This is a genomic window from uncultured Dietzia sp. (assembly GCF_937873725.1).
Lineage (GTDB): Bacteria > Actinomycetota > Actinomycetes > Mycobacteriales > Mycobacteriaceae > Dietzia.
In genome coordinates, this window is the sequence record NZ_CALMYY010000124.1 from 1 (window position 1) to 57,052 (window position 57,052).

The window sequence follows — 57,052 nt, forward strand, 5'->3', positions numbered from 1 at the left end:
AGACCGAGCTGACCCCGGAGGAGCGCCTGCTGCGCGCCATCTTCGGCGAGAAGGCGCGCGAGGTGCGCGACACCTCGCTCAAGGTGCCGCACGGTGAGTCCGGGAAGGTGATCGGCGTCCGCGTGTTCTCGCGCGAGGACGACGACGACCTGCCCCCCGGGGTCAACGAGCTGGTCCGCGTGTACGTCGCGCAGAAGCGCAAGATCCAGGACGGCGACAAGCTCGCCGGTCGCCACGGCAACAAGGGCGTGATCGGCAAGATCCTCCCCGCCGAGGACATGCCCTTCCTGCCCGACGGCACGCCCGTGGACATCATCCTCAACACGCACGGCGTCCCGCGTCGTATGAACATCGGTCAGATCATGGAGACCCACCTCGGCTGGCTGGCCAAGGCGGGCTGGGAGGTGCCGCGCGACACGGAAGGCTCCCTGCCCGAGTGGGCCACCAAGCTGCCGGAGGAGATCCACCACGTCGAGGCCGGCACCAACACGGCCACCCCCGTCTTCGACGGTGCGGCGGACACGGAGATCACCGGCCTGCTGGGCTGCACCCTCCCGAACCGTGACGGTGAGCGGATGGTCAAGGCCGACGGCAAGGCCACCCTGATGGACGGCCGCTCCGGCGAGCCGTTCCCGTACCCGGTGTCCGTGGGCTACATGTACATCCTCAAGCTGCACCACCTCGTGGACGACAAGATCCACGCCCGGTCCACCGGTCCGTACTCGATGATCACCCAGCAGCCGCTCGGCGGTAAGGCCCAGTTCGGCGGCCAGCGCTTCGGTGAGATGGAGTGCTGGGCGATGCAGGCCTACGGCGCGGCGTACACGCTGCAGGAGCTGCTGACGATCAAGTCCGACGACGTCGTGGGCCGCGTGAAGGTCTACGAGGCGATCGTCAAGGGCGAGAACATCCCGGAGCCGGGCATTCCCGAGTCCTTCAAGGTGCTCCTCAAGGAGCTGCAGTCTCTGTGCCTCAACGTCGAGGTGCTGTCCAGCGACGGGCAGGCCGTCTCCCTCGGCGAGGGTGCCGAGGACGACGACCTCGACCGCACCGCCGCGAACCTGGGGATCAACCTCTCGCGCGACGAGTCGTCGGCGGCCGACGAACTGGCGCAGTAGGCGCCGGGGGCGCGCACCACCGGCGCCCCGCACCAGAAAATTTTTAGTTCCACCACGGCGGGCCCCACACCGGCCCCACCCCGCGAGGGGCCCGCCACCATCCCATACGGGAAAGGACGCCTACGTGCAGGACGTCAACTACTTCGACGAGCTGGTCATCAGCCTCGCGACCGCCGAGGACATCCGAAACTGGTCCTACGGCGAGGTCAAGAAGCCGGAGACCATCAACTACCGCACCCTCAAGCCGGAGAAGGAGGGCCTGTTCTGCGAGAAGATCTTCGGCCCCACCCGGGACTGGGAGTGCTACTGCGGCAAGTACAAGCGCGTGCGCTTCAAGGGCATCATCTGTGAGCGCTGCGGCGTCGAGGTGACCCGCGCCAAGGTGCGCCGCGAGCGGATGGGCCACATCGAGCTGGCCGCGCCCGTGACCCACATCTGGTACTTCAAGGGCGTCCCGTCGCGCCTGGGCTACCTGCTGGACCTCGCGCCCAAGGATCTCGACAAGATCATCTACTTCGCGGCCTACGTGATCACCGGGGTCGACAAGGAGCTGCGCCACAACGAGCTCAGCACCCTCGAGGCCCAGGTGCTCGAGGAGCGCAAGATCGTCGAGGACGAGCGGGACTCGGACATCGAGGCACGCGCCCGCAAGCTCGAGGCCGACCTGGCCGAGCTCGAGGCCGAGGGTGCCAAGGCCGACCAGCGCCGCAAGGTCAAGGACGGCGGCGAGAAGGAGATGAAGAAGATCCGCGAGACGGCCCAGCGTGAGCTGGACCGCCTCGACGAGATCTGGACCACCTTCACCAAGCTCGAGGTCAACCAGATCATCGTCGACGAGGGCATCTACCGCGAGCTCGACGACCGCTTCGGTGAGTACTTCGAGGGCGGGATGGGCGCCGAGGCGATCCAGACGCTGCTCGAGAACTTCGACCTCTCCGCCGAGGCCGAGATCCTCCGGGACGTGATCCGCAACGGCAAGGGTCAGAAGAAGATCCGCGCCCTCAAGCGGCTCAAGGTGGTCTCCGCGTTCCTGCAGTCGGGCAACCACCCGGCCGCGATGGTGCTCGGTGCCGTCCCCGTGATCCCGCCGGAACTGCGTCCGATGGTCCAGCTCGACGGTGGCCGGTTCGCCACCTCGGACCTCAACGACCTCTACCGCCGCGTGATCAACCGCAACAACCGCCTCAAGCGACTGATGGACCTCGGCGCGCCCGAGATCATCGTCAACAACGAGAAGCGGATGCTGCAGGAGTCCGTCGACGCCCTGTTCGACAACGGCCGTCGTGGCCGGCCCGTCACGGGCCCCGGCAACCGCCCGCTCAAGTCGCTGTCCGACCTCCTCAAGGGCAAGCAGGGTCGGTTCCGTCAGAACCTGCTCGGCAAGCGCGTCGACTACTCGGGTCGTTCGGTGATCGTCGTGGGTCCGCAGCTCCAGCTGCACCAGTGCGGTCTGCCCAAGCTCATGGCCCTCGAGCTGTTCAAGCCGTTCGTCATGAAGCGCCTGGTGGATCTCAACCACGCTCAGAACATCAAGTCCGCCAAGCGGATGGTCGAGCGTCAGCGCGACCAGGTGTGGGACGTGCTCGAAGAGGTCATCGCCGAGCATCCGGTGATGCTCAACCGGGCGCCCACCCTGCACCGCTTGGGGATCCAGGCGTTCGAGCCGCAGCTGGTGGAGGGCAAGGCCATCCAGCTGCACCCGCTGGTGTGTGAGGCCTTCAACGCCGACTTCGACGGCGACCAGATGGCCGTGCACCTGCCGCTGTCCGCGGAGGCGCAGGCCGAGGCCCGCATCCTCATGCTGGCCTCCAACAACATCCTCTCGCCGGCGTCGGGTCGACCGCTCGCCATGCCGCGACTGGACATGGTGACGGGCCTGTACTACCTGACCCGTCTCGACGAGGACGGCCCGGGCGCCCACGTCCCGGCGGCCGAGGACGCCCCGGCCACCGGTGAGTACTCGACCCCGGCCGAGGCGCAGATGGCCGTCGATCTGGGTGTGCTCGACATCCACTCGCCGATCCGGGTGCGGATGACGCAGCAGCGTCCCTCCGCCGAGGTCGAGGCGGAGCACTTCCCCGAGGGCTGGACCCGCGGGCAGGAGTGGATCGCCGAGACCACGCTGGGCCGCGTGCTCTTCAACGAGCTGCTCCCGGCGGACTACCCGTTCGTCAACGAGCAGATGCCCAAGAAGCGTCAGGCCGTCATCATCAACGACCTGGCCGAGCGCTACCCGATGATCGTCGTGGCGCAGACCGTGGACAAGCTCAAGGACACCGGCTTCTACTGGGCCACCCGCTCGGGTGTCACCATCGCCATGTCCGACGTGCTGGTCCCGCCGGCCAAGAAGGAGATCCTCGCGCGTTACGACGCGAAGGCCGCCCGTCTCGAGTCGCAGTTCGGCCTGGGCAAGATCACCCCCGAGGAGCGCAAGAGCGACCTGATCAAGCTCTGGCAGGAGGCCACCGACGAGATCGGCCAGGCCATGGAGGCGAACTACCCGGACTCCAACCCGATCCCGACGATCGTCAAGTCGGGCGCGGCGGGCAACATGACCCAGATCCGCGCGCTCGCGGGCATGAAGGGTCTGGTGACGCGTCCGAACGGCGAGTTCATCCCGCAGCCCATCAAGTCCTCGTTCCGCGAGGGTCTGACGGTGCTCGAGTACTTCATGAACACGCACGGTGCGCGTAAGGGCCTGGCCGACACGGCGCTCCGCACGGCGGACTCGGGCTACCTCACGCGGCGTCTGGTCGACGTCTCGCAGGACGTCATCGTCCGCGAGACCGACTGTGGCACCAGCAAGGGCGTCGAGACGGTCATCGCGCGGCCCGAGGTGGACGTCCACGGCGTCGAGACCGGCGCGTTGGAGCGGGACGAGCACGTCGAGACCTCGACCTTCGCCCGGACCCTGGCGGAGGACGCCGTCGACGCGGCCGGCACCGTCGTGGTGGCCGCGGGCACCGACCTCGGCGACCCGAACATCGAGGCGCTCATCGCCGCCGGCATCGAGAAGGTCAAGGTCCGGTCGGTGCTCACCTGCACCACGGGCACCGGCGTCTGCGCGACCTGCTACGGCCGGTCCATGGCGACCGGTCTGCTGGTCGACATCGGCGAGGCCGTCGGCATCGTCGCCGCCCAGTCCATCGGCGAGCCGGGTACCCAGCTCACGATGCGCACCTTCCACCAGGGTGGCGTCGGCGACGACATCACCGGTGGTCTGCCGCGAGTGCAGGAGCTCTTCGAGGCCCGCGTGCCCAAGGGCAAGGCTCCGATCGCCGAGGAGGCGGGCCGGATCCGCCTCGAGGAGGAGGAGCGCTTCTACACCATCACGATCGTGCCGGACAACGGCGCGGACGAGATCGTGTACGAGAAGCTGTCCAAGCGTCAGGGGCTCGCGCACGTCATCCTGGAGGACGGCTCGTCCCGTCCGATCGTCGACGGTGACCACCTGGAGCGGGGTCAGGCTCTCCTCGAGGGTCCGGCGGACCCGCACGAGGTGTTGGCGATCCTCGGCCCGAACGGCGTCCAGAAGCACCTCGTCGACGAGGTGCAGAAGGTCTACCGGGCGCAGGGCGTGTCGATCCACGACAAGCACCTCGAGGTGATCGTCCGGCAGATGATGCGCCGCGTCGCGATCAACGACTCGAACAGCACCGAGTTCCTGCCCGGTGCCCTGGTCGAGCGTGCGGAGCTCACGGCGGAGAACCGCCGCGTGCTGGCCGAGGGCGGTTCGCCGGCCTCGGCGCGACCGGTCCTCATGGGCATCACCAAGGCCTCGCTCGCCACGGACTCGTGGCTCTCGGCGGCCTCGTTCCAGGAGACCACCCGCGTGCTCACCGACGCCGCCATCAACAAGCGGTCGGACAAGCTCGTGGGCCTCAAGGAGAACGTCATCATCGGCAAGCTCATCCCGGCGGGCACCGGCATCAACCGGTACCGGAACTCGACGGTCGAGCCCACCGAGGAGGCCCGCGCGGCCGCGTACTCCATCCCGGACTACGGCGACGGCTTCTACGGTCCCGAGGACGGCTTCGGCGACGCCACCGGCGCGTCGGTGCGACTGGACGACCTGGGCTACTGATCCGGCTCGACGGATCGGTTGCCGACAGCCCTCGCGGCTGTCACCGGACCCCCGGGCGCCTCGTGCGCCCGGGGGTCCGGTCGTTCGTTCGGCCGCATTATCGCTGGACCCGAACGTGTTCTAGACTTGCTCGATGTGCCCCGACCCGCCGCGTGCACCGCGTCGCGACCGGGGCCCGATGACCGGAAGGAGGCTCGACCCGTGCGAATCGCACTGCTCTCGTACAGGAGCAAGCCCCACGGCGGTGGACAGGGCGTCTACGTCCGGCACCTGAGCCGTGAGCTGGCCGCGCTCGGGCACACCGTCGAGGTGTTCTCCGGTCAGCCGTACCCCGAGCTCGATCCCGGCCCGACGCTCACCGAGGTCCCGAGCCTGGACCTCTACAACGACGCCGACCCGTTCCGCACCCCGCACCCCAGGGAGATCCGCGACTGGATCGACGTGCTCGAGGTGGTCACCATGTGGACGGCCGGCTTCCCGGAGCCCCGGACCTTCAGCCTGCGGGCGGCCCGGACCCTGCGGTCCCGCCTCGCGGACTTCGACGTGGTCCACGACAACCAGTGCCTCGGCACCGGCCTGCTCGACCTCGAGAAGGCCGGGTTCCCGGTGGTGGCCACCGTGCACCACCCCATCACCCGGGACCGCGGCCTGGCGATGAAGGAGGCCCCGCTCCGGAAGAAGATCACCACCTGGCGCTGGTTCGGCTTCCTCGGCATGCAGATGCGGGTCTCCCGCAAGCTCGAGGAGATCATCACCGTCTCGAGCAACTCGGCGGAGGACATCGCCACCGACTTCGGCGTGGACCCGGACCGGATCGTCACCATCCCGCTGGGGGTGGACACCGACCGCTTCCACGACCGGCGCCGGCGTGAGCCCGGCCGCCTGGTGTGCGTGGCCAGCGCCGACCAGCCGCTCAAGGGTGTGCCGGTGCTGCTGCGCGCGCTGGCGAAGGTCCGCGAGGAGCACCCGGACGTGCGGTTGACGCTGATCTCCAAGCTCAAGCCCAAGGGCGAGGCGGCCAGGCTGCTCGACTCGCTGGGGTTGCGCGACGCGGTGGACCTGGTGTCGGGGGTCGACGACGACGAGCTGGCCGATCTCGTCGGCAGGGCCGAGATCTCGGTGGTGCCGAGCATGTACGAGGGCTTCTCGCTCCCGGCCGTCGAGGCGATGTCCAGCGGCTGCGCGCTGGTCGCGACCCGGGCCGGGGCCCTGCCGGAGGTCGTGGGCACCGACGACTCCGCCGCCCGGTTGGTCGAGCCCGGGAACGTCGACGAGCTCGCCCGCGAGATCGGCGCGCTCCTGGCGGACCCGGACGAGCGCCGGCGGTTGTCGGCGGGCGGTCGCGCGCGGGTGATGGAGCGCTACAGCTGGGCGGCCGTCGCCAGGAGGACCGTCGAGGTCTACGAGACGGCCATCGCCAGGGTCCGCGGCGAGGCGCTGCCGGACCTCACCGCCGGGCCGGTCATCGGACCGGATCAGGCAGAGATAGACGAGCACATCACCGACGATGTGCCCGAGGTGCTCCCGGCCTCCGGTGAGCGCGACATACGTGAGCAGGAGGACGCCGCATGCTGACCGCTGATTTTTCCCGTCTGGGGGTCACCCCCGGCATGCGAGCCATCGATGTGGGGGCCGGCCTCGGCCGCCACACCTTCGAGCTCTTCCGCCGTGGCGCCGACGTCACCGCGTTCGACCAGAACGCCGACGAGATGCGCCAGGTGTCGGAGATGCTCGCGGCGATGGAGGCCGAGGGCGAGGGCCTGCCGGAGTCCAGGGGCGAGGCCGTCACCGGCGACGCGCTGAACATGCCGTACGAGGACGCCACGTTCGACCTGGTGCTGATCTCGGAGGTGCTCGAGCACGTCCCCGAGGACACCAAGGCGATCGCGGAGCTGGTCCGCATCCTCAAGCCCGGCGGGGTCGCCGCCGTGACCGTGCCGCGCGAATGGCCCGAGAAGCTCTGTTGGAAGCTCTCGGACGCCTACCACTCGAACCCGGGTGGCCACTGCCGCATCTACACCGCCGAGGAGCTGGGCTTCAAGCTCCGCGCCGCGGGGCTCGAGGTCACCGGGACGGGCTACGCGCACGCCCTGCACGCCCCGTACTGGTGGCTCAAGTGCGCGGTGGGGACGGAGAACGACGACCACCCGCTGCCCAAGGCGTACCACAAGCTCCTGGTGTGGGACCTCATGAAGGGCCCCTGGATCACGCGCACGGCGGAAAAGGTCCTCAACCCGGTGATGGGCAAGTCGATCGTCTTCTACCTGCGCAAGCCCGCGGAGGCCTGATCGGTGGTGCGCACCCAGAGCAACGGGACCGGGCCCGCCCGTCCGATCCCCGGCGTGCCCGGGGTCCTCGACGCCGACGCGGCGCGGGCGACCGGCGAGTGGATCGCGTCCGTGCAGCGCCCCAGCGGCGAGATCCCGTGGTTCACCGGCGGACACACCGATCCGTGGGACCACACGGAGTCGGCCATGGGGCTGTCGGTGGCCGGCCAGTGGGAGGCCGCCGAGAAGGCCTACGGGTTCCTCCGGGACACCCAGCGCGCGGACGGATCCTGGCCGGTGAGGTGGCAGGACGGGGAGGTGGTGGACTCCGACACCGACTCGAACTTCTGCGCGTACGTCGCCGTCGGCGTGTGGCACCACCACCTCGTCACCGCGCGGCCGGGGTTCCTGGAATCGATGTGGCCCACCGTGCGCCGGGCGCTCGACCTGGTCCTCACCTTCCAGGGCCCGCAGGGCCAGATGTGGTGGGGCTCGGGGGAGGGCGGGTTCACCGACGAGGCGCTCGTCACGGGCTCCTCGAGCATCCACCACGCCCTGCGCTGCGGCGTGGCGATCGCGGAGGAACTGGGCGAGACCGCGCCCGACTGGGACGCGGCGGCCCACCGGCTGGGCCACGCGCTGCGCGCGCATCCCGAGCTGTTCACGCCCAAGGACGAGTTCTCCATGGACTGGTACTACCCGGTGCTCGGCGGCGTCATGGTGGGGGAGCAGGCGCAGGCCCGGCTCGACTCGGCGTGGGACCGCTTCGTGGTGGACGGCCTGGGCATCCGCTGCGTGGACCACCGGCCGTGGGTGACCGGCGCCGAGACGTGCGAGCTGGTGATCGCGCTGGAGGCGGCGGGGCGCCACGAGCAGGCGCTCGAGCAGTTCACCAACATGCAGCACCTGCGGGACACCGACGGCTCGTACTGGACCGGCCTCGTCTTTGCCGACGGCAAGCGGTGGCCCGTCGAGCTGAGCACCTGGACGGGGGCGGTCATGCTGCTGGCGGCGGACGCGCTCTCGCGCACCACGCCCGGCAACGAGATCTTCCGCTACGTCTCGGACCACACCATGCAGCGGCTGCAGTCGGGGCCGGGTGATCCCGCCGTGTGCGGTCCGGGTGAGGTCTGCCCGCCCGTCGCGGTGGTGCGCTAGTCTGTCGGCAGCCGTCGCTGGACACCTGTCTGGTCAGGTGTCGGCAGGCGGGGCGGACGCGCACGAGGAGACACATGGAATTCGGACTCACCCTGTTCACCAGCGACCGTGGGATCCGGCCGACCACCGCCGCCGTGGCCGCCGAGAAGGCGGGCTTCTCCGCGTTCTACGTGCCCGAGCACACCCACATCCCGGTGCGTCGCGAGGCCGCACACCCGGGCACCGGGGGTGCGGAGCTGCCCGATGAGCGGTACAGCCGCACCCTGGACCCGTGGGTCGCCCTCGCGGCCGCCTCCGCGGTGACGTCGACAATCCGCCTCGGCACCGCCGTCGCGATCCCGGTCGAGAGCGACCCGATCACCCTCGCCAAGACCATCGCCTCGGTGGACCACCTCTCGGACGGCCGCACCGTGCTCGGGGTGGGCTACGGCTGGAACCTCGACGAGATGGCAGACCACGACGTGCCGCCGGCGCTGCGCCGCACCATGCTCCGCGAGTACCTCGAGGCGATGCGGGAGCTGTGGACCCACGACGAGGCCGAGTACCACGGCCGGTTCGTGGACTTCGGCCCCAGCTGGGCCTGGCCCAAGACCGTCCAGCGGCCCGGCCCGCGCACCCTCGTGGGCGCGGCCGGGAACGAGAAGAACTTCAAGTGGATCTGCCGCAGCGCCGACGGCTGGATGACCACCCCGATCTCCCGGGACATCGCCGGGAGCGTCCGGCTGCTGCGCGAGCTCTGGGCCGAGGCGGGCCGCGAGGGAGAGCCGTACATCGTCGTGCTCGACGGCAAGCCGATGCCCGAGACGATCGAGGCGTACCGCGAGCTCGGGGTCCACGAGCTGGTCTACGGCACCCCGGACCGGGCCGAGGACGAGGTGCTGGCGTACATCGATCGTCTGGCCGGCAAGCTGGGTCTGACGGCGGGCGTCTGACCCCGGCGGTACGGTCTGGGTATGGATACCACCGCAACCACCGATCCCGTCGTCGTCATCACGGGGGCCGGAGGCGGTCTCGGGGCCGCGACCGCGACGCTCTACGCGAGCCACGGGTGGCGCGTCGTGGCCGTGGACCTCACGGCACCCCCCGGCGGGGCCGGGATCACCCCGCTCGCCGCGGACGTCACCGACTCCGTCTCGCTCGAGGAGGTGGCGGACCGCGTGCGCGAGGAGTTCGGCCGACTCGACGCCGTGATCACGTTCGCCGGGGTCCTGGGCATCGGTCCGCTGGGCGAGACCGACCCCGACCGCGTGCAGCACGTGCTGGACGTCAACGTCATGGGCACCGTCCGCACGGTGCACGCGCTGTTCGACCTGCTCCGCGCCAGTGGCGGGCGGGTGGTGCTCATCAGTTCCGAGACGGGCCCCCAGCACGGGATGCCCATGAACGGCGCTTACGCCATGAGCAAGCACGCGATCGAGGCGTACGGCGACGCACTGCGGCGCGAGCTCATGTTCCTCGGCCTGGACGTGGTGATCATCCAGCCGGGCCCGTTCCGCACCGGGATGACCGCCTCGATCCGCCGCCGGTTCCAGGAGTCCACGCTCCCGGGCTCGCCCTTCGCGGCCATGGCCGCGGTGATGGGGGAGATGGCGGCGGGGGAGGACGACAAGGCCACCGACCCGGCGGTCCTCGCGCAGGCCGTGTGGACCGCCGGCACGACCCCCCGGCCCCGCCACCGCTACGCCGTGCGGTGGGATCTGGGCCGCCGTCTCCTGGATCACCTCCCCGTCACGGTGGTGGACAAGGCGCTCACCCTGGCCCTCGGGGGCAGGATCAACGCCAAGAAGCTCGAGCTGCGCCGCGAGGCCGCCGAGGCCCGGGCCGAGATGAGCGAGGTCGCCGAATGAGCGCGGCCACCGGGTGAGCGGGGGGATCGGATGAGCAACCTGGAGACCCGTCCGGCGGAGATCGGGTGCGGGGCTGGCGGGGCACCCGGCGGGCCCGCGCACGGCGGAGCGGCCGTGGAGATCATCACCTCCCGGGACGTCCCGCTCGGCGGGCCGCGGGCCATGACCGTCAGGCGGACGCTGCCGCAGCGGCAGCGCTCGCTCATCGGGGCCTGGTGCTTCGTCGACCACTACGGACCCGACGACGTCTCGGCCACCGGCGGCATGGACGTGCCGTCCCACCCGCACACCGGGCTCCAGACCGTCAGCTGGCTGTTCGAGGGCGCCGTGACCCACCACGACTCCGGGGACAACCACGCGGTGGTGCGCCCGGGGGAGGTCAACCTCATGACCTCCGGCGCCGGGATCTGCCACACCGAGGTGTCGACCCAGGACACCACCGTGCTGCACGGAGTGCAGCTCTGGATCGTGCTGCCCGAGTCGGACCGCGAGACCAGCGGGCGCAGGTTCGACCATCATGCGCCCGAGCCGGTGACCTTCGAGGGTGGCTCGGCGCTGGTCTTCATCGGGTCGCTGCTGGGCTCGTCGTCGTCGATCCCGACGTTCACCCCCCTGCTCGGCGCGGAGCTCCGGCTCGACCCCGGCGCGGCGGTCCGGCTCGAGGTGGACCCGGAGTTCGAACACGGGGTGCTGGTGGACGCCGGCGACGTCACGCTCGAGGGCGTCACCGTCGAGCACGCCCAGCTGGCCTATACGGGCGTAGGGGAGGCCACCCTCACCCTCCGGAACGCGGGGTCCACCCCGGCCAGGATGATCCTCCTCGGCGGGACGCCGCTGCGGGAGGAGATCGTCATGTGGTGGAACTTCATCGGCCGCAGCCACGACGAGATCGCGCGCTACCGGCAGGAGTGGGAGTCCGGCTCGGAGAGGTTCGGCCGGGTCGACGGCTACATCGGCCACGACCCGCACGGGCTGACCCGGCTGCCCGCGCCGCGGCTGCCCGGCACCACCCTCAAACCACGGGTCAACCCGGACCCGCGAGCCCGTGGCTGACCGCGCGTGGTCGCGCGGCGGGACCGCCTGACGTGGGCGTGCCGCAGCTGGACCGCGCCCAGCGGGAGGTCTACAGGCAGCTCGTACGCACGGCGGTCGCCTCGCGCGAGGCGTCCGTCGAGGCCGGGCTGGACCACTCGTTGCTCGAGCTGGTCAACGTGCGGGTCTCGCAGCTCAACGGGTGCGCCGCCTGCCTGGCCACGCACGTCCCGGCGGCGCGCAAGGCGGGGGTCTCCCGGGAACTCCTGGACCTTCTCCCCGCCTGGCGGGACCTCGACGCCCTCGGTGGCCCCGAGCGGGCCGCGCTGCGGCTGGCCGAGACACTCACCCGCCTGGACGACGTCACCGAACGGACCGCCGCCACCGAGGCCGCCGCGGAGCACTTCGACACCGAGCAGTTGTCCGCGCTGGAGTGGACGATCGTGCTCATCAACGCGTTCAACCGCGTGTCCATCGCCAGCCACCACCAGCCCCGGACGGGCGACTGAGCCGCGCGATCGAGCCGCCCGATCGAGCCGCCCGGTCGAACCGCGCACCGGCGGCCGGTCCGCGCGGTCAGTGCCTGGCGACCGGCACCATCGTGGCGCGGTCGGAGCGGACGATCTCCTTGCCGAAGGGGAAGCACGTCACGGGGATGAGCTTGAGGTTCGCCCACGCCAGCGGGAGCCCGATGATCGTCACGGCCTGGGCGAGCGCGGTGGCCACGTGCCCCAGGGCCAGCCACAGACCGGCCACGAGGAACCAGATGACGTTGGCGGCGGTGCTCGCCCCGCCCGAGCGGCCGGTGTCGACCACCTCCCGACCGAACGGCCACAGCACGTATGCGCCGATCCGGAAGCTCGCGACGCCGAACGGGATGGTGATGATGAAGATGAACGCCAGGATTCCGGCGGCCACATAGCCGAGGAACAGCCAGACTCCGGCGGTCACCAGCCAGACGATGTTGAGGACCAGGGTGAGGACGCTACGCATCCGGCCATCCTATGACCCCGGCACGGGCGGCGCCGCAGGGTTACCGTGGGCGGGGTGAGCGACACCGCGGACGTCCAGACCCTCGGGCGGCTCCGCGCCGCCGGATACGCCAGCCGAACCCTGCGCGAGGAGATGCGCGAGAACCTCCTCGCGCACCTGGCCGCCGGCCGGGACCCGTGGCCCGGGATGCACGGCTTCGAGACGACCGTCATCCCGCAGCTGGAGCGGGCGATCATCGCGGGCCACGACATCGTGCTGCTGGGCGAGCGCGGCCAGGGCAAGACCCGGTTGCTGCGCACGCTGGTGGGGCTGCTCGACGAGTGGTCACCGGTCGTCGCGGGCTCGGAGCTGGGGGAGGACCCGCTCGCCCCGATCACCGAGGCCACGCGGGAGAGGATCGCCCGCGAGGGGGACGCGCTGCCGATCGAGTGGCGGCACCGCTCCGAGCGCTACGTGGAGAAGCTCTCCACCCCGGACACCTCCGTGGCGGACATGATCGGCGACGTCGATCCGATGCGCGTGGCCGAGGGGCGACGACTCGGCGACCCGGAGACCATCCACTACGGGCTCGTGCCGCGCGCGAACCGCGGGATCGTGGCACTCAACGAGCTCCCCGACCTGGCCGAGCGCATCCAGGTGGCGCTGCTCAACGTCATGGAGGAGCGCGACGTGCAGATCCGCGGCTACGTGCTGCGGCTGCCGCTCGACGTCCTGGTGGTGGCCTCCGCCAACCCGGAGGACTACACCAACCGCGGCCGGATCATCACCCCCCTCAAGGACCGCTTCGGAGCCGAGATCCGCACCCACTACCCGCTGGAGCTGGCCGACGAGATCGAGGTGATCCGCCAGGAGGCCGAGCTCACCGCCGCCGTGCCGGACGCGCTCATGGAGCTGCTCGCCCGGTTCACGCGCGCGCTGCGGGGTTCGGATTCGGTCAACCAGGCCTCGGGGGTGTCCGCGCGAGTCGCGATCGCGGGCGCGGAGACCGTCGCCGCCGCGGCCCGGCGGCGCGCCGCCGTCCGGGGGACGCGGGACCCGGGGGAGGCGGTCGCCCGGCTGGTGGACGTCGACGCCGCGGTGGACGTCCTGCGCGGCAAGATCGAGTTCGAGCCGGGCGAGGAGGGCCGCGAGTCGGAGATCCTGCGCTACCTGCTCCGCAGCGCCACGGTCGACGTCGTGCGCGACCTGTTCCGCGGGCTGGACCTGGCGCCGCTCGTCGAGGCGTTCGACGGCTCGGTGACGCTGACGACCGGCGCGAGCGTCACCGCCGAGGAGTTCCTCGGGGATCTGCCCGGGCTCGCCGACCCCGGGCTGTACGACCGGATCGCCGACCGTCTCGGTGCCGCGACGGTGGGGGAGCGGGCGGGCGCGATCGAACTCGCGCTGGAGGGGTTGTACCTCTCGCGGCGGCTGTCCAAGGAGACCGGGGACGGCGCGGCAGTCTACGGCTGAGACGACCGGGGCCGAGAGGCCCACCGGATCAGGAGGTGCGCGATGGCACGACACGAACGCGAGGCCCGCTACGGGCGGTTCACCGGCGGACCGGACCCGCTCGCGCCCCCGCTCGACCTGTCCGAGGCGCTCGACGCCGTGTCCGAGGGGGTGATGGCCGGGTACTCGCCCGAGCAGTCCATGCGGGAGTTCCTGCGGCGCGGGGGACGGGGGCAGGCCGGCCTCGACGAGCTCGCCGGGAGGGTGCAGCGGCGGCGTCGCGAGCTTCTCGAACGGCACCACCTGGGCGGCACCCTGGAGGAGGTGGCCGCGCTGCTGGAGAGGGCGCTGACGGCCGAGCGGGGGCAGCTCGCCCGCGACACGCGGATGGATCCGATGGACCGCACCCTGCGGGAGATGACCATCGACACCCTCCCCGCCTCCCCGGCCGCCGCCGTCGGGGAGCTGTCCGACTACGACTGGGCGTCCCCCGAGGCCCGGGACGCCTACCGCCGGATCCAGGACCTGCTGGGTGCCGAGGCCCTGGACGCGCGGTTCGCCGGGATGAAGCAGGCCCTGGAGAACGCCACCGACGCCGACCGCGCGGCCGTGTCCGAGATGCTCACCGACCTCACCGAGCTGCTCGGCAAGCACTCCCGAGGCGAGGACACCCCCGAGGATTTCCGGCGCTTCATGGACGCACACGCGGACGCGTTCCCGGAGCGGCCGGAGAACATCGACGAGCTGATCGACGCGCTGGCCGCGCGGGCGGCCGCCGCGCAGCGCATGATGCGGTCGATGACCCCGGAGCAGCGCGAGGAGCTCATGGCGCTCTCCCGGCAGGCGTTCGGCTCCCCGGAGCTCATGGAGCAGCTCGGGCGCCTCGACGGTCTGCTGCAGACGCTGCGTCCCGGCGAGGACTGGGACGGCTCCGCCGAGTTCGAGGGTGATCAGGGGCTCGGCGTGTCCGAGGGCGCGGCCGCGATGGCCGAGCTCGGCCACCTCGACGCGCTGGCCGAGCAGCTCGCGCAGGGCAGCGCCGGGTCGCCGTTGTCGGAGCTGGACCTCGACGCCGTGGCCCGTCACCTCGGCGGTGACGCTGCGGTCTCCCTCCGGACGCTGGCGCGGCTCGAGGAGTCCATGCGCGAGTCCGGGTACCTCAGCAGGCGCCCGGACGGGGACCTCAGGCTGTCCCCGGCGGCCCTGCGCCGGCTCGGTGGGGCGCTGCTCCGCGACGCCGCCCGTCGGCTCTCGGGCCGCACCGGGTCCCGCGACACCCGGATGTCGGGGGCGGCGGGCGAGCAGACGGGGTCCAGCCGCGAGTGGCGGTTCGGCGACGTCGAGTCGTGGGACGTCCCCCGGACCATCTCCAACGCGATCTCGCGGGTCGCCGCCGACGGGGGCGATCCGGGCTCCGGGATCCGGCTGCTCCCGGACGACATCGAGGTGCGCGAGACGGAGGCGCGCACCCAGGCGGCGGTGGCCCTGCTGGTGGACACGTCCTTCTCGATGGCGATGGAGGGGCGGTGGGTGCCGATGAAGCGCACGGCCCTCGCCCTGCACCACCTGGTGGGCACGCGGTTCCGGCAGGATCGCCTACAGCTCATCTCGTTCGGCCGCGTCGCGCAGACGAGGACCATGGAGGAGCTGCTCTCGCTCGATCCCCGCTACGAGATGGGCACCAACCTGCACCACGCGTTGCTGCTGGCCGGCCGGTTCTTCCGCCGGCACCCGTCGATGCAACCCGTGCTGCTGGTGGTGACCGACGGCGAGCCCACCGCCCACCTGCTGGGCAGCGGGGATCCGTGGTTCGGGTACCCGCCGGCGCCCGAGACCCTCCGGGCGACGGTCGACGAACTCGACCGCGTGGCGGGGTTCGGGACGCAGACGACCTTCTTCCGGCTGGGCCACGACCCGGGGCTCGGGCGCTTCCTCGACGCGTTGGCCCGCCGGGTGGGCGGCACGGTGGTCGCCCCGGACGTCGACGACCTGGGCGCGGCCGTGGTCGGCAGGTTCCTGCACGCCCGCCGCGGCCGACCGCAGTCCGGCGATCCGTGGAGCGCGGGCGGCCGCTGGGCGGTCTGACCCGGCCCGCCCGCACACGACCAAATCCGCTACTCTCCGGCCGGATCCGCTACCTCGATGCGGGTAGCGGATCCGGCCGGAGAGTAGCGGACTTCGCGGGCCGGGCGGGCCGGGCGGGGCGGGCGCGCGGGCCGGGCGGGGCGGGCGGGCGGGCGGGCGGGCGGGCGGGGCGGGACCTACGGCAGGGGGGCGCCGACGACGCCGGAGTCGCGCCGCAGGACGCGCAGCGAGTCCACGGCGCGCACCTCGGTGAACTGCCCGGACTCCAGCGCCCGGCAGTAGATCTCGTACGGCGGCCGCCCGCCGTCCGCGGGATCGGGGAAGACGTCGTGGATGAGCAGGGCGCCGCCGATCGACACCCACGGGGCCCAGCCCTCGTAGTCCGCCTGCGCGGCCTCCGAGGAGTGCCCCCCGTCGATGAAGACGAACGAGGCGGGCGTGCCCCACACCCTCGCGACCTGCCGCGAGGTGCCGACGGCCGCGGTCACCACGTCGTCGAGGCCGGCGTCCCACATCGTGTGCCGGAACGCGACAAGCGTCTCCAGGCGCCCGGTGTGCGGGTCGACCAGCGTGGTGTCGTGGTATTCCCACCCCGGCTGGTGCTCCTCGGAGCCCCGGTGGTGGTCGACGGTGACGATGCTGCCGCCCGTCACGCGCGCGGCCGCGCCGAGGAACACCGTGGAACGGCCGCAGTAGGTGCCGATCTCGACCCCCACGCCGTCGCCCAGGTACTCGCAGGCGATCTCGTAGAGGGTGCGGCCCTCGTCCAGCGGCATGAAGCCGGGGGCGGCGAGCGCCACGTCGAGCAGCGTCGGATCGATCTCGGGTGCGGTCATGGGACAAACCTAGCGCCCGCTTCGCGGCCCCGGGACCCCGCCCTCGGCGGTCGCACTCAGACCCCGCCCCCCTCTGCCCGCCGGGCGGCCTTGCGCGCGCGGGCCACGTGCGGACCCACCACGTTGCCCAGCTTGGTGCCGTTAGGCCAGCCCGTGTAGTAGCAGAGGAACAGCACGATCTCCTCCAGCTCCTCCGGGGTGAGTTCGCCGTTGCCCAGCGCCGCCCCCACCTGGATGTCGGCGATGTCGGAGTTGCCCTGGGCGGTGAGCGCGCCCAGCAGCAGCAGCCGACGGTCGCGGTGGCTCAGCCCGGGGCGAGACCACACGCGACCGAACAGGTGGTCCGCGGTCTCGGCAAAGTAGTCGCCCGGCCCGTCGGACATCTCGAAGCCGTAGACCTCGGTCATCATGGCCAGGCCACGTTCCCGCTCGGGTGTCGTGCCGGACTCTGCGGTGTCGCTCATCGTGCTCCCTCGTCGTCGTCGTTTCCACCGGAGCGGCCGGAGCCACCGGAGCCGCCGGAGCCCCCGGCGCCGGCGCGGCCGCCCGCGGCCAGGGCGAGCTCGCCCGGACCCACGCCGAACCCGGTGCCCAGGTCCCGCAGCGCGAGCGTGCCCAGCGGCAGGTCCACGCCCAGCCGGTCGCCCAGGTCCAGGGCGAGCGCCAGGTCCTTCTCACCCAGCCCGCGGACGTGGGTGAAGACGCCGTGCCAGAAGTCGCCGGGGTCGATCGGCGCGGTGGTCTCGCGCAGCATCACGGCCCCGGCGCCGCCGGTGATGGCGTCGGTGTGGCGGACCACGCGGCCCAGCTTGGCGATGTCGATGCCCGCGGCCTCGGCCAGCCGCGAGGCCTCGGCGGTGGCGGTGAAGGAGATGAAGTGCAGGAGGTTGCGCGCCAGCTTCATCCGCGTGCCCGACCCCACCTCGCCCGCGTGCACCGGCATCCCGGCCCACAGGGCGAAGACCGGCTTGCAGGCGTCGTAGACCTCGCGCGGGCCGCCCACCATCACGGCGAGCTCGCCCTTTTCGGCGCCAGGTGCGCCGCCCGAGACCGGCGCGTCCACCAGGTGCACACCCGCGGCCGCGCACACCCCGGCCAGCTCTACGGCCGTGGAGTCGGAGATTGTGGAGTGGATCGCGATCACGGTTCCGGGCGCGGCGGTGCGCAGGATCCCGTCGGGCCCTGTCACCACGTCCCGGACCTGTGCGTCGTCGAGCACCGTCACCGACACCAGGCGCGCGGACCTCGCCACCTCGGCGGCGGTCGCCGCGGCCGTCGCCCCCTCGGCGACGAACGGCTCGGTGGCCTCGGCGCGGACGTCGCACACCACCAGGCCCCCGGGCCAGGCCAACAGGCGCCTGGCGATCGGCGCACCCATGTTGCCCAGGCCGATGAATCCGACCGGGGCGCGCGAGCCGTCCGGGGCGACCGGGCCGATCGGGGCCGCGCTGTTCTCGTTCTTCTCGGCGCCGGTCATGAGCGGATGATCTGTCCGCCGTCGACGTTGAAGATCTGGCCCGTGATCCAGCTGGCCTCGTCCGACAGCAGGAACAGCAGCATGCCGACCAGGTCCTCGGGCTGGCCCATGCGCTTGAGCGGCAGCTTGTCGACCATGTCGCGCACGATCGACTGTGGGGTGGTGGTGCGGTTGGCCTCGGTGTCGATGGGGCCCGGCGCGATGGCGTTGACGCGGATGTTCGAGCCGCCCAGCTCGGTGGCCAGCTGCTGGGTGAGGCCGTTGACTCCGACCTTGGCCAGACCGTAGAAGCCCGAGTACAGCCACGCGGCGGTCGAGGACTGGTTGACGATCGCGCCCCCGCCGGCGGCGGCCATCTTCTCCCAGCACGCCCGCACCATGAGCAGCTGGCCGTTCATGTTCACGGACATGAACTTCTCGTAGTAGTCCCACGGGACCGTGATGAGGAAGTCCAGCTTCATGCCGCCGAAGATCGCTGCGTTGTTGACCAGGATGTCGAGCCGGCCGAAGCGCTCGACCGCGGCCTCGGCGCAGGCGTTGGCCGACGACTCGTCGGAGACGTCGGTGTGCTGGAAGAACGCGTGGCCGCCGGCGGCGACGATCTCGGCGGCGACGCGCTCGCCCTGCTCGACCGACACGTCGGCCACCACGACCTCGGCGCCCTCGGCGGCGAGCGCCTTGGCGTACTCCTCGCCGATGCCGCCGGCGGCGCCGGTCACGATCGCGGTCTTGCCCTCAAAACGTCCCATGTCTGTGTGTCTGCTCTCTCTCGGTGGTGCGGTGGATGGTGCTGGTGGGCCGGGTCAGGCCGGGGTGGCCACGGCCTTGGTCTCGAGGTACTCCTCGAAGCCCTGGCGGCCCATCTCCCGGCCGATGCCGGACTGCTTGTAGCCGCCGAAGGGCACGTCGGCGCCGTACCAGATCCCGCCGTTCACGCCGAGGGTGCCGGTGCGGATGCCGGAGACCACCTTCTCGACGCGCTCGAGGTCGCTGCCCCAGACGGCGCCCGAGAGGCCGTAGGGCGAATCGTTGGCGATGCGGACCGCGTCCTCGTCCCCGTCGTGGGGGATGACCACCAGGACGGGCCCGAAGATCTCCTCCTGGGCGACGCGCGAGGAGTTGTCCAGGCCGGAGATGAGGGTGGGCTCGATGAAGTACCCCGTGGTCTTGTCCGCGGGGCGGCCGCCGCCGATCTCGATGGTGCCGCCCTCCTCCACCGCCAGGGCGATGTAGCCCTCGACCCGCTCGCGCTGGAGCTCGGAGATCAGCGGCCCGCAGAGCGTGCCGGGGTCGGTGGGGTCGCCCGGTGCGAACGCGGCCATGGCGCCCTTGGCGGACTGGACGGCCTCGTCGTACCGCTCGCGCGGCACCACCAGCCGCGTGGTGAGCGCGCAGCCCTGACCGGCGTGGGTGCACGCGTTGAGGGCGGTCATGAAGCAGGCGGCGTTCAGGTCGGCGTCGTCGAGCACCACGGCGGCGGACTTCCCGCCGAGCTCGAGGAAGACCTTCTTCAGCGTCTCCGCGGCGGCCACCATGATCTTCTTGCCGGTCGCGGTGGAGCCGGTGAACGAGACCAGGTCGACGCGGGGGTCGCTGGTCAACTGGGCGCCCACGCCGTGATCGGACGACGACACCACGTTGAGCACGCCGGCGGGGATGTCGGTCTCCTCGGCGGCGATCCGGGCCACGGCCGCGGCGATGAGCGGGGTGTCCGGCGCGGGCTTGAGGACCACGGTGCAGCCCGCGGCCAGGGCGGGGCCGATCTTGGCGAGGTTGATCTGGTTGGGGAAGTTCCACGGCGTGATGGCGCCGACCACCCCGATCGCCTCCCGCCGGGCCGAGCGGTTGGAGCGCACGCCCATCACCTCGGACTCGCCCAGCTCCTCGACCCACCGGTAGGAGTCCACGAGATCGGCCAGCCAGCCGAGGTCGGCCACGGGACCCTCGAGCTGCGGGCCGGTGGTGAACATGTGGGGCGCGCCGACCTCGGCGATCGTCAGTGCGCGCAGCTCCTCGGTGTGAGACTGGAGCGCGTCGCGCAGTTGCCGCAGGCACGAGGCGCGGAAGGCGTGGTCGGTGGACCAGGAGGTGGTGTCGAACGCCTCGCGGGCCGCGGCGATCGCGGCGTCCATGTCGGCCGCCGTACCGTCGGCGGCCCGGCCGATCAGCTCCTCGGTGGCCGGGTTGAGGACGTCGAACGTGGCGCCCCCGGACGCGGGGCGCAGCTCGCCGCCGATGAGGAGCGGTGCGGTGTCGGTGGTGCTCGCGGTCACGGGGAGCCTTCCGTCGGGGTGGGGACGTCGAGGTGGGTGGACAACTGTCTAGACGATAGTCCGGCGGGTGGTGTACTGTCCAGACACATGTCCAGTGACGTTCGGTTCGAATCGACCAGGCGGCGCCTCAACGGCCAGCAGGCGGAGACCGTCGACCGCCTGCCCGGCGCCGCCGTGGGGGCCCTGGGTGGGAGGGGGCGGGGCGGCCTGGCCGCCCGCGCCGTGGCGCCGCGGGCGGGCGTCGCGCCGGCGACCGCCTACACCTACTTCTCCTCCAAGGGGCACCTCATCGCGGAGGTGTTCTGGCGCCGGCTGGACGACCACGTCACCGAGCCCGCCGCGGGCGGCACCACCGTCGACAGGGTGGTCGCGGTCCTGCGGGACGTCGCGCTCCTGCTGGCGGACGAGCCCGAACTGTCCTCCGCGGTCACCGCCGCCCTGTTGGGCGACGACCCGGAGGTCTCCCACCTGCGCGTCCGGATCGGCGCCGACATCCGTCGCCGCCTGGTGGACGCGCTGGGGGAGGAGAACGACGACGAGGTGGTCGGCGCCCTGGAGATGGTCTACGCCGGGGCGCTCGTCAGGGCGGGCATGGGCTACGGCTCGTACTCCGACATGGCCGACGCGATCGAATCCGCCGCACGACTGATACTGAGGTGACCCCGGACATGACCACCGCGACCCAGGCCCCGCTCGTGTTCAGCCCGTACGACTACGCCGTGCACGAGGATCCGTATCCCCTCTACGCCCGCCTGCGCTCCGAGGCGCCGGTGTACCACAACCCGGACCTGGGCTTCTGGGCGCTGAGCCGGCACGCGGACGTCCGGGAGGCGTTCCGCGCCCCGGACGTGTTCTCCAACGCGATGGGCGTCTCGCTCGACCCGGCCGCGTACGGCCCGCACGCGTACAAGACCATGTCCTTCCTCGCGATGGACGATCCCCGCCACGCCCGCCTGCGCAAGCTGGTGAGCAAGGGGTTCACCGCCCGCCGCGTGGACGCGCTCACGGAGGGGATCGAGGCGATCTCCCGGCAGCACTGGGACGAGTGCCTGGCCAGGTCCCGGGACGGGGAGGCGTTCGACTTCGTCGACGACTACGCCGGCAAGCTCCCGATGGACGTCATCTCCGACCTCATGGGCGTCCCCGAGGCCGACCGGGCGGAGCTGCGCAGGCTCGCCGACCTCGTCATGCACCGCGAGGAGGGCGTGCAGGACGTGCCGCAGGACGCGATGGTCGCCGCGCTCGACCTCATCACCTACTACCAGGGGATGGTCGCCGAGCGTCGCAGGTCCCGCACCGGCGACCTCACCTCCGCCCTGCTCGACGCGGAGATCGACGGGGAACGCCTGGACGAGGACGAGATCCTGTCCTTCCTGTTCCTCATGGTGGTCGCCGGCAACGAGACCACCACCAAGCTCCTCGCCAACGCCCTGTACTGGGGCCACGAGTACACGGACCAGTCCCGGGCGGTGATCGACGACCCCGACCTGGTGCCCGCGTGGGTCGAGGAGACCCTGCGCTTCGACACCTCCAGTCAGCTGGTGCTGCGGACCACGACCCGGGACGTCACCGTCCGCGACGTGACGATCCCCGCGGACCACAAGGTCCTGCTCCTGATCGGGTCGGCCAACCGCGACGAGGAGGTGTTCCCCGACGGCGACACCTTCGACCTGGCCCGCGACACCGCGGCGAGCCTGAGCTTCGGCCAGGGTCCCCACTTCTGCCTGGGCGCGCACCTCGCCCGGCTGGAGGGCCGCGTCGCCCTGGACATGATCGCCCGCTCCGTGTCGGACTACGAGCTCCTCCCCGGCGCCGAGCGCGTGCACTCCTCCAACGTCCGTGGGTTCGCCCACCTCCCGATGCGAGTCGAGGTCCGAGGATGAGCCTGAGGTTCCCCGCGCAGCGGGACGTCGGCGACAGGCCCGCGCTGGTCACCGGTGCGTCGTCGGGTATCGGTCGGGCGTCCGCGGAGGCGCTGGCCGCCCTCGGCCACCCCGTCGTGGTGGGAGCCCGCCGGGCGGACCGCCTCGACGAGCTGGTCGGCCGGATCCGCGACGCCGGGGGGGAGGCCACCGCCCACCCCGTCGACGTGACCAGCTCCGACTCCGTCACCGAGTTCGTCGCCGCGGCGGGCCGGGCGTACGGGCCGCCCGAGGTCCTGGTCTCCAGCGCCGGCACCCTGATCATGGCCCGGGTCTGGGAGATGGACCCGGACGACTTCGCCTCCCAGATCGACATCCACCTGCTCTCCGTGCAGAGGCTGCTCCACGCCGTGATCCCCGGGATGGTCGAGCGTCGCCGGGGGGACGTGGTGCTCATCGGCTCCGACGTCGCGTACACCGCCCGCCCCCGCTCCGGCGCGTACGTCGCCGCCAAGGCCGGACTGGAGCGGATGGCCCACCAGGCGCGCAAGGAGCTGGAGGGCACGGGCATCCGGCTCGGTGTGGTCCGCCCCGGACCGGTGATGACCGAGATGGGGACCGAATTCGATCCCGAGACGGCCGAGGCCGTCATCAACGACTGGGTCAAGCACGGACTCGGCCGCCACCCGCGGATGTGCAAGCCCGCCGACCTCGCCCGGGGGGTCACCGCCATGGTGTCGATGCCCCGCGGCGCCCAGATCACCGAGCTGGAGATCCAGCCGGAGGCCCCCATCGAGGAGGACTACTCGTGACCGGTACCGACATCCCCACCGATCTCTCCGAACTGAGAGAACCCGAGAGGGTCTCCGGTGGCGAGGGCGAGCTCGGCCACATGGACGAGCTCCGCACCGACCCGATCGGCCTGTTCTGGCGGGTGCGCGAGGAGTGCGGCGACCTGGGGATCTTCCGGATCGCCGACCGTGACATCTGCCTGGCCTCGGGCGCGGCCGCCAACGAGGCCTTCTTCCGCGCCCCCGACGAGTCGCTCGACCAGGCCGCCGCCTACCCCTTCATGACCCCGGTGTTCGGCGAGGGCGTGGTGTTCGACGCCAGCCCCGAGCGCCGCTCGGAGATGCTGCACAACCAGGCGCTGCGCGGCGAGCACATGCGCCAGCACGCCGTCACCATCCCGCGCGAGGTCCGGCGCATGGTGGCCGAGTGGGGGGACGAGGGCGAGATCGACCTGCTCGAGTGGTTCTCCGAGCTCACCATCTACACCTCCTCCGCGTGCCTGATCGGCCCGAAGTTCCGGGAGGAGCTCGACGCCCGGTTCGCGCACCTGTACCACGACCTCGAACAGGGCACCGACCCCCACGCGTACATCGACGCCTACGCCGACATCCCCGCCTTCCGGAAGCGCGACGCCGCCCGTGCCGGACTGGTCGAGCTGGTCTCGGAGATCATGGACGCGCGGATCGCCCACCCGCCGGCGGACAAGGAGGACCGGGACCTGCTCGACGTGCTGGTCTCGGTGCGGAACGAGGACGGCACCCACCGCTTCACCCCGGACGAGGTCACCGGCATCTTCATCTCGATGATGTTCGCCGGCCACCACACCACCTCCGGCACGAGCGCGTGGATGCTCATCGAGCTGCTCAAGCACCGGGACTACCTGGCCGAGGTCGTGGCCGAGCTCGACGAGGTCTACGCGGACGGCGCCGAGTACAGCTTCGGTGCCCTGCGGCAGATGCCCAAGGTGGAGAACGCGCTCAAGGAGACGTTGCGGCTGCACCCGCCGCTCATCATCCTCATGCGCGTCGCCCAGGAGGAGGTGAAGATCGGCGACCACGTCGTCCACGCCGGCCAGACCGTCGCCGCGTCGCCGGCCGTGTCCAACAGGCTCCCCGAGGACTTCCCCGACGCCGACGCCTTCGACCCGGACCGCTACGCGGAGCCGCGCCAGGAGGACATCGTCAACCGGTGGACGTGGATCCCCTTCGGCGCCGGCCGTCACCGCTGCGTGGGTGCCGCGTTCGCCCAGCTGCAGATCAAGGCCATCTTCTCGATCCTGCTCCGCGAGTTCGAGTTCGAGCTGGCGCAGCCCGCGGAGAGCTACCACAACGACCACTCGAAGATGGTCGTCCAGCTGGCCCAGCCGTGCAAGGTCCGCTACCGCCGGAGGCGGAGCTGATGGCCGAGCCGACGCCGATACGAGTCGAGGTGGACTTCGATCTCTGCCAGGGGCACGCCGAGTGCCAGGCCGAGGCCCCCGAGTGGTTCACCGTGGGCAAGGGCCCCGAGGCCAAGGTCCGCGCCCGGCGCGGCGCGATCCCGGACGACCACCTCGAGGCCGTCAGGGCCGCGGTGAAGTACTGCCCGACCCAGGCACTCCGCCTGGTCCACGACGATGCAAACCCACAGGAGTGAGTGACGTGACCCGATACGACCGTGCCGAGATCGCCGAGTTCGTGCAGCGCTGGGTGGAGGCCAACGCGGAGTGCGAGCGCAACAAGGACTGGACGCCGCTGGCCGATTTCTATGCCGAGGACGCCACGTACGGCTGGAACTACGGGACCAAGGACGACTTCATGGCCGTCGGCCGTGACGAGATCCGTGACGTCGCGCTGGGCCAGGAGATGGCCGGGCTCGACGGCTGGGAGTACCCCTACATCCGGACCATCATCGACCCCGAGACGGGCGACGTGCTGTGCCTGTGGAAGCAGATCGCCCGGGACACCGTCGACCCCGCGACCGGCACGCCCTACGAGGTGCACGGGCTCGGCGGCTCCTGGTTCCTCTACAACGGGAACGGGCAGTGGGCGTGGCACCGGGACTTCTTCGACTTCGGCAATGTGGTGGACCTGTTCATGCGGATGTACGAGGCCGACGCGCTCACCGACTCCATGAAGAAGCGGTTCGAGGCGGCCGGCGACAAGCCGGCGGGCTGGTACCGGATCGAGGACAGCCCGGCACCGCTCTGGCCGGTCTCCGGACCGGACGAGGTCTGATCCCGGTGCCCGCCGCCGGCCCGACCGGGTCCCGCGATCCACTCGACTCCCTCGGTCACGCCACCCTCGCCCGCCTGGTGCCCGAACTGCTGCTCATCGGCCAGCTCATCGACCGCGCCGGGATGCCCGCCCTGCTCGGGGAGTTCGGCGTGGACGGGATGCGGGACGTCGCGATCGAGGAATGGCAGGCGGCGAGCCCGCACTACACCCGACGCATGAAGACGGCGCTGGGGATCACCGGCGACGGTGTGGCCGAGATATTCAAGGGCTTCCAGCTGGACGTGGGCGCGCCGCCGGAGTTCATGGATTTCCGGTACGGGGTGACCGACCACGACCACGGCGAGTTCTGGCTGGACCACTGCGGCGCGCTCATGGACGTCGAGCCCATGGGGGACCGGCTGGTGACCACGATGTGTCACGACATCGAGGACCCCACCTTCCCCGCCACCGCGCTGGCCACCAACCCGCGCGCGGTGGTCGAGCCGATCCACCGCCCACCGCGCAGTCCCGAGGGCCGGACCCCGCACTGTCACTGGACGGTGCGGATCGACCCCGACGCCGAGCCGGCCACGCTCCCGGGCCCGGCGGTCGAGGCGGCGTCGAGCCGGCTCATCGGCTTCCGCTTCGCCCCGCCCGCCCCCGGTGACACCGCTGGCCAGGGGGCGCTCGACGACTACGCCGGCCCCCTGCTGACCGACCTGGTGTTCTCGGACTTCACCTCGGCCGCGCTCATCCGGATCCTGCGCGAGGTCTACCTCCAGATGCACCTCCTCGCGGTGGGCTTCCACCAGTCGGTGCGGCGGCGCTCGGACGCCGAGACGGCCGATCGCCTGCTGGCCTACCAGGCCACCGGCATCGCCGGCGTCGCCGCCGGGCGGCTCCGGGACGCGCTCGGTGCGGACGGCGGCGCGCGCGGGCTCGAGAGGGTCCTCGCCGTGCACCCCCTGGCGGGACCCGCCGCGTACACCGGCTTCTCCTCGGAGGTCTCGGCGGACGGCGCGTCGCTCGCCGTCAGGTGGGACACGCGCGCGGACGGCTTCGCCGACGACACCTGGCTCCCGCTGCTCGCCCGGGACGGGTTGCGTCCGCTGGCCGCGGCGGCGCAGGCCGTCGACCCGCGCTGGACCGTGGAACGCGTCCCCTCCGACGGCTCCGGGGTGGAGGCGGTGCTGCGCCTGGGCGACGAGCCGGCGAGGGAGTCCGACGAGGTGGCCGTGACCCGGATCAGCACCGGCGCGGCGTTCACCTTCGGCCCCACCCGCACCCCGCTGCCCATCACCCCGGTCTGACAGCAGCCCGTCCGAGATCGACCCGACCGGGATCGATCGAGCCCCGTCCCGGAGGACACCGCATGGCACACAACCTGGCCGACCTCTTCGAACACGCCGCCGACGTCTACGGCGACGACCGACTCGCCGTGGTGGAGGACGAGCGCCGGCTCACCTACGCCGACCTCGAGGCCGAGGCCAACCGCTGGGCCGACGCGCTGTCCTCGCTCGGGGTGGGGGCCGGCGACCACGTGGGCGTGCACCTGCGCAACGGCGTCGACTGCATGGCGCTCATCCTGGGCGTGCTCAAGCTCCGGGCGGTGACCGTGAGCATCAACTACCGCTACTCGGGGCCGGAACTGCGCTACCTCTACGACTACTCGGACACCAGCGTCCTGGTCTTCCACCGCGAGTTCGGCGCGGCGGTGACCGACGCCGTGCGGGGGCTCGACGCCCTCCGGCACACCATCGTGGTGGAGGACGGCTCCGGCGTCGACCCGCTGCCGGAGGGGACCCTCGAGGCGCGGGGGATCCTCGACGCCGCCTCCGCCGAGCGACCGGCGGTGGAGCGCAGCGCCGACGACCTCTACCTGGTCTTCACCGGCGGGACCACGGGCAAACCCAAGGGCGTGATGTGGCGCCAGGAGGACCTGTGGCGGAGCCTCGGTGGCGGCTCCGACTACACCACCGGCGAGCCGGTGCCCGACGAGTACCACCAGTCCCGGTCCGGCCTCGGCGGCGACCCCCTGCGCTACCTCATCCTGCTCCCGCTCATCCACACCTCGGGCATCATGCCGAGCTTCACCGGGCTGTTCGCCGGCGGAACGATGCACTACCTCCCGCACTTCAGGGCGGACGAGGCGCTGGAGGAGATCCGGAGCGAGCGGATCCAGGTGGCGGTGGTGGCCGGCGACGCCATGGTCCGGCCGCTGGTGGAGCGGATGCGGCAGACCGGTGCCGACACCTCGAGCATGTTCATGATCTCGTCCGGGGCCGCGTTGTTCTCGCCCTCGGTCAAGGCGGACCTGCTGGGGCTGCGGCCCGACCTCATGATCATGGACGCCTTCGGCTCCTCCGAGAGCGGCTTCGGCGGACTGGGCGTGGTGACCAAGGCGAACCTCGACGACGGCTCCCTGTTCGCCGACCACGGACCCCGGATCCCGCGCGGCACCACCCTCCAGCTGGTGGACGACCTCGACGACCCCCTGCCCGACGACTCCGGCGAGATCGGGTGGATCGTCAAGAGCGGGTACCAGCCCGGCGGCTACTACAAGGACGAGGCCAAGACCGCCGAGACCTTCCGGGAGATCGCCGGGAGCCGGCGGGTGTTCACCGGCGACCGCGGGCGCTATGACGGCCCGGACACGATCATCATGCTCGGCCGGGCCAGCCAGGTCATCAACTCCGGTGGCGAGAAGATCTTCGCCGAGGAGGTCGAGGCCGCGCTCAAGGCCGTGGACGGGATCGAGGACGCCGTGGTCCTGGGGGTCCCCGACGAGCGCTTCGGGCACCGTGTCGGCGCGGTGGTCCAGTGGGCGGACGGGTACCCCGCCGACGGGGGCGCGGGTCACCTCGAGGCGGTGGGCACCGCCCTGCGCGGGCACCTGGCCGGCTTCAAGATCCCCGTGGCGTACTGGGTGGTCGACGAGGTCGAGCGGCACCCCAGCAGCAAGACCGACTACGGGTGGGCGCGCCGCCTGGTCGCGGACAGGTCGCCCGACCACGACCGGCGCGCCACCGCGTGACGGGCCTGCGGCTCGACGGCCGGGCCTTTGCCGTCACCGGGTCCTCCCGCGGCATCGGCGCGGCCGTCGCCGGCGACCTGGCCGCCCGTGGGGCGGACGTGGTGCTCAACGGGCGCGACGAGCGGGCGCTGGAGCGCCGGGTCGCCGAGCTCTCCGCCCGATCCGACGGGCGGGTCGTGGGGATCCCCGGATCGGCCCACCAACCCGCGGTCGCCGAGGCCCTGCTCGAGGCGGCGGCGGCCGGCGGCTCGGAGGTGGCCGGCCTCATCACGTGCGCCGGGGTGGCCGAGCCCGCGGGCTCGTCGATCCTCACCGTGTCCCACGAGGAGTTCGCCGACCTCATGGACGCCCACCTCGGGTCCGTGTTCGCCACCTGCCGCGTCTTCGCGCCGCACTTCGCGGCCGCCGGGGCGGGGGCGATCGTCACCACGTCGTCGTTCGCGTGGAAGGGCGACTACGGCGGCACCGGATACCCCGCGGGCAAGGGCGCGGTCACCTCGCTCACCCTGGCGATCGCCGCCGAGCTCGCCGAGCACGGGGTGCGCGCCAACGTCGTGTGCCCCGGCGCGCGGACCAGGTTGTCGAGTGGCCCCGACTACGACGAGCAGATCCGCGAGCTGGGGCGCAGGGGGATGCTCGACGAGCTGACCGTGGCCGGCGCGCTGGACCCCGCGGGGCCCGAGTACGTGGCACCCCTCTACACCTATCTCGTCTCCGACCTCGCGGACGGCGTCACCGGCGGGGTCTTCGCCGGATCCGGCGGGTTCATCGGGCGCTTCCCGGCGCCGGACGCGCAGATCCTGGCCTACCGCGACTTCCACGCGAGCCCGCCGTGGACCCCCGAGGAGATCGACGGGATGGTGCGGTCCGGCCGGTGACCGCGGGCCTCAGGGCCACGGTCCACCCGGCGGAGGGCTCTGAACGCCCTCAGCGCAGCGCCTCCTCGCGGAACTCGCCGGGGAAGTCCACGGACGGGCCGTTCGCGGACTCGCCCCGGCGCAGTTCCACGCGGCGGATCTTGCCCGAGATGGTCTTGGGCAGGTCGGTGAACTGGATCCGCCGGACCCGCTTGTACCCGGCCAGGTGCGTGCGCGAGTACTCGAAGATCTGGCGTGCCGTCTCCTCCGTCGGCTCCCACCCGCCGGCCAGGACGATGAACGCCTTGGGCACGCTCAGCCGCACCGGATCGGGGGAGGGCACGACCGCCGCCTCGGCGACCGCCGGGTGTTCCAGCAGCACCGATTCCAGCTCGAACGGCGAGATCCGGTAGTCGGAGGACTTGAACACGTCGTCGGTCCGGCCGACGTAGGTGATGTAGCCCTCGGAGTCCCGCGAGCCCACGTCGCCGGTGTGGTAGAAACCGTCGGCGTAGGCGGCGTCCGTGCGCTCGGCGTCGCCGTGGTAGCCGACCATCAGTCCGAGCGGGCGGGGGTCCAACCGCAGGCAGATCTCGCCCTCGGCCCCGTCGCCGGTGACCTCCTGCCCGGTGGCCGGATCGACCAGGGCCACGTCGAATCCGGGGCAGGGGCGGCCCATCGAGCCGTCCTTGATGGGTTGGCCGGGGGTGTTGGCGATCTGCACGGTGGTCTCGGTCTGGCCGAAGCCGTCGCGGATCGTCACGCCCCACGCGTTGCGGACCCGGCCGATCACCTCGGGGTTGAGCGGCTCGCCGGCGCCCACCGCCAGGCGGGGCGGGGTCCGGAGCTGGGTGAGGTCGGCCTGGATGAGCATCCGCCACACGGTGGGCGGGCAGCACAGGCTGGTCACCCCGCAGCGGTCCATCTCGCGCATCATCGCCGTGGCGTCGAAGCGCGAGTAGTTGTAGAGGAACACGCAGGAGCCGGCGATCCACGGCGCGAACACGTTGGACCAGGCGTGCTTGGCCCACCCGGGGGACGACACGTTGAGGTGGATGTCGCCCGGCTGGAGACCGATCCAGTACATGGTCGACAGGTGACCCGCCGGGTAGGACGCGTGCGTGTGCTCGACGAGCTTGGGCTTGCTGGTGGTCCCGGAGGTGAAGTAGAGCAGCAGCGTGTCGTCGGCGCGGGTGGTGTGGCTCGGCTCGAAGTCGGGGGAGGCGTCCATGGCCGCCGCGAGGTCCGTCCAGCCGTCCGCGGCTCCGCCGACGGTCGTCGACTGCGCGGCTCCGCCGACGGTTGTCGCCTGCGCGGCTCCGCCGACGGAGATCCGCTGGTAGTCGCCCGAGATCGTGGCGAAGCGCCCGGTGAGCTCGGCGCGGGCGATGACGTGCCTGATCCCGCCGCGGGCGATGCGGTCGCGGAGGTCGCCCTCGGCCAGCAGCGTGGTGGCGGGGATGACCACGGCGCCGAGCTTGATCACCGCCAGCATCACGTCCCACAACTCGACCTGGTTGGCCAGCATGAGCAGGATCCGGTCCCCGGGGCCGACTCCGTGGTCGCGCAGCCAGTTGGCGGTCCGGTCGGAGCGGATCCGCATCTCGTCGAACGAGTACCTGGCCTCGGTCGGGGCCTCGCCGCCGTCGTTCTCCTCGACGATCCACAGCGCGGGGTCGGGGTTGCCCTCGGCCTGGACGTCGAACCAGTTCAGCGCCCAGTTCCACTCGTCGAGCTCCGGCCACGCGAACCCGGCCCGCGCGGCGGCGTAGTCCCCGGCGTTGGCCTGGAGGAAGTCGCGAGCGGTGCGGAACCGGGTGGTGGCGTCGGTGTCGAGCGGGGCCATGGAGTCTCCTGACAGCGGGCGGGGCAGAGTGAGTCAGCTCACAGTATGGGGAGCGCGGGGGGGCGCGGTACACCCGAAAGGGGATGGACGGGGGGCGGACCCGGCGCCGGGCCTGGATTACTAGGAGTTGCAAGTATAGGGTGATGGCCATCACGGGAGCGGTGGCACGCGGTCATCCCAGGACCGTGGCCCCTACAACGAAGGGAAGTCCATGTCGGACCTCAGGCAGATCGAGCACTTCATCAACGGAAAGCGGGTCGCCGCGACGGGCGGGCGCACCCAGGAGGTGCTCAACCCGAGCACGGGCACGGCGCAGGCCGTGGTGCCGCTGGCCTCCGCCGCCGAGGTGGACGCCGTGATCGCCAAGGCCGCCGCCGCGCAGAAGGCCTGGGCCGCGCAGAACCCGCAGAAGCGCGCCCGCGTGCTCATGCGCTTCGTGGACCTGGTCAACCAGAACATGGACGAGCTGGCCGAGCTGCTCGCGATCGAGCACGGCAAGACCACCCCGGACGCGAAGGGCGACATCCAGCGCGGCCTCGAGGTGGTGGAGTTCGCGATCGGCATCCCGCACCTGCTCAAGGGCGAGTTCACCGAGAACGCCGGCACCGGCGTCGACGTCTACTCCATGCGCCAGCCCCTGGGCGTGGTCGCCGGCATCACCCCGTTCAACTTCCCGGCCATGATCCCGCTGTGGAAGGCCGGCCCCGCCATCGCGTGCGGCAACGCCTTCGTCCTCAAGCCCTCCGAGCGCGATCCCTCGGTGCCGGTGCGCCTGGCCGAGCTCTTCACCGAGGCGGGCCTGCCGGACGGCATCTTCCAGGTCGTGCACGGTGACAAGGAGGCGGTGGACGCCATCCTGCACAGCGACACGATCCGCGCCGTCGGCTTTGTCGGCTCGACGCCCATCGCGCAGTACATCTACGAGACCGCGGCCAAGAACGGCAAGCGCGCCCAGTGCTTCGGCGGCGCCAAGAACCACGCGATCATCATGCCGGACGCGGACATGGACCAGGTCGCTGACGCCCTGGTCGGGGCCGGTTTCGGCTCGGCCGGTGAGCGCTGCATGGCGATCTCGGTGGCCGTCCCGGTCGGCGAGGGCACGGCCGAGAAGCTGCTCGAGAAGCTCCTGCCCAAGGTCAAGGCCCTCAAGGTGGGCCACAGCCACGACCCGCAGTCCGACTACGGCCCGCTGGTGACCCCCGAGTCCAAGGCCCGCGTGCTGGACTACATCGACCAGGGCGAGAAGGCCGGTGCGGACCTCCTCGTCGACGGTCGCGGCGTGGGCGCCTACACGGACAGCTTCAACGGCGAGGACATCTCCGGGGGCTACTACGTCGGCCCCACGCTGATGGACAAGGTCACCCCGGACATGAGCGTCTACACCGACGAGATCTTCGGGCCCGTCCTCGTGGTGGTCCACGCCACCGACTTCGAGGACGCCCTGCGGCTGCCGAACGACCACGAGTACGGCAACGGCGTGGCCATCTTCACCCGCGACGGCGACGCCGCCCGCGAGTTCGTCTCCCGCGTCGAGGTGGGCATGGTCGGCGTCAACGTGCCGATCCCGGTGCCGATCGCGTACCACACCTTCGGCGGCTGGAAGAAGTCCGGCTTCGGCGACCTCAACCAGCACGGCCCGGAGTCGATCAAGTTCTACTCCAAGGTCAAGACGGTCACGCAGCGCTGGCCCTCCGGCATCAAGGACGGCGCCGAGTTCGTCATCCCCACGATGGACTGACCGGACACCGTAGGAGAGGCACACCATGTTCACCCTTGATGACGACGACAAGGTCATCGTCGACACCGCCCGCGACTTCGCGGTCAAGCGGATCGCGCCCAAGGCCCAGGAGTGGGACGAGACCCATCACTTCCCCAAGGACGTCCTGCGCGAGGCCGCGGAGATGGGCATGGGCGCCATCTACGTCTCGGAGGACGTCGGCGGCAGCGGCATGCGTCGGCTGGACGGGGTCCGGATCTTCGAGCAGCTGGCGCGGGGGTGTCCGGCCGTGGCCGCCTACCTGTCGATCCACAACATGTGCGCGTGGATGATCGACGAGTTCGGCACCGACGAGCAGCGGCACCGGTGGATCCCGAGGCTCGCGACCCTGGAGCACTTCGCCAGCTACTGCCTCACCGAGCCGGGTGCCGGATCGGATGCGGCGGCGCTGCGGACGAAGGCCGTGCGTGAGGGGGACGAGTACGTCCTCACCGGCACCAAGCAGTTCATCTCGGGCGGCGGTCAGTCGGACGTCTACGTGGTGATGGCCCGCACCGGTGACGCCGGCCCCAAGGGGATCTCGGCGTTCATCGTGCCCGCGGACTCCGAGGGCCTGAGCTTCGGCCCGAACGAGCAGAAGATGGGGTGGAACGCCCAGCCCACCGCGCAGGTGATCATGGAGGGGGTGCGGGTCCCGGCGGCCAATCTCATCGGCGGCGCGGACACCGGCGGCGAGGGGCTCGGGTTCACCATCGCCATGCGGGGCCTCAACGGCGGGCGGATCAACATCGCCGCCTGTTCGCTCGGCGGTGCCCAGAACGCGTACTCCCGGGCCGTGGCCCACCTGCGCGACAGGGAGGCGTTCGGCGGTGCCCTGATCGACGAGCCCACCATCCGGTTCACGCTCGCGGAGATGGCCACCGAGCTGGAGGCGAGCCGCCTCATGCTGTGGCGGGCCGCGGCGTCGCTGGACGCCAAGGAGCCGGACCACGTGGAGCAGTGCGCCATGGCCAAGCTCTTCGTCACCGACCGCTGCTACGACGTCGCGGACAGGGCGCTGCAGCTGTTCGGCGGGTACGGGTACCTGGCCGAATACGGAATAGAGAAGATCGTGCGGGATCTCCGGGTGCACCGCATCCTGGAGGGGACGAATGAGATCATGCGCGTGGTCGTCGGCCGGGCCGTCGCCGCGCGCGGACTGGGAGCGTGAGATGACCACCATTGCTTTTCTGGGACTCGGCAACATGGGCGGGCCCATGGCCGCCAACCTGGTGGGCGCCGGGCACGACGTCCGCGGCTTCGACCCGGTCGAGGCGGCGCAGGACGCGGCCCGGACCGCCGGGATCACCGTGTGCGACTCGCCCGCCGAGGCGGTCCGCGGGGCGGGTGTGGTCATCACGATGCTGCCCAACGGCGCGCTGGTGACCTCGACCTACGAGCAGGTGCTCGGCGTGGCGGGGGAGGGGACGCTGTTCATCGACTCCTCCACCATCTCGGTCGAGGACGCCCGGGCCGTCCACGCCACGGCGGTGGCGGCGGGGATGCTCCAGGTCGACGCCCCCGTCTCGGGCGGCGTCAAGGGCGCCACGGCCGGGACGCTGGCGTTCATGGTCGGCGGGGAGGACCAGGCGTTCGCCGCCGCGCAGCCCGTTCTCGAGCCCATGGCGGGCAAGATCATCCACTGCGGCGGACCGGGCGCCGGCCAGGCCGCCAAGGTCTGCAACAACATGGTCCTGGCGGTCCACCAGATCGCGATCGGCGAGGCGTTCGTGCTCGCCGAGCGGCTGGGCCTCGAGCACCAGGCCCTGTTCGACGTGGTCACCGGTGCCACCGGCAACAGTTGGGCGCTCCACACCAACTGCCCGGTCCCCGGCCCCGTCCCCACGTCGCCGGCGAACAACGACTTCACGCCGGGCTTCGCCACCGCTCTCATGAACAAGGACCTCGGGCTCGCGCTCTCGGCCCTGGAGAGCACCGGCACCGTCGCCCCGCTCGGCGCCGCGGCGGCGGCCCTGTACGACGAGTTCGCGAAGGACAACGGCGGCAGGGACTTCAGTGCCATCATCACCAGTATCCGCGACTCCTCGCGGGGCTGACCCACTCCACTCTCGGGAGACCGCCATGCACACCCTCCGACCCAAGGATTCCGACGCCGTCCTCAGCGCCCTGCGCAGAGCCCGGAACGACACCGGGGTCCCGATGGTCTTCGCGGGTGAGGCCGACGGTGAGACCGCCCGGCTGACCCGGTTCATCGGAGCCCGGACGGACTCCATGCAGGGGCTCGCCGTGGCCAAGGGCCGGGGCCTGGGCGGTCACGTCATGGCGACCGGCCGCCCCGCGACCGTGCGGGACTACGAGGAGTGCTCGGGCATCACCCGCGACTACGCCGACGCGGTGGAGCGCGAGGGGCTGCGGGCGATCATCTCGGTGCCCGTCATGGTGTCGGGGGTGGCGCGGACGATCCTCTACGGCTCGGCCCGCGTCGCCACCCAGCTCGGTGACCAGGTGGCCAAGACGTTCACCTCCGTCGCCGCGGAACTCGCGGCGGAGTTCCAGGTCCGCGACGAGGTGGATCGTCGGCTCCGGATGGCGGACCTCGCCGTGGCCGAGCAGGGCGGGGGACTGGAGACGGCGGACCGCGAGCAGCTCCGGGTCCTCCACGGGGAGCTGCGGGCGATCGCCGCGGAACTCGGCGACCCCGCCCTGCGGGACAGGCTCCTGGCGGCCGGGTCCGCGCTGGCCGGCGTGGGCCGGTCCCCGGCGTCCGGCGAGTCGCCGGTGCCCGCCCGGGTGGTGCTCTCGCCGCGGGAGATCGACGTCCTCGCCCAGGTGGCGCTCGGCTGCTCCAACGCCGAGGTGGGGGCGAGGCTGTCGCTCTCGCCCGAGACCATCAAGGCGTACCTGCGCAACATCGGCACCAAGTTGGGGACGAGGTCGCGGATGGAGTCCGTGGCCCGGGCGCGGTTGCTCGGCGTCCTGCCCTGACCCCGTCTGTGGCGGGTGCGCGACGGCTGACGATTTGTGTCCCAGCTCACCCCCATCCACTTTCGGGTGTATCGGGTGTGTCTGCCATCACATACTGTTCGGTCCAATCGACGTCGTGCGTCGGGAATCAACCGTTGCGCCGGACAGCACCACCGCCCGGCACCCCACGAGACTGGAGTCGTCTTGACCACCACGAACATCGAGCCCGGGGGCTCGGCGCCGCAGCCGCCGATCCCGTCCGCGGCCTCGCCTAAGACCTCTCTGAAGAAGGTCGCCGCGGCGTCCTCCATCGGCACCACCATCGAGTGGTACGACTTCTTCATCTACGGCACCGCGGCCGCGCTGGTGTTCCCCACGCTGTTCTTCCCGGGCCAGGACGCCTCGGCCGCGACCCTCTCGTCGTTCGCGACGTTCGCGGTGGCGTTCTTCGCCCGGCCCGTCGGCGCGGCGATCTTCGGCCACTTCGGCGACCGGATCGGCCGCAAGCGCACGCTGGTGTGGACGCTCATGATCATGGGCATCGCCACCGTCTTCATCGGTCTGCTGCCCGGGTACGGCACCGGGGCGTTCGGGATGTTCGAGGGCGGGATCGGCATCTGGGCCCCGACCCTGCTCGTCGTGTGTCGGTTCTTCCAGGGCTTCGCCGTCGGCGGCGAGTGGGCCGGCGCGACGCTGCTCACCGCGGAGTACGCACCGGAGGGCAAGCGCGGGATGATGGCCATGTGGCCGCAGCTTGGCGTTGCCTTCGCGTTCTTCCTCTCCTCCGGCACGTTCCTCGCCTTCTCCCTGGTCGCCGGTGACAGCTCCGCCGCGGACAGCTCGTTCATGCAGTACGGCTGGCGCATCCCGTTCCTGCTCTCCGCCGTGCTCGTCCTCATCGGCCTGTGGATCCGCATCAGCGTCGAGGAGACCCCGGTCTTCAAGCAGGACCGCGAGCGCGCGGCCCAGGAGACCGCCCCCACGACCCTGCCGTTCGCGGACGCCATCCGATACCAGTGGAAGGAGATCCTCATCGCCGGTGGCGCGCTCACCTCGCTGTTCTCCCTCTTCTACATGGGCACGTCGTTCCTCACCAACTACGCCACCAAGAACCTGGAGCACACGCGGCCGTTCGTCCTCGGCATGGGCATGATCGCCGCCCTGGTCTTCGGCGCCGCGATCGCGCTGTCCGCCATGTACTCGGACCGGATCGGCCGTAAGAAGGTCATCGGCACCTCGGTCGGGCTGGCCGTGGTCTGGGCGCTGTTCGTCTTCCCGATCCTCGACACCGGTTCGCCGATCGCCTTCGCCGTGGTCCTCCTGGTGACCCTCATCATCTTCGGCATCGCCTACGGCCCGGCCGGCGCGCTGCTGCCCGAGCTGTTCCAGGCCCGCTACCGGTACACCGGCGCCGGTCTCGGCTACAACCTCGCCGGCATCCTCGGCGGCGCGCTGCCGCCGCTGGCCGCCGCCGCGATGGTCGCCAACGGGAACACGCTCGGAGTGGGCATCATGCTCTCGCTGCTGTCGGCGATGTCGATGATGTGCGTGCTCATCATGACGGAGTCGAGCAAGAACGTCATCCACGCCGACGCCGAGGTGGTCGTGGACCGGACCCTCGCCACCGAGGTCCCGTGACGGCCGACTGACCCGCAACCCGCGTCGATCTCCACTCGATCGTCGCCCACGAGCAGCCGCGCCCGGCCCCACCCGAGAGGGGGCCGGGCGCGGTGTCGTCGGTGCCGCGGGAGCGGTCAGAAGTCGCCGGCGGAGTGGCGCAGCGAGGAGATGGCGTCGATCAGGGCGATCTGCTCGTACTGGTCCATCCCCGGATCGGCGAAGACCCCGGCGTTGAGGGCCGCCGTGGCCTCGGCCACGACCCGCCTGCCCTGCTCGGTGATCTCCACGAGGGTCGTGCGGCCGTCGGTGGGATGCGGGCGACGTTCCACCAACCCGGCGTCGAGGAGACGCTTCATGGCGCTGGTGACGCTCGTGACGTGGACCTGGAGCCGCTCGGAGGCCTTGGTGATCGGCAGCGAGCCGGAGCGGGAGAACGCCAGCAGCCGCAGGAGTTCGTAGCGGGGGAAGGACAGGTTCCACGGCCGCAGGGTCTCCTCCACCCGGGCGAGCAGGATCTGGTGCGCGCGCATCACCGAGGTCACCACCGTCATCCCCCGGGCGGCATCGGCCCAGCCCTCGCGCTCCCAGTTGGCGCGGGCCTGGTCGATGCGGTCGGGGATCGGGGCGGTCCTGGGGGGCACGGCTCACTCCTGGAGGACGCGGCTGGCGCGGCGGACTGGTGGTGTGCCGAGTCTATCCCCACAGGCCAGGCGTCCTGAGCCGCCCCCGGGGCGTCGATGCGTGGCGATCCCGCCTCGGCGATAGGCTCGGATGATGACCAGCTCTGACCACCGGACGGGACCGTCCTACGATCCCTCCAGGATCCGGCACGACCACTTCCGGAGCCTCGTCACCGATGCCGCCACGGCGGTCGCGCAGATCGGGGACGGCGACACCGTCGCGATCAGCGGCTTCGCCAGCGCCGGCACCCCCAAGGCCTTCGCCCCCGCCCTCGCGGACCGCATCCGGGCGATCCGGGCGGCGGGCGGGAGGATGAGCGTCAACCTGCTCACCGGTGCCTCCGTGGCCAACGAGGCGGAAGCCGTCCTCGCCGAGGTCGACGGGGTGGCGTTGCGGATGCCGTACCAGAGCGAGCCCACCGCGCGGCGGAAGATCAACTCCGGTTCCGTGGACTACGTGGACATCCACCTGTCACACGTGGCCCAGCAGGTGTGGGAGGGCTACTACGGGGACGTGGACGTCGCGGTGGTCGAGGTCGCGGCCATCACCGAGGACGGCAGGCTCGTGCCGTCGATGTCGGTGGGCAACAACAAGACCTGGCTCGACGTGGCGGACAAGGTGATCCTCGAGGTCAACTCGTGGGTCCCGCTCGGGGTGGAGGGCATGCACGACGTCTACTACGGGACGGCCCTGCCGCCGGACCGCCGGCCGATCATGCTCACCCGCCCCGACGACCGCATCGGACAGGCCCACCTCGAGGTGGACCCGGCCAAGGTCATCGCGGTGGTCCCGACCGACCAACGGGACTCCGAGAGCGCGCTGGCCGCCCCGGACGCGGTCAGCGAGGCCATCGCCGGCCACGTGGTGGACTTCTTCCGACACGAGGTCGCGCGCGGCCGCCTGCCGGAGGGGAGCCTGCTGCCCCTCCAGGCCGGAATCGGAAACGTCGCCAACGCCGTCCTCGCAGGCCTCGCGGCGGGGCCGTTCTCCGAGCTCACGTGCTACTCGGAGGTCATCCAGGACTCGATGCTCCGGCTCATCAGGGAGGGCAAGGTCGCGCACGCCTCGGCCACCTCGCTCGCCCTGTCGGGGCAGGGGCTGGTCGAGCTGGTCGGCAACATCGACCTCTACCGCCGTCACATCACCCTGCGTCCCCAGGAGATCAGCAACCATCCCGAGATCGTCCGGCGTCTGGGCGTCATCGGCATGAACGGCATGCTCGAGGCCGACGTCTACGGCAACGTCAACTCGACCCACGTGGGCGGTACCCGGATCATGAACGGCATCGGCGGCTCGGGGGACTTCACCCGCAACGCCTACGTGTCGATGTTCCTCAGCCCGTCCACGGCCAGGAACGGCTCGATCTCGGCGATCGTGCCGATGGTCCCGCACGTCGACCACACCGAGCACGACGTGCAGGTGATCGTCACCGAACACGGGCTGGCGGACCTGCGTGGGCTGAGCCCCCGCAGGAGGTCCGGCGTGATCGTGGACCGGTGCGCGGACCCGTCCTTCCGGCCGCTCCTGCACGACTACCTCGATCGGGCGCGGGCCCGGCCCGACGCGGGTCACACGCCGCATATCCTCGGTGAGGCGTTCTCGTTCCACACCCGGCTCGCCGAGACCGGGAGCATGCTGGGGTAGGCGTGTCCGCCCCCCCGACAGGACCCATCCGGAGGATTGATGACGACAACCCCGAGCCCGCTGCGCATCGGCAACGTCTCCGCCTCGCGGACCGACCGGGCCACGGCGACGGCGGAGTTCCTCGGCGCCGCGTCCCTGGACGTCCTCGCGCTGGACATGCTGTCGGACGAGGCGATGCTCGCGCTGGCCGCGGCGAGGTCCGGGGGAGGGCCGGGATACGAGCCCGCCGCGCTGGTCCAGTTGGGCGAGTGCCTGGACCTCATCGGCGCCGGGGGGGTGCGGATCGTCACCAACGCCGGGGCGTTGGATCCGGAGGGGCTCGCCGTGGAGCTGAGGGCGCGGGCCTCCGACGCGGGGATCGACCTGCTGGTGGCGGCCGTCGATTCCGGCGACGTGACCGACCGCGCCGTCGAGCTGGGCCTCGGCGAGGCTGACGTCGCCACGGTCCGCCACGGGGCGTTCGGGATCTCGCGGGCCCTGGCCGCCGGGGCGAACGTGGTCGTCACGGGTCGCGTGAGCCGGGAGGCGCTGGTCACCGGCGCGGCCGCCGCTCACCACGGGTGGACGTCGTCCGCGCTCGACGCCCTCGCCGGCTCCGTCGCCGTGGGGCACGTCCTCTCCGGAGGCCCGGGCGCGACGGGGGTGGTCGACTCGTCGACCGATGTCACCCGGACCACCGATCCCGTCGCGGGCGGCTACCCGATCGCCGAGATCGCCCCGGACGGCTCGGCCGTCATCACCCGTCATCCCTCCGCGTTCGGCTCCGTGACCGTCGGTACCGTCACCGACCAGCTCCTGGACGGGGTGGCGGGCGTCCGCTACGCCGCGCCCGACGTGGTCCTGCGGCTCGACACGGTCCGACTCGCGCAGGAGGGTACCGACCGCGTCCGCCTCAGCGGGGCCCGCGGCGAACCCGCCCCGCCCGTCGTGGCCGTGGTGGCCATGAGGAAGGGGCCCGGGCACCCGCTCCGCGTGGCGAGACCCCTCGCCCAGGAGGACTCCGGCCACTCGGTGGTGCTCCCCGGCGGGGAACGGGTCGCGGTGCCGGTCCCGCCGGAGACGGCGGACATCGGCCCGGGGGAGCTCCCCGCGGCGTGGTCCCCCGGCACCGTGCCCGGGGGGCCACCGAGGACGTCGGCGCTGGGCTCGGTCGCCGGTGTGCGCCGCGGCGTGGTCGGCCGGGGGGTCAACATCGCCGTGTGGACGTGGGACGACTCCGCCTTCGCGTGGCTGGCCGGAGAGCTCACGCAGGAGCGGTTCCGGGAGCTGCTGCCCGGCCTGGAGGGCATGGAGACCCGCCGCTACCTGCTGCCCAACCTCCGTGCGGTGAATCTCGTGGCCCGCCCGCCGCAGGGCGGGGTGCTCGAGTCCGGGCTGGGGGCCGACCTCGCCGCCGCGCGCCTGGAGATCCCGGGCGAGCTCCTCGAGGTCGACCCCTGACTCAGGTCGTGCGGGGGGCGCGTCGACCTACCTGACGCCGCGCAGCTCCACCTTGCGGATCTTGCCCGTCGCGGTGCGGGGGATCGCGTCGGTCACCACGACGTCGCGCGGCCGGTGTGACGAGGTGAGCCGCTCGGCCCCGAACTCCATCACGGAGGCCACCAACTCGTCGTCGTCGGACGCGCCCTCGGCCGGGACCACCACCACCGTCACGAGCTCGCCCCACGTCGGGTCGGGCCGGCCCACACACGCGACCTCGGCGACGTGCGGGTGGTCCAGGAGGACCCGCTCGACGTGGAGCGAGGACACGTTCTCGCCGCCGGACTTGACGATGTCCTTGACGCGGTCGGCGAACCACACCACGCCGTCGGCGTCGATCCGCCCGAGGTCGCCCGAGTGCAGGTGCCCGCCCACGAACACCTCGGCGTTGGCCTGCGGGTTGTTCCAGTAGCCCTCCATGACGGTGGGGCCGCGGTAGGCGATCTCGCCCTCCTCGTCGGTGGCCAGGAGCGCCTCGCCGCCCGGCTCGCAGATGCGGTTCTGGGCGATCGGGGTGGGGTAGCCCCAGGAGTCGGACTTGTCGGGGTTGAGCTCGGGCCACTGCATCACCGTGGCGGGCGTGCACTCGCTCATCCCGGACCCCAGGACGATCTTCGCGTCGGGGAGCGCCGCCTCGAGCCGCCTGCGCATCTCCTCGGACATCGGGGCCATGGCGTACAGGAGGACCTCGATGGAGGAGAGGTCCAGACCGCGGTCGGCGCCCCCCGCGAGCGACTCGAGCATGAGGGGAAGGCCCACGAGGTGGGTGGCCCGGACCCTCGCGACGGTGTCGGCGTACTGCGTGGGGTCGAAGCCGGCCAGGAGGTGGACCGTCGCGCCCATGGTGATCGCGGGGACCAGGACGCCGTTGAGCCCGGCCGTGTGGAAGAGGGGGAGCGGGCACACCGTCACCGACCCCTGCGCACCCCACTTCAGTCCGAAGACCGCGCCGTTGCCCAGCCCGGCCATGGTCACCGCGAGGTGGGAGGTGAGGACGCCCTTGGGGCGCGAGGTGGTGCCGGAGGAGTAGAGGCACTGGACCACCTGGCGGTCGGCGATCACGGTGTCGGGGTTCGAGTCGTCGTCCGAGAGCAGGTCGTCCCAGCCGATCAGTGCGGGACCGTCGGCGGGTGCCTCCAGCCCCTCCGGGACACCCCCGACGACGACGACGGTGCGGATCGACGGGATACCCGCGACCGCTCCCATGACCAACTCCGCGAGTGAGCCGTGGACCAGCAGGATGCGCGTGCCGGAGTCGGTCAGGGCGTGCGCGATGTTGTCCAGTCCGGAGAGCAGGTTGATAGGCAGGGCCACCATCCCGGCCTTGGCCGCACCGAAGTAGGTCGCCACGAACTCGCGGCAGTTGGTGGACAGGATCGACACCGGATCCTCGGCCTCGATGCCGAGTTCGACCAGGCCGTGCGCCACGCGGTTGGCCACGGATTCGAGCTCGGCGAAGGTCCAGGAGCCCGCGTCGTCGGTGACAGCGGTCCGGCCGGCGAACGTGGCCGCCGCCCGGGTCGGTATGTCGCCCACCGAACAGCGTCGGGCGAGGGCGTGGTCCGTGGGGTCCATCCCGGTGAGGTCTAGGCGCACGATTTCTCCAGTGGGTCGGGGTGTCCCTGCTCCGGAAGTGATTGGGATCACCGCTGATCACAGGGTGGTAAAGCGGCGGCGGAAAAGCAAGCAAGCGCGCTTGCTTTATTTCGCTCGGGATGGAAGCCTGATGCGCATGCAGAAGGACACCCAGACCCCCGCCAGCGAGGACCCGCACGCCGCCCTCGCCGCGCTCAACGCCCGAGTGGACGAGCTCGTCGAGGCCGCCGGTTCCGAGCGCTGGACCACCGACACCCCGGCCGAGGGCTGGGACGTCGGAATGCAGATCGCCCACCTCGCGTGGACCGACGAGGTCTCCGTGACGGCCATCAACGACGCGGACGCGTTCCAGGCCGTGGTGGAGTCCGCCATGGCCGACCCGACCGGGTTCGTCGACGTCGGGGCCGCCGAGATCGCCGCCACCGGGCGCGACGAGGTCCTGGCCAGGTGGCGCCTGGCCCGCGGCGAGCTCGCCGACGCGCTCAAGGCCGCCGACCCGGGGGACCAGATCCCGTGGTTCGGGCCGCCGATGCGGCCCAAGTCCATGACCACGGCCCGGATCATGGAGACCTGGGCCCACGGGGTCGACGTCGCCGACGCGCTCGGCGTCGCCGTGGACACCGACCCGGCCTTCCTCGGCGCGCTGCCCCACGTGGCCCGGTTGGGCTTCAAGACCCGCGCCTTCGCCTACATGATGAACGGGCTCGAGGCCCCGGCCTCCGAGATCCACGTGGCCCTCACCCAGGCCGACGGCAGCGTCCTCGAGTTCGGCACCGCCGGCGCCGAGCAGACGGTCACCGGACCGATCCTCGACTTCTGCCTGCTCGTCACCCAGCGTGTCCACCTCGACGACACCGCCCTCGTGGCGGTCGGCGAGGACGCGCTGGGGTGGCTGCGTATCGCCCAGGCCTTCGCCGGACTCCCCGGTGGCGGCCGTGAGAAGGGAGCACGGGCATGACCGGACGGGACGTCACCGCGCCACTGCGCGTCGGAAACATGTCGGGTTTCTACGGCGACCGCATCTCCGCGATGCGCGAGATGCTCGAGGGGGGTGAACTCGACGTCCTCACCGGCGACTACCTCGCCGAGCTCACCATGCTCATCCTCGGTCGTGACCGGATGAAGAGCCCCGATCTCGGGTACGCCAAGACCTTCCTGCGTCAGCTCGAGGACTGCCTCGGGCTCGCGCTGGAGAAGAACGTCACGATCGTCGCCAACGCCGGTGGGCTCAACCCGGCCGCGCTGGCCGGCGCGGTCCGCGAGCTCGGGACCCGACTGGGCCTGGCGCCCAGGGTCGCGCACGTCGAGGGTGACGACCTCATCGCCCGGGTCGGCGAACTCGCCATCCCGGCCGACGCCGGCTTCCCCGTCACCGCCAACGCCTACCTCGGTGGCTTCGGCATCGCCCGCTGCCTCGACGCCGGCGCCGACATCGTCGTCACCGGTCGCGTCACCGACGCCTCGGTCATCGTCGGGCCCGCCATCAGCCACTTCGGCTGGACCCGCGCCGACCTCGACGCGATGGCCGGGGCCACCGCCGCCGGACACGTGATCGAGTGCGGCACCCAGGCCACCGGCGGCAACTACTCGTTCTTCAACCGCGGCGAGATCAGCGACCCCGTCACGCCCGGTTTCCCGATCGCCGAGATCTTCGCCGACGGCACCTCGGTCATCACCAAGCACGCCGGCACCGGCGGAGCGGTCACGGTCGGCACCGTCACCTCGCAGCTGCTCTACGAGGTCACCGGCGCCCGCTACGGCGGCCCGGACGTGGTCACCCGCCTCGACACCGCCGTCGTCGAGCAGGAGGGCCCGGACCGCGTCCGGATCTCCGGGGTGCGCGGCGAGACCGCCCCCACCACCACCAAGGTGTCGGTCACGTGCCTCGCCGGGTTCCGCAACGAGCTGACCTTCCTGCTCACCGGCCTCGACATCGAGGACAAGGCGGCCCTGGTCGAGCGCCAGTTCCTCGCCGGACTCGCCACGCGCCCCGCGGAGATCGACTTCCGGCTCCAGCGCACCGACCACCCCGACGCCGACACGCAGGCCGCCGCCACCGCGATGCTCACCATCGTGGCGTGGGACCCGGACAAGGACGTGGTGGGCCGGGCGTTCTCCGACGCCGCCGTGGCCATGACGCTGTCCAGCTACCCGGGTGCCACGCCCAGCGCGCCCCCGGGCCGCGGCGGTCCGTACGGCGTCTACATCCCCGCCTACCTGGCCCAGGGGGAGATCCCGCACGTCGCGGTGCTGCCCGACGGGACCCGGGTGGACATCGCGCCCCCGGAGACCATGGTGGAGATGGGGGACGGGCACGCCTCCGACGGCCTCGACGCCGACGGCGCACCGCTGCCCGCGTCCGCGCCGTGGAGCGGGTCCAGCACCCGGCGCCCGTTGGGTGACGTCCTCGGCGCCCGCTCGGGCGACAAGGGCGGCACCGCCAACATCGGGCTGTGGGCCGGCGACGCCGAGGCCTACCGCTGGATGCGGGACACCCTGACCGTCGACGAGCTGCGCCGTCTGCTCCCGGAGACCGCCGACCTGCCGATCGAGCGGTACGAGCTCCCGCGGCTGGGCGCCGTGAACTTCGTCATCGACGGACTCCTCGGCAAGGGCGTCGCCCACGGCTACCGCTGGGATCCGCAGGCCAAGGGCCTCGCGGAGTGGCTGCGCTCCCGCGTCGTCGACGTCCCCGACACCATCACCGCCCCCGTCCCCGCCGCACCGGCACCCGCGAAGGAGAACGCGTGACCATCCCCCCCCACGTACCAGGTGATCCCTGGTACTCCGAAGAGCGTCTCGCCCTGCGCGAGACCACGACCCGCTTCGCCGAGCGGGAGATCCTGCCCCACCTGGCCGAGTGGGAGGCCGCGGGGGCGATCCCCCGCGAGCTGCACCGCAAGGCGGGCGAGCTGGGCCTGCTCGGGGTCTCGTTCCCCGAGGAGGTCGGCGGCGGCGGCGGAGACGCCATCGACTCGCTGGTCGTGTGCGAGGCGCTGCACGAGGCCGGCGTGTCCGGCGGCGTGTTCGCCTCGCTGTTCACGTGCGGCATCGCCACCCCCCACCTGGCCCAGTCCGGTCGCCCCGACCAGATCGACCGCTGGGTCAAGCCGACCCTCGCCGGCGAGATGATCGGCTCCCTGGCCATCACCGAGCCCGGCGGCGGCTCGGACGTCGGGCACCTCACCACCACCGCCCGCCGGGACGGCGACCACTACGTGGTCAACGGCGCCAAGACCTACATCACCTCCGCCACCCGCGCCGACTTCGTGGTCACCGCGGTCCGCACCGGCGGCGAGGAGCTGAGGGGCGCGGCGGGCGTGAGCCTGCTGGTGATCCCCACCGACACCCCCGGCTTCCACGTCTCGGCGCCGCTCGACAAGCTGGGCTGGCGCGCCTCCGACACCGCCGAGCTGACCTTCACCGACTGCCGCGTGCCGGTGGAGAACCTCGTCGGCGCGGAGAACGACGGGTTCGCCCAGATCGCGATCGGCTTCGTCGGCGAGCGCGCCGCGCTGGCCGCCCAGGGCTACTCCCACGCCCAGCGCTGCCTGGACATCACCCTGGACTGGGTGCGCGAGCGCGAGACCTTCGGCCGCCCGCTGCTGTCCCGTCAGGCCGTGCAGAACACGGTCACCGAGATGGCCCGCCGCATCGACCTCGCCCGCACCTACACGCACCACTGCGTGAACCTGGCGGTGTCGGGGCACGACGCGATCGCCGAGGTCTGCTTTGCCAAGAACACCGCCGTGGAGTGCGCTGAATGGGTCGCCAACCAGGCGGTCCAGCTCTTCGGCGGGCTCGGCTTCATGGCCGAGTCCGAGGTGAGCCGCCAGTACCGCGATGTCCGACTCCTGGGCATCGGCGGAGGCACCACCGAAATCCTGACCACCCTCGCCGGACGACGTTTGGGGTACACCGCATGACAATCCTGCGTTCCACGCTCGACACCACCGGCGCCGACTTCGGCGCCGCCAAGCACGCGATGGAGGCCAAGCTCGAGCAGCTGACCGCCGACCTCGAGCCGGCGCTGGCCGGCGGCGGCGAGCGCAAGGTCGCCCGCCACCGCGAGCGCGGCAAGTTCACCGCTCGCGAGCGGATCGACATGATCCTCGACCGCGAGTCCCCGTTCCTCGAGCTGTGCGCGCTCGCCGCGTGGGGGTCGGACTTCCAGACCGGCGCCTCCGTGGTCGCCGGGATCGGGGTGGTCGAGGGAGTCGAGTGCCTGCTCATCGCCAACGACCCCACGGTCAAGGGCGGCACGTCCAACCCGTGGACGCTGCGCAAGATCCTCCGCCTCAACGACGTGGCCAAGAAGAACCGGCTCCCGGTGATCAGCCTCGTCGAGTCCGGCGGCGCCGACCTGCCCACGCAGAAGGAGGTGTTCGTCCCCGGTGGCGCGCTCTTCCGCGACCTCACCCGGCTCTCCAAGGCGGGCATCCCCACCATCGCCGTGGTGTACGGCAACTCCACCGCCGGCGGCGCGTACGTGCCGGGCATGAGCGACCACGTGGTGATGATCGAGGAGCGCTCGAAGGTGTTCCTCGCCGGACCGCCGCTGGTCAAGGCAGCCACCGGTGAGATCGCCGACGAGGAGACCCTCGGCGGCGCCGACATGCACGCGCGGGTCTCGGGCCTGGCCGACCACTACGCCCTCGACGAGGCCGACGCCGCCCGCATCACCCGCGGCATCGTGCGCCGTTTGAACTGGTCCAAGCGGGGGAGCACCCCCCGCGCCGAGGTCATCGAGCCGCTCTACGCCGCCGAGGACCTGCTCGGCATCGTCCCGGAGGACCTCAAGATCCCCTTCGACCCGCGCGAGATCATCGCCCGGATCGTGGACGGCTCGGACTTCGACGAGTTCAAGCCGATGTACGGCGCGAGCCTGGTGACCGGCTGGGCCGAGATCCACGGCTACCCGGTCGGCATCATCGCCAACGCGCGCGGCGTGCTGTTCAGCGAGGAGGCGCAGAAGGCCACCCAGTTCATCGAGCTGGCCAACCGCTACGACACCCCGCTGCTGTTCATGCACAACACCACCGGCTACATGGTGGGTTCCGAGTACGAGCGCGGCGGCATCATCAAGCACGGCGCGATGATGATCAACGCCGTCTCCAACTCCGAGGTCCCGCACCTCTCGCTCATCACGGCGGCCTCCTACGGCGCCGGCCACTACGGCATGTGCGGCCGCGCGTTCGACCCGCGCTTCCTCTACACCTGGCCCAGCTCCAAGTCGGCCGTCATGGGCGCGCAGCAGCTCGCCGACGTCGTCACCTCCGTGGCCGCGGCGGCGTCCGCCGCCCGCGGCGAGGAGATGGCCCAGGACACGATCGACGGCCTCAAGACGATGATCTCCGACCAGATCGAGAAGGAGTCGTTGCCGGCGTTCCTGTCCGGGATGCTCTACGACGACGGCGTCATCGACCCCCGCGACACCCGGACAGTGCTGGGCCTCAGCCTGTCCGCGATCCACTCCGGAGAAGTCGCCGGAACCGACCGCTTCGGCGTTTTCCGGATGTGAGGAACGAAACCATGAGCACACTCAATCCCACCCCCTCGGCCACCCGCGCGCCGATCACCTCGGTCCTGGTGGCCAACCGCGGCGAGATCGCCCGGCGGGTCCACCGCACCGCCCGCGCCCTCGGCATGACCACGGTGGCCGTCTACTCGGATGCCGACGCCGACGCGCCCCACACCCGCGAGGCCGACGCGGCCGTCCGGCTCCCCGGCAACACCCCCGCGGAGACCTACCTCCGCGGCGACCTGGTGATCGAGGCCGCGAAGGCCGCCGGTGCCGACGCCATCCACCCGGGCTACGGCTTCCTGTCGGAGAACGCCGGGTTCGCCCGCGCCGTGATCGACGCCGGGCTCACCTGGGTCGGCCCCCCGGTCGAGTCCATCGAGTCCATGGGGTCCAAGATCGAGGCCAAGAAGATGATGGCCGCCGCGGGCGTGCCCATGCTCACCGACCTCGAGCCCGCGGACGTCACGGAGGACATCCTCCCGGTGCTCGTCAAGGCCTCCGCCGGCGGCGGCGGCCGCGGCATGCGCGTGGTCCGCACGCTGGGCTCCCTGCACGACGAGATCGCCAACGCGCAGCGGGAGGCGCTGTCGGCCTTCGGCGACGACGCCGTGTTCTGCGAGCGCTACCTCGAGCGCGGGCGCCACATCGAGGTCCAGATCATGGCGGATGCCCACGGCACCGTCTGGGCCGTCGGCGAGCGCGAGTGCTCCATCCAGCGCCGCCACCAGAAGGTCATCGAGGAGGCCCCGAGCCCGCTCGTCGAGCGGACCCCGGGGATGCGGGAGGCGCTGTACAAGGCGGCTCGCGACGCCGCGGCCGCGATCGGGTACACCGGTGCCGGCACGGTCGAGTTCCTGGCGACCGACGACGGCGAGTTCTTCTTCCTCGAGATGAACACCCGCCTCCAGGTGGAGCACCCGGTCACCGAGGCCACCACCGGCCTGGACCTGGTCGCCCTCCAGCTCGACGTGGCCGCGGGCCTGCCCCTGCCGTCCGCCGAGCCCCCGGCCACCCGCGGGTGGTCCTTCGAGGCCCGCCTCTACGCCGAGGACCCGGCCAACGACTACACGCCGGGCTCCGGGACGCTGTGGTCGCTCGACGTCCCCGGGGTGTCCTCGCACTTCGAGGGCCCGCACCGGCCGGGCATCCGCCTGGACAGCGGCGTCGAGCCCGGGGCCCAGGGCGCGCTGATCGGCGTGCACTACGACCCGATGCTGGCCAAGGTCATCTCCTACGGCCGCACCCGCGACGAGGCCTGCGCCTCGCTCGCCGGCGCCATGTCCCGGGCGAAGGTCCACGGCCTCACCACCAACCGCGCCCAGCTGGTGCGGGTCCTGCGGCACCCGGAGTTCATCGCCGGGAACCTCTCCACCGCGTTCCTCGACGACCACGGTGCCGAGGCGCTCGCCGCCCCGCTCGCCGACGACGAGGCCACGGCGATCTCGGCCCTCGCCGCCGCGATCGTGTCCGGCACCGCCGACCACGCCGCCGGACCGGTGGCGCTGGCGCAGGCCGGTTTCCGCAACGTCGGGCACACGCTCCAGAAGCGGACCTACCGGTTCGGCGAGGACGAGCTCGAGGTGGCCTACATCCGCGACCGCTCGGGCGCCCACGCCGACGGGGACCTCGCGGAGATCGTCACCGTGGAGGACGTCCGCTCCGACGCCGTGGACCTCGAGGTCAGGGGGGTGCGACGCACCTTCTCCGTGGCCCGGTACGAGGTGGTCGGCGCGGACACCGTCGTCGAGGTCGACTCCCCGCTCGGCCCGGTCTCGCTCGTCGAGCCCCCGCGCTACACCGATCCCGGGGCGGAGGTCGCGGCCGGTTCGCTGCTCGCGCCCATGCCGGGCGCGGTCATCCGCATCGCGGTCGCCGTCGGGGACACCGTCACCGCCGGCCAGCCGCTGCTGTGGATGGAGGCCATGAAGATGGAACACACCATCTCCGCCGCCGTCGACGGCATCGTCACCGAGCTGCCCGTCGAGGTCGGGACCCAGGTCGAGACCGGCACCATCCTCGCCGTCGTCGCCGATCCCGACGCCGACACCGACACCGACACCACCCCCCAGGAGTGACCACGATGACCGACATCTCCCACATCCCCAACCCCGTCGTCGACACCGATGAGCAGAAGCAGCTCCGCAAGGTCGCCTACGACCTGGGCTCGCGCTACGGCATCGAGTACATGCGCGAGAAGTCCGACGCCGGCGAGACCACCGACGAGCTGTGGACCGAGGCCGGCAAGCTCGGACTGCTCGGCGTGAACCTGCCCGAGGAGTACGGCGGCGGCGGGGCCGGCATGACCGAGCTGTCCATCGTCGAGGAGGAGCTCTCCGCCGCCGGCGCCGGGCTGCTCATGATGGTCGTCTCGCCCGCGATCAACGGCACGATCATCTCCCGCTTCGGCACCGATGAGCAGAAGAAGCAGTGGCTGCCGGGCCTGGCCTCCGGCGAGATCATCACCTCGTTCGCGATCACCGAGCCCGACGCCGGCTCCAACTCGCACGCCATCTCCACCACCGCGCGCCGGGACGGCTCGGACTTCCTGCTCAAGGGGCAGAAGACCTACATCTCCGGCGTGGACCAGGCGGACGCCATCCTCGTGGTGGCCCGTCTCGAGGGCGCCACCACGGGCAAGCTCCAGCCGGCGCTGTTCATGGTCCCCACCGACGCCCCGGGCCTGACCAAGACCCACATCCCCACCGAGGTGCGGACGCCCGAGCGGCAGTTCCAGCTGTACTTCGACGACATCCGGTTGCCCGCCGAGGCGCTCATCGGCGACGGCGACACGGCGCTCCTCATGCTCTTCGCGGGCCTCAACCCCGAGCGGATCATGGCCTCCGGCATGGCGATCGGCACCGCGCGGTTCGCGATGGACCGGGCCACCAAGTACGCCAACGAGCGCACCGTGTGGAAGACCCCGATCGGCGCCCACCAGGGCGTCGCGCACCCGCTGGCGCAGTGCAAGATCGAGCTCGAGCTGGCGCGGCTGATGATGCGCAAGGCCGCGGCGCTCGTCGACGCCGGCCTCGACGATCTCGCGGCCGAGGCGGCCAACATGGCCAAGTACGCCTCCGGCGAGGTCTCCGCCCGAACGGTCGACCAGGCCATCCAGACCCTCGGCGGCAACGGCCTGTCCGTGGAATACGGCCTGGCGGGCATGCTCGCGGCGTCGCGGCTCCCGCGCATCGCCCCGGTCAGCCGGGAGATGATCCTCAACTACGTGGCCCAGCACTCGCTCGGGCTGCCGAAGAGCTACTGAGGTGATCGGGATGACCGATCAGACGACGGGTGACCAGCCGTTGGTGCGCTACGAGGTCTCCGGTGGCGCCGCGCGCGTGACGCTCGACTCGCAGCACAACCGCAACGCCATCTCGACCGCGCTCGTCCACCAGCTGCACGACGCGCTCGAGCGGGCGGCGGCGGACGACGCCGCCCGCGTGGTGGTCCTCGGCCACGCCGGCGGCACGTTCTGCGCCGGCGCGGACCTCTCCGAGGCGTCCGCGGGGCAGGAGAGCCCCGAGGAGCAGGCCGCGGGACGGACCCGGATCTTCCTGGGACTGCTGCGCGCGATCATCTCGCACCCCAAGCCCGTGATCGCGGCCGTCGACGGCCACGTCCGCGCCGGCGGGATGGGCCTCGTGGCCGCCTGCGACTTCGCCGTCGCCGGCCCCACGTCGACGTTCGCCCTGACCGAGGTCCGACTCGGCCTGGCCGCGGCCATGATCTCGGTGCCGCTCGCGGCGCGGGTGAACGACCGGGACCTCGCACGGGCCCTGCTGACGGGGGAGAAGTTCGACTCCGCGCACGCCCGGCGGATCGGCCTGCTCTCGGAGGCCGTGGACGACGTCGCAGCCGCCGTCGACGAGCTGGTGGCCGCGTTCCGGCCCTGCTCGCCGCAGGGTCTGGCGGAGAACAAGGCGCTGCTCGCGGCGCCGATGCTGTCCGAGCTCGATGCCCGTGGGGACGCCCTGGCGGGCGTCACCGCCAGGCTGTTCACCACCCCTGAGGTGGCCGAGGGAATGACCGCCTTTCTTGAGCGCCGACCTCCCGCATGGGCGGCCGACGCGGAGTAGCGTGAGGTGTGGCACTGGTCACGTGACCAGTGCCACACGATCAACTCTCATTCGAGGAGTACTTCCATGCGCACCAAGGCCGCCATCATTCGTGAGCCGAAGCAGGACGGTTGGGAGGTCGTCGAGGTCGATCTCGGTGACCCCCGGGTCGGGGAGGTTCAGGTCAAGCTGGCCGCCTCCGGTCTCTGCCACTCGGACGAGCACCTGCTCACCGGGGACCTGCAGTTCGAGACGTACCCGATCATGGGCGGTCACGAGGGTGCGGGAATCGTGACCAAGGTCGGCGAGGGGGTGACGGGCATCCAGGTGGGTGACCACGTCGTCCTGGCGTTCATCCCCGCCTGCGGCACCTGCCCGCCCTGCTCCGAGGGACTGCAGAACCTGTGCGACAACGGCGCCGGCCTGCTGTCCGGTCGGGCGATCGCCGACGACACCTACCGGATCCACACCGCCGACGGTGAGCCCGTCGCGACCATGTGCCTGTTGGGGACGTTCTCGCCGTACGTCACCGTCCACCAGTCCTCGGTCATCGTGATCGAGAAGGACATCCCGCTCGACAAGGCCGCCCTGCTCGGCTGCGGCGTGTGCACGGGCTGGGGCTCCGCGACCGAGATCGGCAAGGCCAAGGAGGGCGACGTCGTGGTGGTCGTCGGCGTCGGCGGCATCGGCACCAACTCGGTCCAGGGGGCCGCGGCGGCCGGGGCCCGGGTGATCGTGGCGGTCGACCCGGTGGAGTTCAAGCGGGAGAAGGCGCTCGAGTTCGGGGCCACCCACACGTGTGCCTCGATGGACGAGGCCATGGCACTGGTGGGCGAGCTCAGCTGGGGACGCATGGCCGACCTGGTCCTGCTGACCATGGGTGAGGTCCACGGCGAGCACCTGCTGCCCGGGCTCTCGCTCACCGGCAAGGGTCGGCGCTGTGTGGTCGTGGGGCTGGGCAACATGATGGCCGTCGACGCGCAGCTGTCGATCCTCGACCTGGCCATGCAGCAGAAGACGCTGCAGGGGGCCATCTTCGGCGGCACCGGTCCGCGCAAGCAGATCCCGCACCTGCTCCACCAGTACCGCGCCGGGAACCTCAAGCTCGACGAGCTCATCACCAAGACGTACCGGCTCGAGGAGATCAACCAGGGCTACCAGGACATGCGCGACGGCAAGAACCTTCGCGGCGTGATCATCTACGACGAGCAGGACTGGTAACAGGAGGAAGAATGACGGCACCCGAGCAGCGCGCCCCCAAGCAGGACCGAAGCCGGATCACACGGGAGCGGTTGCTCAGTGCCTCGATCGACCTCCTCGCAACGCAGGGCTGGGCGGCGACCACCGTGGGAGCGGTGGCCGCCGCCGCCGGCGTCTCACGGGGGGCCGCGCAACACCATTTCCCCACCCGCGAGGACCTCATCACCGCCGCCCTCGGGCACATGATCGAGCAGCGTCTGGAGAACGTGCGCACCGTCGGACTCGATCTCCCCGCCCCCGGCCCCGAGCGGACCGTCGCCGTCGTCCGGCTCATCGTCGACCACTACACCTCCGACCTGTTCAAGGCGGCGCTCCACGTGTGGACCGCGGCGGCCAGCGATCCCGCGCTCCGCGACCGCGTGCTGCCGCTGGAGAACCACATGTCCCGGGAGGTGCTGGCGATCGCCGCCGCCGCGCTCGACCGCGACCCCGCGGAGCCCAGGGTGCGGAGGTCGCTCCAGACCACCCTCGACCTGGCCCGCGGACTCGGGTTGGCCGACGTGCTCTCCGACGACTCCCTGCGCCGTGAGAAGGTCATCGGCTTCTGGGCGGAGACCCTCGACCTGGTGCTCGCCCAGGACGCGGAACCGCACGCCGCGGGTGTCGCGGCGGCCACGTTTTGACCGATCCTCCCGATGGCGGTTAGGCTTGACCATCGTGCTCGCAGTACGCGAGCTGGAGGATCGTGCCCAGTAGGCCAGCGAGAGCGGCTGACGAGGTCGCCCGTGCGCCCGTCGGGGAGCGCGAGAGTCCGGATACGAGCAACGTCCCAGTGACCGGTGGCCACCCCGTACGGAGGCCGCCAGCTAGAGAAAGTCGGTTCATGCCAACCATCAACCAGCTGGTCCGCAAGGGCCGCCAGGACAAGAAGTCGTCGTCCGCGACGGCGGCCCTCAAGGGCTCGCCGCAGCGCCGCGGCGTGTGCACCCGTGTGTACACCACGACCCCCAAGAAGCCGAACTCCGCGCTCCGCAAGGTCGCCCGCGTGCGTCTCACCAGCGGTGTCGAGGTCTCGGCCTACATCCCCGGCGAGGGCCACAACCTCCAGGAGCACTCGATGGTGCTCGTCCGCGGCGGTCGTGTGAAGGACCTCCCGGGTGTGCGGTACAAGATCATCCGCGGCTCGCTCGACACGCAGGGCGTCAAGGACCGCAAGCAGGCCCGCTCCCGCTACGGCGCCAAGAAGGAGAAGTAATGCCTCGCAAGGGTCCCGCCCCGAAGCGCCAGCTGATCGCCGATCCGGTCTACGGATCGCCGCTGGTCACCCAGCTCGTCAACAAGATCCTCCTCGACGGGAAGAAGACGACCGCCGAGCGGATCGTCTACTCCGCGCTGGAGATCTGCCGCGAGAAGACCGGCACCGACCCGGTCGTCACCCTCAAGAAGGGGCTGGACAACGTCAAGCCCGCTCTCGAGGTCCGCTCCCGCCGCGTCGGTGGCGCCACCTACCAGGTGCCGGTCGAGGTGCGTCCGGGTCGCTCCACCACCCTTGCCATGCGCTGGCTGGTGACCTTCTCCCGGCAGCGTCGCGAGAACACCATGGTCGAGCGTCTCGCCAACGAGATCCTGGACGCCTCCAACGGTCTGGGTGCCGCGGTCAAGCGCCGCGAGGACACCCACAAGATGGCCGAGGCAAACCGGGCGTTCGCGCACTACCGCTGGTGACAGCACGGGACCCGGGGGGAGCGGCGTCGGTCCGGCGCCCCACCCGGGTCCCGTAGTCGCCCGCAGGGTGGCATCATTGAACAAGTGCCAGTGGCGCCTCGAACAGAGAGCGTGCCGGCGACAACACACAGACCCGGTTCGGACGGTCCACACAGGCCGCACGGACCACCGACGACTCACGATCGGGGAATATCCGTGGCACAGGACGTGCTGACCGACCTCAACAAGGTCCGCAACATCGGCATCATGGCGCACATCGACGCCGGTAAGACAACCGTCACCGAGCGCATCCTGTTCTACACGGGTGTCAACCGCAAGGCGGGCGAGACGCACGACGGCGCCTCGACCACCGACTGGATGGAGCAGGAGAAGGAGCGCGGCATCACCATCACGTCCGCCGCCGTCACCTGTTTCTGGTCCGACAACCAGATCAACATCATCGACACCCCGGGCCACGTCGACTTCACCGTCGAGGTGGAGCGGTCGCTGCGCGTCCTCGACGGCGCGGTCGCGGTGTTCGACGGCAAGGAGGGCGTCGAGCCCCAGTCGGAGCAGGTCTGGCGCCAGGCCGAGAAGTACGACGTCCCCCGCATCTGCTTTGTCAACAAGATGGACAAGATGGGCGCGGACTTCTACTACACGGTCCAGACCATCATCGACCGTCTCGGCGCGACGCCGCTCGTCCTGCAGCTGCCGATCGGCGCCGAGGACGACTTCGACGGCGTGGTCGACCTCGTCGAGATGAAGGCCCTCATCTGGCCCGGCAAGACCGAGATCGGCACCGAGGCGCAGGTCCAGGAGATCCCGGCCGAACTGCAGGACAAGGCCGCGGAGTACCGCGAGAAGCTGCTCGAGACCGTCGCCGAGAGCGACGAGGCCCTCATGGAGAAGTACTTCGGCGGCGAGGAGCTGACGAAGGAGGAGATCCAGGGCGCGATCCGCAAGATGGTCGTCAACGCCGAGATCTACCCGGTGCTGTGTGGCTCGGCGTACAAGAACAAGGGCATCCAGCCCCTGCTCGACGCCGTCATCGCGTACCTCCCCAACCCGCTGGACGTCGGCGAGGTGCAGGGCCACAAGGTCGGCGACGAGGAGACCATCGTCCTGCGCAAGCCGTCCAAGGACGAGCCCTTCGCGGCGCTGGCGTTCAAGATCGCGGTCCACCCGTTCTTCGGTGAGCTGACCTTCGTGCGCGTGTACTCGGGCCGGATCGACCCGAGCACCCAGGTGATGAACGCGACCAAGGGGAAGAAGGAGCGCGTCGGCAAGCTCTTCCAGATGCACGCCAACAAGGAGATGCCCGTCGAGGAGGCCGTGGCCGGCCACATCTACGCGTTCATCGGCCTGAAGGACACCACCACGGGCGACACCCTCTGCGACCTGCAGAACCAGGTGATCCTCGAGTCGATGACCTTCCCGGCTCCGGTCATCGACGTCTCGATCGAGCCCAAGACCAAGGCCGACCAGGAGAAGCTCGGCACGGCCATCCAGAAGCTGGCCCGCGAGGATCCGACGTTCTCCGTCCGGCTCGACGACGAGACCGGCCAGACCGTCATCGGCGGCATGGGCGAGCTCCACCTCGACGTGCTGGTGGACCGCATGCGGCGCGAGTTCAAGGTCGAGGCCAACGTCGGCAAGCCGCAGGTCGCCTACCGCGAGA

The 57,052-nt window shown here is 71.4% G+C and carries 47 protein-coding genes and 1 pseudogene; 39 read left to right on the top strand and 9 right to left on the bottom strand.

What is annotated here, in order from left to right; translation table 11 throughout:
* The 9 genes and pseudogenes from Q0444_RS13600 to Q0444_RS13640 all read left to right on the top strand — a co-directional run.
* Positions 1 to 1,118: pseudogene (locus Q0444_RS13600) on the top strand (DNA-directed RNA polymerase subunit beta); the annotation flags it as partial.
* Between the two features lie 124 nt (positions 1,119 to 1,242).
* Positions 1,243 to 5,202, top strand: coding sequence for a DNA-directed RNA polymerase subunit beta' (locus Q0444_RS13605; protein ID WP_299023452.1), 3,960 nt, complete (start codon positions 1,243 to 1,245; stop codon positions 5,200 to 5,202).
* Between the two features lie 201 nt (positions 5,203 to 5,403).
* Entirely contained in the window at positions 5,404 to 6,777 is a 1,374-nt protein-coding gene (locus Q0444_RS13610; protein ID WP_291083383.1) for a glycosyltransferase family 4 protein, read from the top strand.
* On the top strand, positions 6,771 to 7,490 hold the full coding sequence (locus Q0444_RS13615) for a class I SAM-dependent methyltransferase (RefSeq protein ID WP_291083386.1): 720 nt from the start codon (positions 6,771 to 6,773) through the stop codon (positions 7,488 to 7,490). The genes Q0444_RS13610 and Q0444_RS13615 overlap by 7 nt, the downstream gene beginning before the upstream one ends.
* 45 nt (positions 7,491 to 7,535) lie before the next feature.
* Positions 7,536 to 8,627, top strand: a complete 1,092-nt coding sequence (locus Q0444_RS13620) for a prenyltransferase (protein WP_291083410.1) — start codon at positions 7,536 to 7,538, stop codon at positions 8,625 to 8,627.
* Between the two features lie 74 nt (positions 8,628 to 8,701).
* Positions 8,702 to 9,559 (top strand): LLM class F420-dependent oxidoreductase, encoded by an 858-nt coding sequence (locus Q0444_RS13625; protein WP_291083389.1) that lies wholly within the window; start codon positions 8,702 to 8,704, stop codon positions 9,557 to 9,559.
* A 21-nt stretch (positions 9,560 to 9,580) separates the two neighbouring features.
* Positions 9,581 to 10,474: an SDR family NAD(P)-dependent oxidoreductase gene (locus Q0444_RS13630; protein WP_291083392.1), complete on the top strand. Its 894-nt coding sequence runs from the start codon at positions 9,581 to 9,583 to the stop codon at positions 10,472 to 10,474.
* Positions 10,475 to 10,504: 30 nt separating this feature from the next.
* The gene (locus tag Q0444_RS13635) at positions 10,505 to 11,527 is read left to right on the top strand and encodes a pirin family protein (protein ID WP_291083395.1); all 1,023 of its coding nucleotides are present in this window, start codon (positions 10,505 to 10,507) and stop codon (positions 11,525 to 11,527) included.
* 32 nt (positions 11,528 to 11,559) lie between these two features.
* Positions 11,560 to 12,015 carry a carboxymuconolactone decarboxylase family protein gene (locus Q0444_RS13640; protein ID WP_291083398.1) on the top strand — a complete coding sequence of 152 codons (456 nt, stop codon included), beginning with the start codon at positions 11,560 to 11,562 and terminating at the stop codon, positions 12,013 to 12,015.
* A gap of 67 nt (positions 12,016 to 12,082) precedes the next feature.
* Here Q0444_RS13640 and Q0444_RS13645 read toward each other — a convergent pair whose 3' ends face one another.
* Entirely contained in the window at positions 12,083 to 12,499 is a 417-nt protein-coding gene (locus Q0444_RS13645) for a YccF domain-containing protein (RefSeq protein WP_291083401.1), read from the bottom strand.
* 45 nt (positions 12,500 to 12,544) lie between these two features.
* Here Q0444_RS13645 and Q0444_RS13650 point away from each other — a divergent pair, with 45 nt between their 5' ends.
* Positions 12,545 to 13,951: a sigma 54-interacting transcriptional regulator gene (locus Q0444_RS13650; RefSeq protein WP_299023453.1), complete on the top strand. Its 1,407-nt coding sequence runs from the start codon at positions 12,545 to 12,547 to the stop codon at positions 13,949 to 13,951.
* 42 nt (positions 13,952 to 13,993) lie between these two features.
* Positions 13,994 to 16,015 carry a VWA domain-containing protein gene (locus Q0444_RS13655; protein WP_299023454.1) on the top strand — a complete coding sequence of 674 codons (2,022 nt, stop codon included), beginning with the start codon at positions 13,994 to 13,996 and terminating at the stop codon, positions 16,013 to 16,015.
* Positions 16,016 to 16,191: 176 nt separating this feature from the next.
* Here the strand turns inward: Q0444_RS13655 and Q0444_RS13660 are convergent, their stop codons facing one another.
* Genes Q0444_RS13660 through Q0444_RS13680 form a run of 5 tightly spaced genes read right to left on the bottom strand, consistent with a single transcriptional unit; the run spans position 16,192 to position 20,601 of the window.
* On the bottom strand, positions 16,192 to 16,851 hold the full coding sequence (locus tag Q0444_RS13660; RefSeq protein ID WP_299023455.1) for a class I SAM-dependent methyltransferase: 660 nt from the start codon (positions 16,849 to 16,851) through the stop codon (positions 16,192 to 16,194).
* Positions 16,852 to 16,907: 56 nt separating this feature from the next.
* A complete protein-coding gene (locus Q0444_RS13665; protein WP_299023456.1) occupies positions 16,908 to 17,315 on the bottom strand; it encodes a carboxymuconolactone decarboxylase family protein in 408 nt (135 codons plus the stop codon).
* Positions 17,312 to 18,328 carry an NAD(P)-dependent oxidoreductase gene (locus tag Q0444_RS13670; RefSeq protein ID WP_299023457.1) on the bottom strand — a complete coding sequence of 339 codons (1,017 nt, stop codon included), beginning with the start codon at positions 18,326 to 18,328 and terminating at the stop codon, positions 17,312 to 17,314. The genes Q0444_RS13665 and Q0444_RS13670 overlap by 4 nt, the downstream gene beginning before the upstream one ends.
* On the bottom strand, positions 18,325 to 19,077 hold the full coding sequence (locus Q0444_RS13675) for an SDR family oxidoreductase (protein ID WP_299023458.1): 753 nt from the start codon (positions 19,075 to 19,077) through the stop codon (positions 18,325 to 18,327). The genes Q0444_RS13670 and Q0444_RS13675 overlap by 4 nt, the downstream gene beginning before the upstream one ends.
* Positions 19,078 to 19,131: 54 nt before the next feature.
* A complete protein-coding gene (locus Q0444_RS13680) occupies positions 19,132 to 20,601 on the bottom strand; it encodes an aldehyde dehydrogenase (protein WP_291084688.1) in 1,470 nt (489 codons plus the stop codon).
* Between the two features lie 87 nt (positions 20,602 to 20,688).
* Here Q0444_RS13680 and Q0444_RS13685 point away from each other — a divergent pair, with 87 nt between their 5' ends.
* The 9 genes from Q0444_RS13685 (at position 20,689) to Q0444_RS13725 (ending at position 29,362) form a co-directional block, all read left to right on the top strand.
* Positions 20,689 to 21,261 carry a TetR/AcrR family transcriptional regulator gene (locus Q0444_RS13685; RefSeq protein WP_299023459.1) on the top strand — a complete coding sequence of 191 codons (573 nt, stop codon included), beginning with the start codon at positions 20,689 to 20,691 and terminating at the stop codon, positions 21,259 to 21,261.
* An 8-nt stretch (positions 21,262 to 21,269) separates the two neighbouring features.
* Complete coding sequence (locus Q0444_RS13690; protein WP_291084693.1) at positions 21,270 to 22,484, top strand: cytochrome P450; 1,215 nt, start codon at positions 21,270 to 21,272, stop codon at positions 22,482 to 22,484.
* The gene (locus Q0444_RS13695; RefSeq protein ID WP_299023460.1) at positions 22,481 to 23,275 is read left to right on the top strand and encodes an SDR family oxidoreductase; all 795 of its coding nucleotides are present in this window, start codon (positions 22,481 to 22,483) and stop codon (positions 23,273 to 23,275) included. The genes Q0444_RS13690 and Q0444_RS13695 overlap by 4 nt, the downstream gene beginning before the upstream one ends.
* 80 nt (positions 23,276 to 23,355) lie before the next feature.
* Positions 23,356 to 24,654 (top strand): cytochrome P450, encoded by a 1,299-nt coding sequence (locus Q0444_RS13700; protein WP_291084749.1) that lies wholly within the window; start codon positions 23,356 to 23,358, stop codon positions 24,652 to 24,654.
* A gap of 17 nt (positions 24,655 to 24,671) precedes the next feature.
* On the top strand, positions 24,672 to 24,890 hold the full coding sequence (locus tag Q0444_RS13705) for a ferredoxin (RefSeq protein ID WP_291084752.1): 219 nt from the start codon (positions 24,672 to 24,674) through the stop codon (positions 24,888 to 24,890).
* A gap of 5 nt (positions 24,891 to 24,895) precedes the next feature.
* Complete coding sequence (locus tag Q0444_RS13710; protein WP_299023461.1) at positions 24,896 to 25,471, top strand: nuclear transport factor 2 family protein; 576 nt, start codon at positions 24,896 to 24,898, stop codon at positions 25,469 to 25,471.
* A gap of 5 nt (positions 25,472 to 25,476) precedes the next feature.
* Positions 25,477 to 26,760 carry a hypothetical protein gene (locus tag Q0444_RS13715; protein WP_299023463.1) on the top strand — a complete coding sequence of 428 codons (1,284 nt, stop codon included), beginning with the start codon at positions 25,477 to 25,479 and terminating at the stop codon, positions 26,758 to 26,760.
* Between the two features lie 62 nt (positions 26,761 to 26,822).
* Positions 26,823 to 28,484: an AMP-binding protein gene (locus Q0444_RS13720; protein ID WP_291084703.1), complete on the top strand. Its 1,662-nt coding sequence runs from the start codon at positions 26,823 to 26,825 to the stop codon at positions 28,482 to 28,484.
* Positions 28,481 to 29,362, top strand: a complete 882-nt coding sequence (locus Q0444_RS13725) for an SDR family NAD(P)-dependent oxidoreductase (protein ID WP_291084705.1) — start codon at positions 28,481 to 28,483, stop codon at positions 29,360 to 29,362. Before Q0444_RS13720 ends, Q0444_RS13725 begins: the two co-directional genes overlap by 4 nt.
* Before the next feature lie 49 nt (positions 29,363 to 29,411).
* On the opposite strand, the gene Q0444_RS13730 is transcribed toward Q0444_RS13725, so the two are convergent.
* Entirely contained in the window at positions 29,412 to 31,187 is a 1,776-nt protein-coding gene (locus Q0444_RS13730; protein WP_291084708.1) for an AMP-binding protein, read from the bottom strand.
* Positions 31,188 to 31,398: 211 nt separating this feature from the next.
* Between Q0444_RS13730 and Q0444_RS13735 the strand changes: the two genes are divergently transcribed.
* The 5 genes from Q0444_RS13735 (at position 31,399) to Q0444_RS13755 (ending at position 37,506) form a co-directional block, all read left to right on the top strand.
* Positions 31,399 to 32,925: a CoA-acylating methylmalonate-semialdehyde dehydrogenase gene (locus Q0444_RS13735; protein WP_291084711.1), complete on the top strand. Its 1,527-nt coding sequence runs from the start codon at positions 31,399 to 31,401 to the stop codon at positions 32,923 to 32,925.
* 25 nt (positions 32,926 to 32,950) lie between these two features.
* Entirely contained in the window at positions 32,951 to 34,114 is a 1,164-nt protein-coding gene (locus Q0444_RS13740) for an acyl-CoA dehydrogenase family protein (protein ID WP_291084714.1), read from the top strand.
* A gap of 1 nt (position 34,115) precedes the next feature.
* Positions 34,116 to 35,000, top strand: coding sequence for a 3-hydroxyisobutyrate dehydrogenase (gene mmsB / locus Q0444_RS13745; RefSeq protein ID WP_291084717.1), 885 nt, complete (start codon positions 34,116 to 34,118; stop codon positions 34,998 to 35,000).
* Between the two features lie 25 nt (positions 35,001 to 35,025).
* Complete coding sequence (locus tag Q0444_RS13750; RefSeq protein WP_291084720.1) at positions 35,026 to 35,889, top strand: LuxR C-terminal-related transcriptional regulator; 864 nt, start codon at positions 35,026 to 35,028, stop codon at positions 35,887 to 35,889.
* A gap of 183 nt (positions 35,890 to 36,072) precedes the next feature.
* Complete coding sequence (locus Q0444_RS13755) at positions 36,073 to 37,506, top strand: MFS transporter (RefSeq protein WP_299023468.1); 1,434 nt, start codon at positions 36,073 to 36,075, stop codon at positions 37,504 to 37,506.
* A gap of 116 nt (positions 37,507 to 37,622) precedes the next feature.
* Here the strand turns inward: Q0444_RS13755 and Q0444_RS13760 are convergent, their stop codons facing one another.
* Positions 37,623 to 38,129 (bottom strand): MarR family winged helix-turn-helix transcriptional regulator, encoded by a 507-nt coding sequence (locus Q0444_RS13760; protein WP_299023470.1) that lies wholly within the window; start codon positions 38,127 to 38,129, stop codon positions 37,623 to 37,625.
* Positions 38,130 to 38,262: 133 nt separating this feature from the next.
* On the opposite strand from Q0444_RS13760, the gene Q0444_RS13765 reads away from it, so the two are divergent.
* Positions 38,263 to 39,813 (top strand): succinate CoA transferase, encoded by a 1,551-nt coding sequence (locus Q0444_RS13765; protein WP_291084729.1) that lies wholly within the window; start codon positions 38,263 to 38,265, stop codon positions 39,811 to 39,813.
* 39 nt (positions 39,814 to 39,852) lie between these two features.
* Entirely contained in the window at positions 39,853 to 41,253 is a 1,401-nt protein-coding gene (locus tag Q0444_RS13770; RefSeq protein ID WP_291084731.1) for an acyclic terpene utilization AtuA family protein, read from the top strand.
* Between the two features lie 27 nt (positions 41,254 to 41,280).
* Here the strand turns inward: Q0444_RS13770 and Q0444_RS13775 are convergent, their stop codons facing one another.
* Positions 41,281 to 42,888 (bottom strand): class I adenylate-forming enzyme family protein, encoded by a 1,608-nt coding sequence (locus Q0444_RS13775; RefSeq protein WP_291084734.1) that lies wholly within the window; start codon positions 42,886 to 42,888, stop codon positions 41,281 to 41,283.
* A 130-nt stretch (positions 42,889 to 43,018) separates the two neighbouring features.
* Here Q0444_RS13775 and Q0444_RS13780 point away from each other — a divergent pair, with 130 nt between their 5' ends.
* From Q0444_RS13780 to fusA, 12 genes are all read left to right on the top strand, one after another.
* Positions 43,019 to 43,846 (top strand): TIGR03084 family metal-binding protein, encoded by an 828-nt coding sequence (locus tag Q0444_RS13780; RefSeq protein WP_299023473.1) that lies wholly within the window; start codon positions 43,019 to 43,021, stop codon positions 43,844 to 43,846.
* Entirely contained in the window at positions 43,843 to 45,639 is a 1,797-nt protein-coding gene (locus Q0444_RS13785; RefSeq protein ID WP_291084739.1) for an acyclic terpene utilization AtuA family protein, read from the top strand. The genes Q0444_RS13780 and Q0444_RS13785 overlap by 4 nt, the downstream gene beginning before the upstream one ends.
* Positions 45,636 to 46,814 carry an acyl-CoA dehydrogenase family protein gene (locus Q0444_RS13790; RefSeq protein ID WP_291084742.1) on the top strand — a complete coding sequence of 393 codons (1,179 nt, stop codon included), beginning with the start codon at positions 45,636 to 45,638 and terminating at the stop codon, positions 46,812 to 46,814. Before Q0444_RS13785 ends, Q0444_RS13790 begins: the two co-directional genes overlap by 4 nt.
* On the top strand, positions 46,811 to 48,409 hold the full coding sequence (locus Q0444_RS13795) for an acyl-CoA carboxylase subunit beta (protein ID WP_291084746.1): 1,599 nt from the start codon (positions 46,811 to 46,813) through the stop codon (positions 48,407 to 48,409). The genes Q0444_RS13790 and Q0444_RS13795 overlap by 4 nt, the downstream gene beginning before the upstream one ends.
* An 11-nt stretch (positions 48,410 to 48,420) precedes the next feature.
* Entirely contained in the window at positions 48,421 to 50,487 is a 2,067-nt protein-coding gene (locus Q0444_RS13800) for a biotin carboxylase N-terminal domain-containing protein (protein WP_299023476.1), read from the top strand.
* 5 nt (positions 50,488 to 50,492) lie between these two features.
* A complete protein-coding gene (locus Q0444_RS13805) occupies positions 50,493 to 51,674 on the top strand; it encodes an acyl-CoA dehydrogenase family protein (protein WP_291084522.1) in 1,182 nt (393 codons plus the stop codon).
* Positions 51,675 to 51,684: 10 nt separating this feature from the next.
* Entirely contained in the window at positions 51,685 to 52,488 is an 804-nt protein-coding gene (locus Q0444_RS13810; RefSeq protein WP_299023477.1) for an enoyl-CoA hydratase family protein, read from the top strand.
* Positions 52,489 to 52,554: 66 nt separating this feature from the next.
* A complete protein-coding gene (locus Q0444_RS13815; RefSeq protein WP_299023480.1) occupies positions 52,555 to 53,688 on the top strand; it encodes an NDMA-dependent alcohol dehydrogenase in 1,134 nt (377 codons plus the stop codon).
* A gap of 11 nt (positions 53,689 to 53,699) precedes the next feature.
* The gene (locus Q0444_RS13820) at positions 53,700 to 54,350 is read left to right on the top strand and encodes a TetR/AcrR family transcriptional regulator (RefSeq protein WP_291080124.1); all 651 of its coding nucleotides are present in this window, start codon (positions 53,700 to 53,702) and stop codon (positions 54,348 to 54,350) included.
* Between the two features lie 200 nt (positions 54,351 to 54,550).
* Positions 54,551 to 54,922: a 30S ribosomal protein S12 gene (rpsL, locus tag Q0444_RS13825; protein WP_291080126.1), complete on the top strand. Its 372-nt coding sequence runs from the start codon at positions 54,551 to 54,553 to the stop codon at positions 54,920 to 54,922.
* On the top strand, positions 54,922 to 55,392 hold the full coding sequence (gene rpsG / locus Q0444_RS13830) for a 30S ribosomal protein S7 (protein WP_299023483.1): 471 nt from the start codon (positions 54,922 to 54,924) through the stop codon (positions 55,390 to 55,392). The genes rpsL and rpsG overlap by 1 nt, the downstream gene beginning before the upstream one ends.
* Before the next feature lie 195 nt (positions 55,393 to 55,587).
* The coding region (fusA, locus tag Q0444_RS13835) for an elongation factor G (protein ID WP_299023485.1) at positions 55,588 to 57,052 on the top strand (1,465 nt) is incomplete at its 3' end.

Excerpts from the sequence above, each read along its gene's own strand:
- Q0444_RS13805 (WP_291084522.1), top strand. The coding sequence starts at position 50,493 with ATGACCGACATCTCCCACATCCCCAACCCCGTCGTCGACACCGATGAG.
- Q0444_RS13660 (WP_299023455.1), bottom strand. The coding sequence starts at position 16,851 with ATGACCGCACCCGAGATCGATCCGACGCTGCTCGACGTGGCGCTCGCC.
- Q0444_RS13670 (WP_299023457.1), bottom strand. The coding sequence starts at position 18,328 with ATGACCGGCGCCGAGAAGAACGAGAACAGCGCGGCCCCGATCGGCCCG.
- Q0444_RS13675 (WP_299023458.1), bottom strand. The coding sequence starts at position 19,077 with ATGGGACGTTTTGAGGGCAAGACCGCGATCGTGACCGGCGCCGCCGGC.
- Q0444_RS13735 (WP_291084711.1), top strand. The coding sequence starts at position 31,399 with ATGTCGGACCTCAGGCAGATCGAGCACTTCATCAACGGAAAGCGGGTC.
- Q0444_RS13820 (WP_291080124.1), top strand. The coding sequence starts at position 53,700 with ATGACGGCACCCGAGCAGCGCGCCCCCAAGCAGGACCGAAGCCGGATC.
- Q0444_RS13690 (WP_291084693.1), top strand. The coding sequence starts at position 21,270 with ATGACCACCGCGACCCAGGCCCCGCTCGTGTTCAGCCCGTACGACTAC.
- Q0444_RS13765 (WP_291084729.1), top strand. The coding sequence starts at position 38,263 with ATGACCAGCTCTGACCACCGGACGGGACCGTCCTACGATCCCTCCAGG.
- Q0444_RS13665 (WP_299023456.1), bottom strand. The coding sequence starts at position 17,315 with ATGAGCGACACCGCAGAGTCCGGCACGACACCCGAGCGGGAACGTGGC.
- Q0444_RS13730 (WP_291084708.1), bottom strand. The coding sequence starts at position 31,187 with ATGGCCCCGCTCGACACCGACGCCACCACCCGGTTCCGCACCGCTCGC.
- Q0444_RS13700 (WP_291084749.1), top strand. The coding sequence starts at position 23,356 with ATGGACGAGCTCCGCACCGACCCGATCGGCCTGTTCTGGCGGGTGCGC.
- Q0444_RS13795 (WP_291084746.1), top strand. The coding sequence starts at position 46,811 with ATGACAATCCTGCGTTCCACGCTCGACACCACCGGCGCCGACTTCGGC.
- rpsG (WP_299023483.1), top strand. The coding sequence starts at position 54,922 with ATGCCTCGCAAGGGTCCCGCCCCGAAGCGCCAGCTGATCGCCGATCCG.
- Q0444_RS13625 (WP_291083389.1), top strand. The coding sequence starts at position 8,702 with ATGGAATTCGGACTCACCCTGTTCACCAGCGACCGTGGGATCCGGCCG.
- Q0444_RS13785 (WP_291084739.1), top strand. The coding sequence starts at position 43,843 with ATGACCGGACGGGACGTCACCGCGCCACTGCGCGTCGGAAACATGTCG.
- Q0444_RS13655 (WP_299023454.1), top strand. The coding sequence starts at position 13,994 with ATGGCACGACACGAACGCGAGGCCCGCTACGGGCGGTTCACCGGCGGA.
- Q0444_RS13685 (WP_299023459.1), top strand. The coding sequence starts at position 20,689 with ATGTCCAGTGACGTTCGGTTCGAATCGACCAGGCGGCGCCTCAACGGC.
- Q0444_RS13645 (WP_291083401.1), bottom strand. The coding sequence starts at position 12,499 with ATGCGTAGCGTCCTCACCCTGGTCCTCAACATCGTCTGGCTGGTGACC.
- Q0444_RS13800 (WP_299023476.1), top strand. The coding sequence starts at position 48,421 with ATGAGCACACTCAATCCCACCCCCTCGGCCACCCGCGCGCCGATCACC.
- Q0444_RS13615 (WP_291083386.1), top strand. The coding sequence starts at position 6,771 with ATGCTGACCGCTGATTTTTCCCGTCTGGGGGTCACCCCCGGCATGCGA.
- Q0444_RS13810 (WP_299023477.1), top strand. The coding sequence starts at position 51,685 with ATGACCGATCAGACGACGGGTGACCAGCCGTTGGTGCGCTACGAGGTC.
- Q0444_RS13750 (WP_291084720.1), top strand. The coding sequence starts at position 35,026 with ATGCACACCCTCCGACCCAAGGATTCCGACGCCGTCCTCAGCGCCCTG.
- Q0444_RS13695 (WP_299023460.1), top strand. The coding sequence starts at position 22,481 with ATGAGCCTGAGGTTCCCCGCGCAGCGGGACGTCGGCGACAGGCCCGCG.
- Q0444_RS13815 (WP_299023480.1), top strand. The coding sequence starts at position 52,555 with ATGCGCACCAAGGCCGCCATCATTCGTGAGCCGAAGCAGGACGGTTGG.
- Q0444_RS13780 (WP_299023473.1), top strand. The coding sequence starts at position 43,019 with ATGCGCATGCAGAAGGACACCCAGACCCCCGCCAGCGAGGACCCGCAC.
- Q0444_RS13720 (WP_291084703.1), top strand. The coding sequence starts at position 26,823 with ATGGCACACAACCTGGCCGACCTCTTCGAACACGCCGCCGACGTCTAC.
- Q0444_RS13770 (WP_291084731.1), top strand. The coding sequence starts at position 39,853 with ATGACGACAACCCCGAGCCCGCTGCGCATCGGCAACGTCTCCGCCTCG.
- Q0444_RS13740 (WP_291084714.1), top strand. The coding sequence starts at position 32,951 with ATGTTCACCCTTGATGACGACGACAAGGTCATCGTCGACACCGCCCGC.
- Q0444_RS13635 (WP_291083395.1), top strand. The coding sequence starts at position 10,505 with ATGAGCAACCTGGAGACCCGTCCGGCGGAGATCGGGTGCGGGGCTGGC.
- Q0444_RS13630 (WP_291083392.1), top strand. The coding sequence starts at position 9,581 with ATGGATACCACCGCAACCACCGATCCCGTCGTCGTCATCACGGGGGCC.
- mmsB (WP_291084717.1), top strand. The coding sequence starts at position 34,116 with ATGACCACCATTGCTTTTCTGGGACTCGGCAACATGGGCGGGCCCATG.
- rpsL (WP_291080126.1), top strand. The coding sequence starts at position 54,551 with ATGCCAACCATCAACCAGCTGGTCCGCAAGGGCCGCCAGGACAAGAAG.